This is a genomic window from Streptomyces sp. NPDC048442, assembly GCF_040651475.1.
GTDB lineage: Bacteria > Actinomycetota > Actinomycetes > Streptomycetales > Streptomycetaceae > Streptomyces.
Genome location: NZ_JBEZKB010000001.1, coordinates 201,541 through 244,736, shown reverse-complemented (window position 1 = coordinate 244,736; position 43,196 = coordinate 201,541). Strand labels below are relative to the sequence as shown.

At 70.5% G+C, this 43,196-nt stretch carries 44 protein-coding genes and 1 pseudogene; 33 read left to right on the top strand and 12 right to left on the bottom strand.

What is annotated here, in order from left to right; genetic code table 11:
- Positions 1-453: 453 nt before the first annotated feature.
- The 14 genes from AB0D18_RS01190 (at position 454) to AB0D18_RS01125 (ending at position 14,468) form a co-directional block, all read left to right on the top strand.
- Positions 454-1,551, top strand: coding sequence for a nitronate monooxygenase (locus AB0D18_RS01190; protein WP_362410750.1), 1,098 nt, complete (start codon positions 454-456; stop codon positions 1,549-1,551).
- Positions 1,548-2,291: a 16S rRNA (uracil(1498)-N(3))-methyltransferase gene (locus AB0D18_RS01185; RefSeq protein ID WP_362410747.1), complete on the top strand. Its 744-nt coding sequence runs from the start codon at positions 1,548-1,550 to the stop codon at positions 2,289-2,291. Before AB0D18_RS01190 ends, AB0D18_RS01185 begins: the two co-directional genes overlap by 4 nt.
- 88 nt (positions 2,292-2,379) lie before the next feature.
- Positions 2,380-2,772: a VOC family protein gene (locus AB0D18_RS01180; RefSeq protein WP_362410744.1), complete on the top strand. Its 393-nt coding sequence runs from the start codon at positions 2,380-2,382 to the stop codon at positions 2,770-2,772.
- Between the two features lie 44 nt (positions 2,773-2,816).
- Positions 2,817-3,476, top strand: a complete 660-nt coding sequence (locus tag AB0D18_RS01175) for a hypothetical protein (protein ID WP_362410741.1) — start codon at positions 2,817-2,819, stop codon at positions 3,474-3,476.
- Between the two features lie 234 nt (positions 3,477-3,710).
- Positions 3,711-4,667: an AAA family ATPase gene (locus tag AB0D18_RS01170; protein ID WP_362410738.1), complete on the top strand. Its 957-nt coding sequence runs from the start codon at positions 3,711-3,713 to the stop codon at positions 4,665-4,667.
- An 89-nt stretch (positions 4,668-4,756) separates the two neighbouring features.
- A complete protein-coding gene (locus AB0D18_RS01165) occupies positions 4,757-6,019 on the top strand; it encodes an AAA family ATPase (protein WP_362410735.1) in 1,263 nt (420 codons plus the stop codon).
- Positions 6,016-7,092, top strand: coding sequence for a tetratricopeptide repeat protein (locus tag AB0D18_RS01160; protein WP_362410732.1), 1,077 nt, complete (start codon positions 6,016-6,018; stop codon positions 7,090-7,092). The genes AB0D18_RS01165 and AB0D18_RS01160 overlap by 4 nt, the downstream gene beginning before the upstream one ends.
- 102 nt (positions 7,093-7,194) lie before the next feature.
- Positions 7,195-7,554, top strand: a complete 360-nt coding sequence (locus tag AB0D18_RS01155; protein ID WP_362410729.1) for a histidine triad nucleotide-binding protein — start codon at positions 7,195-7,197, stop codon at positions 7,552-7,554.
- 70 nt (positions 7,555-7,624) lie between these two features.
- Entirely contained in the window at positions 7,625-8,530 is a 906-nt protein-coding gene (locus AB0D18_RS01150) for a ribonuclease Z (protein ID WP_362410726.1), read from the top strand.
- Between the two features lie 257 nt (positions 8,531-8,787).
- Positions 8,788-9,840 (top strand): PfkB family carbohydrate kinase, encoded by a 1,053-nt coding sequence (locus AB0D18_RS01145; RefSeq protein WP_362412090.1) that lies wholly within the window; start codon positions 8,788-8,790, stop codon positions 9,838-9,840.
- A gap of 187 nt (positions 9,841-10,027) precedes the next feature.
- Positions 10,028-12,151, top strand: a complete 2,124-nt coding sequence (locus AB0D18_RS01140) for a PhoH family protein (RefSeq protein WP_362410723.1) — start codon at positions 10,028-10,030, stop codon at positions 12,149-12,151.
- 14 nt (positions 12,152-12,165) lie between these two features.
- On the top strand, positions 12,166-12,663 hold the full coding sequence (gene ybeY / locus AB0D18_RS01135; RefSeq protein ID WP_362410720.1) for an rRNA maturation RNase YbeY: 498 nt from the start codon (positions 12,166-12,168) through the stop codon (positions 12,661-12,663).
- Complete coding sequence (locus tag AB0D18_RS01130) at positions 12,660-13,946, top strand: hemolysin family protein (RefSeq protein ID WP_362410717.1); 1,287 nt, start codon at positions 12,660-12,662, stop codon at positions 13,944-13,946. The genes ybeY and AB0D18_RS01130 overlap by 4 nt, the downstream gene beginning before the upstream one ends.
- A 165-nt stretch (positions 13,947-14,111) precedes the next feature.
- Positions 14,112-14,468: an MmcQ/YjbR family DNA-binding protein gene (locus tag AB0D18_RS01125; protein WP_362410715.1), complete on the top strand. Its 357-nt coding sequence runs from the start codon at positions 14,112-14,114 to the stop codon at positions 14,466-14,468.
- Here the strand turns inward: AB0D18_RS01125 and AB0D18_RS01120 are convergent.
- Positions 14,449-15,894 carry an MFS transporter gene (locus AB0D18_RS01120; RefSeq protein ID WP_362410712.1) on the bottom strand — a complete coding sequence of 482 codons (1,446 nt, stop codon included), beginning with the start codon at positions 15,892-15,894 and terminating at the stop codon, positions 14,449-14,451. The genes AB0D18_RS01125 and AB0D18_RS01120 overlap by 20 nt on opposite strands.
- Before the next feature lie 142 nt (positions 15,895-16,036).
- Here AB0D18_RS01120 and AB0D18_RS01115 point away from each other — a divergent pair, with 142 nt between their 5' ends.
- From AB0D18_RS01115 to era, 5 genes and pseudogenes are all read left to right on the top strand, one after another.
- Complete coding sequence (locus AB0D18_RS01115; RefSeq protein ID WP_362412087.1) at positions 16,037-16,921, top strand: helix-turn-helix transcriptional regulator; 885 nt, start codon at positions 16,037-16,039, stop codon at positions 16,919-16,921.
- Positions 16,922-17,086: 165 nt separating this feature from the next.
- Positions 17,087-17,854, top strand: a complete 768-nt coding sequence (locus AB0D18_RS01110) for a hypothetical protein (protein ID WP_362410709.1) — start codon at positions 17,087-17,089, stop codon at positions 17,852-17,854.
- A gap of 20 nt (positions 17,855-17,874) precedes the next feature.
- Positions 17,875-18,240, top strand: coding sequence for a cytidine deaminase (locus AB0D18_RS01105; protein ID WP_362410706.1), 366 nt, complete (start codon positions 17,875-17,877; stop codon positions 18,238-18,240).
- A 428-nt stretch (positions 18,241-18,668) separates the two neighbouring features.
- Positions 18,669-18,947: pseudogene (locus AB0D18_RS01100) on the top strand (transglycosylase family protein); the annotation flags it as partial.
- 103 nt (positions 18,948-19,050) lie between these two features.
- On the top strand, positions 19,051-20,004 hold the full coding sequence (gene era, locus AB0D18_RS01095; RefSeq protein WP_362410703.1) for a GTPase Era: 954 nt from the start codon (positions 19,051-19,053) through the stop codon (positions 20,002-20,004).
- A 197-nt stretch (positions 20,005-20,201) separates the two neighbouring features.
- On the opposite strand, the gene AB0D18_RS01090 is transcribed toward era, so the two are convergent.
- A complete protein-coding gene (locus AB0D18_RS01090) occupies positions 20,202-20,474 on the bottom strand; it encodes a protealysin inhibitor emfourin (RefSeq protein WP_362410700.1) in 273 nt (90 codons plus the stop codon).
- 91 nt (positions 20,475-20,565) lie between these two features.
- Entirely contained in the window at positions 20,566-21,642 is a 1,077-nt protein-coding gene (locus AB0D18_RS01085; protein WP_362410697.1) for a M4 family metallopeptidase, read from the bottom strand.
- 305 nt (positions 21,643-21,947) lie between these two features.
- On the opposite strand from AB0D18_RS01085, the gene leuA reads away from it, so the two are divergent.
- The 3 genes from leuA to AB0D18_RS01070 all read left to right on the top strand — a co-directional run bounded on the left by leuA (position 21,948) and on the right by AB0D18_RS01070 (position 25,721).
- Complete coding sequence (gene leuA, locus AB0D18_RS01080) at positions 21,948-23,723, top strand: 2-isopropylmalate synthase (protein WP_362410694.1); 1,776 nt, start codon at positions 21,948-21,950, stop codon at positions 23,721-23,723.
- Positions 23,724-23,940: 217 nt separating this feature from the next.
- Positions 23,941-24,630: a TerB family tellurite resistance protein gene (locus AB0D18_RS01075; protein ID WP_362410691.1), complete on the top strand. Its 690-nt coding sequence runs from the start codon at positions 23,941-23,943 to the stop codon at positions 24,628-24,630.
- A gap of 59 nt (positions 24,631-24,689) precedes the next feature.
- Positions 24,690-25,721: a YihY/virulence factor BrkB family protein gene (locus AB0D18_RS01070; protein WP_362410688.1), complete on the top strand. Its 1,032-nt coding sequence runs from the start codon at positions 24,690-24,692 to the stop codon at positions 25,719-25,721.
- Positions 25,722-25,824: 103 nt separating this feature from the next.
- On the opposite strand, the gene AB0D18_RS01065 is transcribed toward AB0D18_RS01070, so the two are convergent.
- Positions 25,825-26,031 (bottom strand): DUF397 domain-containing protein, encoded by a 207-nt coding sequence (locus tag AB0D18_RS01065; protein ID WP_362410683.1) that lies wholly within the window; start codon positions 26,029-26,031, stop codon positions 25,825-25,827.
- A complete protein-coding gene (locus AB0D18_RS01060) occupies positions 26,013-26,846 on the bottom strand; it encodes a helix-turn-helix transcriptional regulator (protein ID WP_362410680.1) in 834 nt (277 codons plus the stop codon). The genes AB0D18_RS01065 and AB0D18_RS01060 overlap by 19 nt, the downstream gene beginning before the upstream one ends.
- Before the next feature lie 174 nt (positions 26,847-27,020).
- On the opposite strand from AB0D18_RS01060, the gene AB0D18_RS01055 reads away from it, so the two are divergent.
- The 7 genes from AB0D18_RS01055 to AB0D18_RS01025 all read left to right on the top strand — a co-directional run bounded on the left by AB0D18_RS01055 (position 27,021) and on the right by AB0D18_RS01025 (position 32,474).
- Positions 27,021-27,203: a hypothetical protein gene (locus AB0D18_RS01055; RefSeq protein ID WP_362410677.1), complete on the top strand. Its 183-nt coding sequence runs from the start codon at positions 27,021-27,023 to the stop codon at positions 27,201-27,203.
- On the top strand, positions 27,200-27,418 hold the full coding sequence (locus AB0D18_RS01050) for a hypothetical protein (protein WP_362410674.1): 219 nt from the start codon (positions 27,200-27,202) through the stop codon (positions 27,416-27,418). The genes AB0D18_RS01055 and AB0D18_RS01050 overlap by 4 nt, the downstream gene beginning before the upstream one ends.
- Positions 27,419-27,480: 62 nt before the next feature.
- Positions 27,481-28,230: a DNA repair protein RecO gene (gene recO / locus AB0D18_RS01045; RefSeq protein ID WP_362410671.1), complete on the top strand. Its 750-nt coding sequence runs from the start codon at positions 27,481-27,483 to the stop codon at positions 28,228-28,230.
- A gap of 36 nt (positions 28,231-28,266) precedes the next feature.
- Positions 28,267-29,118 carry an isoprenyl transferase gene (locus AB0D18_RS01040; protein WP_362410668.1) on the top strand — a complete coding sequence of 284 codons (852 nt, stop codon included), beginning with the start codon at positions 28,267-28,269 and terminating at the stop codon, positions 29,116-29,118.
- A gap of 86 nt (positions 29,119-29,204) precedes the next feature.
- Positions 29,205-30,407, top strand: coding sequence for a SpoIIE family protein phosphatase (locus tag AB0D18_RS01035; protein WP_362410665.1), 1,203 nt, complete (start codon positions 29,205-29,207; stop codon positions 30,405-30,407).
- 1 nt (position 30,408) lies between these two features.
- A complete protein-coding gene (locus AB0D18_RS01030; RefSeq protein WP_362410662.1) occupies positions 30,409-32,013 on the top strand; it encodes an ATP-binding protein in 1,605 nt (534 codons plus the stop codon).
- On the top strand, positions 32,010-32,474 hold the full coding sequence (locus AB0D18_RS01025) for a response regulator (RefSeq protein ID WP_362410659.1): 465 nt from the start codon (positions 32,010-32,012) through the stop codon (positions 32,472-32,474). Before AB0D18_RS01030 ends, AB0D18_RS01025 begins: the two co-directional genes overlap by 4 nt.
- A 62-nt stretch (positions 32,475-32,536) precedes the next feature.
- Here AB0D18_RS01025 and AB0D18_RS01020 read toward each other — a convergent pair whose 3' ends face one another.
- The 5 genes from AB0D18_RS01020 to AB0D18_RS01000 form a co-directional block, all read right to left on the bottom strand.
- A complete protein-coding gene (locus AB0D18_RS01020) occupies positions 32,537-33,496 on the bottom strand; it encodes a peptidase (protein WP_362410656.1) in 960 nt (319 codons plus the stop codon).
- Between the two features lie 160 nt (positions 33,497-33,656).
- Positions 33,657-34,094, bottom strand: coding sequence for a transcriptional repressor (locus AB0D18_RS01015; RefSeq protein WP_362410653.1), 438 nt, complete (start codon positions 34,092-34,094; stop codon positions 33,657-33,659).
- A gap of 75 nt (positions 34,095-34,169) precedes the next feature.
- On the bottom strand, positions 34,170-35,066 hold the full coding sequence (locus tag AB0D18_RS01010; protein WP_362412085.1) for a metal ABC transporter permease: 897 nt from the start codon (positions 35,064-35,066) through the stop codon (positions 34,170-34,172).
- Positions 35,067-35,079: 13 nt separating this feature from the next.
- A complete protein-coding gene (locus AB0D18_RS01005) occupies positions 35,080-35,865 on the bottom strand; it encodes a metal ABC transporter ATP-binding protein (protein WP_362410650.1) in 786 nt (261 codons plus the stop codon).
- A gap of 74 nt (positions 35,866-35,939) precedes the next feature.
- Positions 35,940-36,947 (bottom strand): metal ABC transporter substrate-binding protein, encoded by a 1,008-nt coding sequence (locus AB0D18_RS01000; protein ID WP_362410647.1) that lies wholly within the window; start codon positions 36,945-36,947, stop codon positions 35,940-35,942.
- Positions 36,948-37,087: 140 nt separating this feature from the next.
- Here AB0D18_RS01000 and AB0D18_RS00995 point away from each other — a divergent pair, with 140 nt between their 5' ends.
- Positions 37,088-38,473: a glycine--tRNA ligase gene (locus AB0D18_RS00995; protein ID WP_362410644.1), complete on the top strand. Its 1,386-nt coding sequence runs from the start codon at positions 37,088-37,090 to the stop codon at positions 38,471-38,473.
- Between the two features lie 15 nt (positions 38,474-38,488).
- Here AB0D18_RS00995 and AB0D18_RS00990 read toward each other — a convergent pair whose 3' ends face one another.
- Positions 38,489-38,896, bottom strand: a complete 408-nt coding sequence (locus AB0D18_RS00990; protein WP_362410641.1) for a hypothetical protein — start codon at positions 38,894-38,896, stop codon at positions 38,489-38,491.
- A 186-nt stretch (positions 38,897-39,082) separates the two neighbouring features.
- Between AB0D18_RS00990 and AB0D18_RS00985 the strand changes: the two genes are divergently transcribed.
- From AB0D18_RS00985 to AB0D18_RS00975, 3 genes are all read left to right on the top strand, one after another.
- Positions 39,083-40,318 carry a sensor histidine kinase gene (locus tag AB0D18_RS00985; RefSeq protein ID WP_362410639.1) on the top strand — a complete coding sequence of 412 codons (1,236 nt, stop codon included), beginning with the start codon at positions 39,083-39,085 and terminating at the stop codon, positions 40,316-40,318.
- Positions 40,315-40,953 carry a response regulator transcription factor gene (locus tag AB0D18_RS00980; protein ID WP_362412083.1) on the top strand — a complete coding sequence of 213 codons (639 nt, stop codon included), beginning with the start codon at positions 40,315-40,317 and terminating at the stop codon, positions 40,951-40,953. Before AB0D18_RS00985 ends, AB0D18_RS00980 begins: the two co-directional genes overlap by 4 nt.
- A 190-nt stretch (positions 40,954-41,143) precedes the next feature.
- Positions 41,144-41,356, top strand: coding sequence for a DUF6243 family protein (locus tag AB0D18_RS00975; protein WP_362410636.1), 213 nt, complete (start codon positions 41,144-41,146; stop codon positions 41,354-41,356).
- Positions 41,357-41,468: 112 nt separating this feature from the next.
- On the opposite strand, the gene AB0D18_RS00970 is transcribed toward AB0D18_RS00975, so the two are convergent.
- Positions 41,469-42,926, bottom strand: a complete 1,458-nt coding sequence (locus AB0D18_RS00970) for an MFS transporter (RefSeq protein ID WP_362410633.1) — start codon at positions 42,924-42,926, stop codon at positions 41,469-41,471.
- Between the last annotated feature and the right edge of the window lie 270 nt (positions 42,927-43,196).

Here is a 43,196-nt window from a genome sequence, read left to right as displayed (position 1 = left end):
ATGACGCTTTCAACGGGCGCTGAGCAGCTGGTGCCCTTGCTGGGGGTTCGGGGGTCGTCCCCCGGGCGGCACGGTCAGCCGGGGCAGCAGGGGTTGTTTTCGCGGTTGAAGGACGCTTTCAACGGGCGCTGAGCAGCTGGTGCCCTTGCTGGGGGTTCGGGGGTCGTCCCCCGGGCGGCACGGTCAGCCGGGGCAGCAGGGGTTGTTCTCGCGGTTGAAGGACGCTTTCAACGGGCGCTGAGCAGCTGGTGCCCTTGCTGGGGATTCGGGGGTCGTCCCCCGGGCAGCACGGTCAGCCGGGGCAGCAGGGGTTGTTCTCGCGGTTGAAGGACGCCTTCAACGGGCGCTGGTCCGCATGGTGTGGATTCTGTGGAAAACGGGGTCGGGCCTTCGGGGCCGGCCCCGTTTTCCGTTCGATTCGGCGGGTCGGCCCGGTCGTGAAACGATGCGGGCATGTCTGTTGAGTCCAGGGTGATGCCCGCGCTGGGAGAGCTGTGCCGGCGAGGGATTGTGCAGGCGCCCATGGCCGGTGGGGCCTCCTGCCCCGAGCTGGCCGGTGCCGTGTCCGAGGCCGGTGGGCTCGGCTTCCTCGCGGCCGGTTACAAGACCGCCGACGGGATGTACGAGGAGATCAAGCAGCTGCGCGCGCTGACCCCGAAGCCGTTCGGGGTCAATCTGTTCATGCCGCAGCCCGCCGCCGACCCGGCGGCCCTGGACCTGTACCGGCAGCAGCTGGCGAGCGAGAGCGCCTGGTACGAGACGCCGATCGCCGAGCGCGACGATCACGGCACCGACGACGGGTACGAGGCCAAGCTGGCGCTCCTCGTCGACGACCCCGTGGCCGTGGTGTCCTTCACCTTCGGTTGCCCCTCAAGAGATGAACTCGACGCCCTCGCGAAGGTCAGGACCTTCACTGTCGTCACCGTCACCACTCCGGAAGAGGCGCAGGCCGCCGAGTGGGCGGGCGCGGACGCCGTGTGCGTGCAGGGCATCGAGGCCGGCGGGCACCAGGGCACGCACCGCGACGACCCGCAGACCGACGGCAGCAGCGGGCTCGGGCTGCTGTCCCTGGTGACGCAGGTCCGCGAGACCGTACAGCTGCCGGTGATCGCCGCCGGAGGGCTGATGCGCGGCTCGCAGATCGCCGCCGTACGGGCCGCGGGGGCGGACGCGGCGCAGCTGGGGACGGCGTTCCTGGCGTGCCCGGAGTCCGGTGCGCACGCGATCCACAAGAAGGCCCTGAAGAACCCCTTGTTCGTACGCACGGAACTCACCCGGGCGTTCTCCGGGCGGCCCGCGCGGGGCCTGGTCAACCGGTTCATGCGCGAGCACGGCCCGTACGCCCCGTCCGGGTATCCCGAGGTGCACTACATGACCGCCGGGCTGCGCAGGGCCGCGGCGCGGGTGGGTGACGCCCAGGGCATGGCGCTGTGGGCGGGACAGGGGCACCGGCTGGCGCGGGACCTGCCCGCCGGGCGGCTTGTACAGGTGCTCGCGGCCGAGGCGGACTCGGCGTGGACGGAGATGGCTTTGAGGAGGTCGACGTCATGACGGCGCCGGTGTTCGTGGTGGAGAGCGTGCCGCAGGGCGGGGAGTACGTCCTGGAGGGCCCCGAGGGGCGCCACGCGGTGTCCGTACGGCGTCTGAAGGAGGGCGAGGACGTCGTTCTGGCCGACGGGGCGGGGAACGGCGCCGAGGGCGTCGTCGTCGCCGCGGAGGGCAAGGACCGGCTCGTCGTGAAGGTCACCGGGACGGTCGTCGAGGACGAGCCCCGGCCGCGCATCACCGTCGTGCAGGCCCTCCCCAAGGGGGACCGGGGCGAGCTGGCCGTGGAGACGATGACGGAGACCGGGGTCGACGCCGTCGTGCCGTGGCAGGCCGCGCGCTGCATCACGCAGTGGAAGGGCGAGCGGGGCGCCAAGTCCCTCGCCAAGTGGCGGGCCACCGCGAGGGAGGCCGGGAAGCAGTCGCGCAGGCTCCGCTTCCCCGAGGTCACGGACGCGATGAGCACCAAACAGGTGGGGGCACTTCTGGCCACCGCCGACTTCGCCGCCGTGCTGCACGAGGACCGGGACGCCGACAGCGGTGCGCTGGCGGTCGCGGAGCTCCCTCAAGAGGGCAGCATCGTGCTGGTCGTCGGGCCCGAAGGGGGAGTGTCCCCGGAGGAGCTGGCCGTCTTCGCCGCGGCGGGGGCGAAACCGTACCGGCTGGGACGCAGTGTGCTGCGTACGTCCACGGCGGGCACGGCGGCGACGGCGCTGCTGCTGGGGCGTACCGGCCGGTGGTCCTGAACGGCCCCCTCGTCCTGAACGGCCCCGTGGGGAACAGCTCCGCGGGGAAGTCTGGTTTTCTGTCCTCCGCCTCAAAGAGGAGTGCATCATGGAACTCGCTCAAGTCCGGCTGCTGGTCTCGGACTTCCGTGCCTGCTACCGCTTCTACGGCGAGGTGCTGGGGCTGAAGCCCCAGTCCGGCTTCGCCGACGGGCCGTACGAGAAGTTCTCGCCGGCGACCGGGTCCGCCGGGATCGCCCTCCAGGACCGGGCCATGATGGCCGAGCTGCTCGGGGAGCTCGCCACGGATCCCGCGGGGCACCGGTCGTTCGTGGTGCTGCGGGTCGACGACCTCGACCGGTACTGCGAGGAGATCACCGGGCGGGGCGCGGTCCTGGTGCACGGACCCGCGCCGATGACGGAACGCATGCGTGTCGCCCACCTCAAGGACCCCGAGGGGAACCTGGTGGAACTCCAGGAGTGGCTGCTGCTCGGCGGCTGAAACGCCCCTGTCCCTCCCCCGTGTGCGGTGGCAGGCTGCCCTCCATGGGGGCAATGAGGCGAATACGGCACCGGCGCACCCTCGCGGCGATCGGTGTCGCCGGTGCGGCGGTCGCGGGCGTCACGGCGTGCGAGCCGGGCGCCGCCGACGGCCTGAGTTCCTTCGCGGTCGCGCTGACCACCGACCAGAGGGGTACGAGTGCGTTGCAGCGTGCCGGGGTCGACGTCGACTGGATGACCTGTACGGCCACCGTCGGGGAGACCGGCAGGGCCACCGCCCGTGCCGGCAGAGCCACCGGCAGTCCCGGCCCCCGCCGCTCCGTCGCCACCGTCGCGTGCGAGGGCCAGTCCCGGGACGGGCGCGAGATCCGGATCGCGGGCAAGGTCACTGACGAGCGCGACGGGCGGTGCGTACGGGGCGACCTGACCGCGAAGGTGTCGGGGCGGACCGTGTTCCGGGTGAGCGTGCTGGGCAACTGCAACGCCCCCACCACGGGACCGACTTCGGCGCCGCCCACGTGGCCCACGCCGACCACCGGGCCCACGCACCGGCCCACGGGGAAACCGACGACCACCGTCACCGTGGCCCCGCCGGAACCCGACCCCGTCCCCGATCCGAAGCCCACCGTCACCGTCACGGTGACCGCGCCGCCCGACCCGGCCCCCGATCCGAAACCCACCTGCGGCTGTCCTTCGGACAAGTGAGCAGCGAACACCGAGCGCACCGGCCGCGCGTGCGAGGTTCGCGGCGGTGACGGCGGGGCAGGGATGTGCGCATGCGGCGGGCAGGACCCGGGAGTGCGACCGCCGCGACCGGGGTGTGCGCAGGGCTGCCACCTTCGCCGCGCATACCTACGTAGTCCCCACGGGGGAATTAGGTGTACGGATCTCCGGCCGACGGGGGCGCGCGGCGGGCCCGTCGGCCGCCACAGTGGGCGCATGCCTCCCGCATACGGCCACCCCGTCCCCCGCATCCCCCACGAGCCGGTCCTCGGTGAGCTCCTCGAAGTCCTCGCCGACACCAGGCTGGTGACCCTCACCGGGCCCGCCGGAGTCGGCAAGTCGCATCTCGCCGCACGCCTCGCGGAGTCCGTCACGGATCTCCCCGTCCACCGCGCGGACCTCTCCGACTGCGCCGACGCCGCACTCGTCCCGCAGACCGTCGCCGCGGCCCTGCACGCCGGGACCGCCCCCGGCAGCGGGACAGACCCGATGGAGGCGGTGCTGCGGCTCCTTGCGGGGCGGCGCGGGCTGCTCGTACTGGACACCTGCGAGCGCGTCCGGGTGGGCTGCGCGTACCTGGTGGGCAGGGTGCACGACTCGTGCCCCGGCCTGCAGATCCTGGTGACGAGCCGCAGTCCGATCGGTGTGCCCGGCGAGTACCGGGTGCCGCTGCGCCCGCTGTCGTGCGATCAGACCGTCGAACTCCTCCGTGAGAAGGCGGCGGTGCAGGGGGTGGACCTGTCGGTGTTCTGGACCCGGCTGCTGGCCGAGCGCCTCGACGGCGACCCGCTGAGCGTGCTGCTCGCGGCGCGCACCCTGGGCAGGTCCCTCACCCCGCAGCAGCTCTACGGCAGCCTGTGTGAACCGGGCGCCAGGTTCGGGGTGTTGATACACGGTCCCAAGGAACCCTCCCGGCACCGCACCCTCTTGAGGGCGATCGCGTGGAGCCACGATCTGTGCGGGCGGGCCGAACGGCTGCTGTGGGCAAGGCTGTCGGCGTTCACCGGGAACTTCACCGCCGAGCAGGTCGAGACGGTGTTCGCGGGCGACGGCGAACTGGCCGCGCTGATCGAGGCGTCGGTGGTGCTGCCGGAGGACGACGGAACGTTCCGACTGCCGCTGGCGCACCGGGAGTACGGGCAGCTGCTGCTGGCGGGCCTGGGAACGCCGTAGGGACGCCGCGGGGATGCCGCAGCGGCGCCGTGGGGCTGTTTCCCGCCCCGCGTGGGCAGGGGGGCGTACCGCCTTCGTAGGGTGGCCGCATGTCCGACGAGTCACCTCTGATCCGCAGCCTGCGCACAGCCGTTGCGGCCGTCCCCGACGACGTACCCCTGCGGTTGCACCTCGCCGAGCTGCTGCTCGACGCGGGGCAGGGCGACGCAGCCGTCGGGGAGGCCGCCGTCGCGCTGACGCACGCGCCCGGCGACCCGCAGGCACGGGCACTGATGGCGCGGGCGGTGGGAGGCCCGGTGGCGCCCGTGACGCAGGCTCCTGAACCGCCCGTGACGCAGGCTCCTGAACCGTCCGTGACGCAGCCCCCGGCGGGGTTCGACTGGCGGGCCGCCGAGCAGGAGGTCGGGGACGCGGTGCCGCCGCGTTTCGCCGCGACGGGCGACACCGCGGAGGCGGTGGCGGACGCCCCCGCGTACGACATCGAGGCGCCCGGCCGGATCCGTCTCGCCGACGTCGGCGGCATGCAGGAGGTCAAGGACCGCCTGGAAGCGGCGTTCCTGGCACCCATGCGCAACCCGGAGCTGCGCAGACTGTTCGGCAAGAGTTTGCGCGGCGGGCTGCTACTGTACGGGCCGCCCGGCTGCGGCAAGACGTTCATCGCCCGTGCGATCGCGGGGGAGTTGGGTGCGTCCTTCATGTCGGTGTCGCTCAGCGACGTCCTCGACATGTACGTCGGGCAGTCCGAGAAGAACGTCCACGAAGTGTTCAGGGCCGCCCGCGCCAAGGCCCCCTGCGTGGTCTTCCTCGACGAACTGGACGCGCTGGGCGCCAAACGCAGCCGCTCGCACCACAGCGGGCTGCGCAACGCCGTCAACCAGCTCCTCGTCGAACTCGACGGCGCCGACGGCGACAACGAGGGCGTCTTCGTCCTCGCCGCCACCAACGTCCCCTGGGACGTGGACCTCGCGCTGCGCCGCCCCGGCCGCCTGGACCGCACCCTGCTGGTGCTGCCGCCCGACGAGGCGGCCCGCGAGGCGATCCTCCGCTACCACCTGCGGGAACGCCCCATCGACTCCGTCGACCTGGGCAGACTCGTCAACGTCACGGACGGCTTCTCCGGCGCCGACCTCGCGCACGTCTGCGACACCGCGTCCGAGACGGCGCTCATGGACTCCGCGCGCACCGGCACCGTACGCATGATCAACACGAAGGGCCTGCTGGGCGCCGTACGGCAGATCAAGCCGTCCACCGAGGCCTGGTTCGCCTCCGCGCGCAACGTCGCCATGTTCGCCAACGACGGCGGCACGTACGACGACCTGCTCGCCCACCTCAAGAGGAAGCGGAAACTGTGAGCGGCACGACGGGGAGCCTGGAGGACGCCGTCGAGAAGGCGGACCTCCTCCTGGAGGTGGGCAGGACCGAACAGGCCCGCGAGCTGATCGCCCGCAGGCTCGCCGATGAGCCGTCCGACGCGAAAGCCTGGACGCGGATGCACCGCTGCCATCTGAGGGCCGAGGAGTACGAGGAGGCCGAGCGGGCGCTCGACCAGGCCCTCGCGCATGCCCCGGACTACGCGTACGCGCACATCCTGCGCTCCTACTTCTTCCACGGAGCCCCCAACTGGCACAAGGCACTGGCCGCGGGGCGGGAGGCCGTGCGCTGTGCACCGGACTCCTGGAGCGCGCACGTCGCGCTCTCCAAGGCGATGATGCACCCCTTCGACCAGTGGCCGGCTGCACTGGAGGTGGCGTTCCAGGCGGTACGGCTGGCACCGCAGGAGCCGGAGGCGCACCAGGCGGTCTACACCTACGCCTACTTCCTCAAGAGGCAGGACCTGATGGAGAGTTCCGCCCGCGCGGCACTCTCCCTCGACCCGGAGTGCAGGTGGGCGCACAAGGCCCTCGCCGAGGCGAAGGCCAAGGACCCCTCCGCGAAACTGTCCGACATCGCCGACTCGTACGCCACGGCGCTCTCCGTCCTCCCGCAGGACAAGGAGATGCAGCGGGCGCTCCAGGGCGCCGTCTTCCGGATGCTGCGCGGCACCCGCTGGCTCGCCCTGTTGTGCGTGGTGATCTCCGGGGTGTCCGGGCGGCTCTTCCCCGGCGAGGGCGACGACGCGGGCCTGCCCGCGCCGCTGGGCACCCGGCTGTACGCACTCGTCGTGATGGGCGCGGTGTGGGGGTTCGGGGCGTGGCGGCGCTACCGCAGGATGCGCACTGGAGTGCGGTTGAGCTTCGGGGAGTTCGTACGGACGAACTTCTGGGGCAAGGTCGCCGTCGGGCAGGCCGCCTGGTGCACCCTGTGCGCGGTCGTCGTGGTCGCCGTGCCGTGGACGGAACGCCTGGTGCCGCAGATCCTGTTCTGGCTGGCGCTGGTGCCGACGCTGCTGACGATCTGGTTCGAGCGGGCCGGCATGCGCCGCTGACGGAGCGCGGCGTACGGCGGGCAACGGGCGGGCCCCGGCCCGGCAGCACCGTACGGATAGCATGCGCCGTACCCGATCACCGCATCATGAGGAGGGCACGCCATGGCCGGCGAACCGCAGGCGGACTGCCTGTTCTGCAAGATCGTGGCAGGGGAGATCCCCGCCACGATCGTCCGCGAGAGCGAGACCACTGTCGCCTTCCGCGACATCAACCCGCAGGCGCCCACCCACGTCCTGGTCATCCCCAAGGTGCACCACCCGGACGCCGCCTCGCTGGTCGCCGCCGAGCCGCAGATCGCCGCCGACATGCTGCGCGAGGCCGGACAGGTCGCCCTCGACGAGAAGCTCGCGGGCAGCGGCTACCGCATCGTGTTCAACACGGGCGCCGGAGCGGGCCAGACCGTCTTCCACGCGCACGCCCACGTCCTCGGCGGGCGCGGCCTCAACTGGCCGCCCGGATAAGCCCGGTTCGACAGGTCGACAGGTCGACAGGTCGCCAGTTCGGAAGTCCGAAAGTTCGAAAGAGAGCACCGTGTCCGCACGCGAACTGGTCGTCCTCGGCACCGCCAGCCAGGTACCCACCCGCCGCCGCAACCACAACGGCTACCTCCTGCGCTGGGACGCCGAGGGCATCCTCTTCGACCCCGGCGAGGGCACCCAGCGCCAGATGCTGCGCGCCGGGGTCGCCGCGTACGACATCAACCGGATCTGCGTCACGCACTTCCACGGCGACCACTCCCTCGGTCTGGCCGGAGTCGTCCAGCGCATCAACCTCGACCGGGTTCCGCACCCCGTCACCGCGCACTACCCGGCGAGCGGGCAGCACTTCTTCGAGCGGCTGCGGTACTCCACCGCCTACCGAGAGACGGTCGACATCGCACAGGTCCCGGTGTCCGCCGACGGCGCCCTGGCCGCGACCCCCGCGTACACCCTGCACGCCCACAAGCTGTCGCACCCTGTGGAGAGCTACGGCTACCGCCTGGTCGAGCCCGACAGCCGCCGCATGCTGCCCGAGAAGCTCGCCGCGCACGGCATCAAGGGCCCCGACGTCGGCCGCCTCCAGCGGGAGGGCACGCTCCACGGCGTCGCCCTCGAAGAGGTGAGCGAGGAACGCCGCGGACAGCGCTTCGCGTTCGTCATGGACACCCGCCTGTGCGACGGCGTGCACGCGCTCGCCGAGGGCTGCGACATGCTCGTCATCGAGTCCACGTTCCTCGACGAGGACGTCCGTCTCGCCACCGACCACGGCCACCTCACCGCGGGGCAGGCCGCACGGGCGGCGCAGGAGGCGGGCGTACGGCACCTGGTCCTGACGCACTTCTCGCAGCGCTACAGCGAGCCCGAGGAGTTCGAACGCCAGGCCCGCGCGGCCGGCTTCGAGGGCGAGCTGACCGTCGCCGCGGACCTGATGCGGGTGCCGGTGCCCAAGCGGGTGTGAACGGGGCACCACCGAGCACCCCCGCACCACCGGGCGGAGCCCCAGCGGCTTTGCGACGTCCACGTGACGCCCCGTTCACAGAGCGCCGCCCGGCCCCGACGATCGTGCACACTGGCCGCGAAACGGCAGCACAGGCACCGCACCACGGGGAGCGACCAGTGAGTACGCACCAGCACTTCGGCGATCACTACGCCGACCACTACGGCGATCACTACGCCGACCACGATCCCGCCCGCCGGGTCGACCCCCTCGACGGCCTGCGCGCCCCCGACGGGCCCGCCTGCGACGTGTTCCTCACCGGCACGGTGTTCCTGGACATCATCTTCACCGGGCTCGACAGCGCCCCCGTCCGCGGCACCGAGACCTGGGCCCGCGGCATGGGCTCCAGCCCCGGCGGCGTCGCCAACATGGCCACCGCCCTCGCCCGTCTCGGCCTGCGCACCTCCCTCGCCGCGGCCTTCGGCGACGACCACTACGGCGAGTACTGCTGGGACGCCCTCGCCGACGGCGAAGGCATCGACCTCGGGATGTCCCGTACGGTCGCCGGCTGGCACTCCCCGGTGACCGTCTCCATGGCATACGAGGGCGAGCGCACCATGGTGTCGCACGGCCACGAGGCGCCCCCGCCCGGCGGTTCCGCGCCCTTCCCCTCGTGCCCCCCTCGCGCGCGTGCCGCCATCGCGTCCCTCGTCCCGGGCCGCCGCGAGGAGTGGACCGCCGCTGCCGCCCGCTGCGGCGCCAAGGTCTTCGCCGACGTCGGCTGGGACGACACCGGCCGCTGGGACCTGGCCGGGCTCGCCGACCTGGAGCACTGCGAGGCCTTCCTCCCGAACGCGGAGGAGGCCATGCGCTACACCCGCACCGACTGCCCTCGCAGCGCCGCCCGCAAGCTCGCCGAGAAGGTGCCGCTCGCGGTCGTCACCCTGGGCGCGGAGGGCGCGTACGCGGTGGACGGCTCGACCGGCGAGACCGCCGAGGTGCCCGCCATCGCCGTCGAGGCACTGGACCCGACCGGTGCCGGGGACGTCTTCGTCGCCGGGTTCGTCACCGGCACCCTCGCCGACTGGCCGCTCGCCGACCGGCTCGCCTTCGCGGGGCTCACCGCCGCCCTCTCCGTGCAGGAGTTCGGCGGCTCGCTGTCCGCGCCCGGCTGGTCGGAGATCGGCGCGTGGTGGCAGCAGGTGCAGGGGCACGACGCCCAGGACCGGGAGGCGCTGCGCCGGTACGCGTTCCTGGACGGCCTCCTCCCGGCGGACGCCCGGCCGTGGCCGCTGCGCAGGGCGGTGCCCACGATCGGGTTCCGGGCGTAGCGCGAGAAGGGCATAGCGCGCGAAGGACATGGCGTACTGAGAATCCGGGCGCAGCGCGCGAAGGAACAACCCCACGGGTAAAACCCCTCGGTGTTGTCAGCGCCGAGTCGTACGCTTGGGATTCCAGAGGTTTTCGAGCCGCGAGAACCCTGCAACGGGAGGTATGTGCAGGCCACAGTGCCGGCCCATGACTCAGACACCCACACAGCAGCCGCAGGCCCGCGCCGAGTTCAAGATCCCTGCCACGCACCCGATGGTGATGGTGCTGGGATCGGGCGACGCCCTGCTGCGCGTGATCGAAGAGGCCTTCCCGGCGGCCGACATCCACGTCCGGGGAAATGAGATCAGCGCTACGGGGGAGCCGGCGGAAGTCGCCCTGATCCAGCGGCTGTTCGATCAGATGATGCTGGTGCTCCGCACCGGGCAGCCGATGACGGAGGACGCAGTGGAACGCTCGATCGCCATGCTCAGGGCGAACGGCAACGGGGCCAACGGGGAAGGGGCCGCCGAGACCCCGGCCGATGTCCTGACCCAGAACATCCTCTCCAACCGCGGCCGCACCATCCGCCCCAAGACGCTCAACCAGAAGCGGTACGTCGACGCCATCGACAGGAACACCATCGTCTTCGGCATCGGCCCCGCCGGTACGGGCAAGACCTACCTCGCCATGGCGAAGGCGGTCCAGGCGCTCCAGTCCAAGCAGGTCGACCGGATCATCCTGACCCGTCCCGCCGTCGAGGCCGGCGAGCGCCTGGGCTTCCTGCCCGGCACGCTCTTCGACAAGATCGACCCGTATCTGCGCCCGCTCTACGACGCGCTGCACGACATGATGGACCCCGAGACCATCCCCCGCCTGATGGCGGCCGGGACGATCGAGGTGGCCCCCCTGGCGTACATGCGCGGCCGCGCGCAACCGGTCTTCACGAACGTGCTGACTCCGGACGGCTGGCGCCCCATCGGGGACCTCCGGGTGGGCGATCTGGTGGTCGGCTCCGACGGCGAGCCGACTCCTGTCCTCGGCGTGTATCCGCAGGGTGAGAAGGACATCTATCGCGTCAGCGCCCAGGACGGGTCCTGGACGCTGTGCTGCGCCGAGCACCTGTGGACGGTACGGACGGCTGACGACCGTCGTCGTGACCAGCCGTGGCGGGTCCTGGAGACCAAGGAGATGATCGGCAACCTCCGTGCCGGGCACGCCCGTCGCTACGAACTGCCGCTGCTCACCGCTCCGGTCGAGTTCCCCGAACGCGAGGTGCCCATGGATCCGTACGCCCTGGGCCTCCTGTTGGGCGACGGCTGTATGACCGGTGGGACCACGCCGTCCTTCGCGACCGAGGATCCGGAACTGGCCCTCGCACTGGGTGCGGCGCTTCCCGGCGTCAGCGTCCGGCACAAGGGCGGACCCGATTACGTCCTGAACCGGGTGAAGACACCGGGCAGCGTCGCGACACGGGAGAACCCGGTCACCGGGGCACTGCGCGCCCTGGACCTGATCGGAGCCAGGCCGCACTCCAGGTTCGTGCCGGACGACTACCGGTTCAACTCGTCCGAGGTCCGGCTGGCGGTCCTCCAGGGGCTCCTCGATGCCGACGGAGGGCCGGTCACCCAGGCCGACCGAACCTGTCGCATCCAGTACTCGACGACGTCGATCCCGCTGCGCGACGACGTCATCGCCCTGGTCCAGTCCCTGGGCGGGGTCGCCTACACCCGCCGCGGGGCGGCGCAGGGCCGCGAGCCGGGGCGGGCCAGGGGGCGCGAGGTGCACCACCGGTACGACTCCCACGTCATCGACATCCGCCTCCCGGAGGGCATCGAGCCCTTCCGTCTCGCCCGCAAGCGGGAGAAGTACCACGAGGCAGGAGGCGGCGGCCGCCCGGTGCGGTTCATCGACAGCATCGAGCCCGCGGGGCGCGAGGAAGCAGTCTGTATCCAGGTCGCGGCCGAGGACTCGCTCTATGTGACTCAGGACTACCTCCTGACCCACAACACGCTGAATTCCGCGTTCGTCGTCCTCGACGAGGCGCAGAACACCAGCACCGAGCAGATGAAGATGTTCCTCACCCGGCTCGGCTTCGACTCGAAGATCGTCGTCACCGGCGACGTCACCCAGGTCGACCTGCCGAACGGCACGAAGAGCGGTCTGCGCCAGGTCCAGGACATCCTGCAGGACGTTCCGGACGTCCACTTCTCGCGGCTCACGTCGGAGGATGTCGTACGGCACAAGCTCGTCGGCCGTATCGTCGACGCGTACGAGCAGTACGACAGCCGCAACGACACCCGCAACGGGCGAGGCGGCCAGACCGGGAAGTAGAGCAGAAGCGCACCATGTCGATCGACGTCAACAACGAGTCCGGAACCGAGGTCGACGAGCGGGCGATCCTCGACATCGCCCGCTATGCCCTCACGCGGATGCGCATCCACCCGCTCTCCGAACTCTCGGTGATCGTCGTGGACGCCGCCGCCATGGAGCAGCTGCACATCCAGTGGATGGACCTCCCCGGTCCGACCGATGTCATGTCCTTCCCGATGGACGAGCTGCGTCCGCCGACGAAGGACGACGAGGAGCCCCCGCAGGGGCTCCTCGGTGACATCGTGCTCTGCCCCGAGGTCGCCGAGCAGCAGGGCAAGGACGCCGACACCGAGCACTCCATGGACGAGGAGCTCCAGCTCCTCACCGTGCACGGTGTGCTGCACCTCCTCGGCTACGACCACGAGGAGCCCGACGAGAAGGCCGAGATGTTCGGCCTGCAGGCGGCCATCGTCGACGGCTGGCGGGCGGAGAAGGGCCTTGAAGGCCCGTCCCCGGCGCCGACCGTCTCATGAGTCCGCAACTGATCGTCGGAGCCGTCGCCCTGGTCGTCGTGGCCTGGCTGGCGGCGTGCGCGGAGGCCGGTCTGGCCCGCGTCACGAGTTTCCGGGCGGCGGAGGCGGTACGGGCGGGCAGGCGCGGCAGCGCGAAGCTCGCGCAGGTGGCCGCCGACCCGACCCGGTACCTGAACGTCGCACTGCTGGTGCGCGTCGCCTGCGAGATGGCGGCCGGCGTCCTGGTCACGTACGGCTTCCTCGAAGTCTTCGACCGGACGTGGCAGGCGCTGCTCGTCGCCATCGCGGTGATGGTGCTCGTGTCGTACGTCGCGGTGGGTGTTTCGCCGCGCACGATCGGGCGCCAGCACCCGCTGAACACGGCGACGGCTTCGGCGTACGTACTGCTGCCGCTGGCCCGGATCATGGGGCCGATTCCGCAGCTGCTGATTCTCATCGGTAACGCACTCACCCCGGGCAAGGGTTTCCGCAAGGGCCCCTTCGCGAGCGAGGCGGAGCTGCGCGCGATGGTCGACCTCGCCGAGCAGGAGTCGCTCATCGAGGACGACGAACGGCGCATGGTCCACTCGGTGTTCGAGCTGGGTGACACGCTGGTGCGGGAAGTGATGGTGCCGCGGACGGACCTGGTGTCGATCGAACGGTTCAAGACGGTCCGGCAGGCGCTGACGCTGGCGCTGCGGTCCGGGTTCTCGCGGATCCCCGTGACCGGGGAGAACGAGGACGACGTGGTGGGCGTCGTCTACCTGAAGGACCTGGTCCGCAAGACGCACGTGAACCGGGACTCGGAGTCGGACCTCGTGTCGACGGCGATGCGTCCGGCGGTGTTCGTGCCCGACACGAAGAACGCCGGTGATCTGCTGCGCGAGATGCAGCAGGAGCGCAATCACGTGGCGGTGGTGATCGACGAGTACGGCGGTACGGCCGGGATCGTCACCATCGAGGACATCCTGGAGGAGATCGTCGGGGAGATCACCGACGAGTACGACCGTGAGGTCGCCCAGGTCGAGGAGCTGGGGGACGGCCGCTTCCGGGTCACCGCCCGGCTCGACATCGACGACCTCGGGGAGCTGTACGGCCTCGACGAGTACGACGACGAGGACGTGGAAACGGTGGGCGGGCTGCTGGCGAAGGCCCTCGGCCGGGTGCCGATCGCCGGGGCTTCGGCGATGGTCGACCTGCCGGACGGACGCCGGCTGCGTCTGACGGCGGAGTCGCCTGCGGGGCGGCGGAACAAGATTGTGACGGTGCTGGCGGAGCCGGTGGCGTCGGAGGGTGCGGAGTAGGGGCGGGCCTTTGCGCATGGCCCGCGCGGGCCGCGCGGACCGGTGGGGGCCGGTGTTCGGGGCTGCGCCCCGTGCCCGGCTGCGCCGCGCGTCCTCAAACGCCGGACGGGCTGAGATTCTCAGCCCGTCCGGCGTTTGAGGACACAGCCCGGCATACTGGCCGCCATGACCCCCGCCCAGCTCCGTGCCCTCTGTCTTGAATTCAATGAAGCCGTCGAGGAGTTCCCCTTCGGGCCCGAGACTTCCGTCTTCAAGGTGCTGGGCAAGATGTTCGCGCTGAGTGCCCTCGACTCCGTGCCGCTCTCGGTGAATCTGAAGTGCGACCCGGAGAACGCGCTCCGGCTGCGCGGTGAGCATCCCGCGATCGTTCCCGGGTGGCACATGAACAAGCGGCACTGGAACACCGTCACCCTCGACGGCACCGTCCCCGACCGGCTCGTGCGCGAGATGGCCGAGGACTCGTACGACCTCGTGGTGGCCAAAATGCCGAGGGAGACCCGGCTCAGGCTCGACCGCCCCTGAGCGCCCGTCCGCGCAGCCCGTACGCGGCCAGCAGGGCAGTGAGTACGGCAAGACCGCCGGCGAGGCCGAGGACCAGGCGTACGCCGGTGAAGAGGTCGCCCTGGGTGGTGGCCAGGACGCCCAGGAGCGGGATGCCGATCGTCATGGACACCTGCTGGGTGGTGGTGACCAGGCCGGTTGCCAGGCCCTGTTCGGAGTCGGGGACCCCGGAGGTCACCGTCAGTCCGTACGAGACGATCGCGCCCAGGTGCGCCATGCTCGCCAGCGAGACGAGGACCGTGACGAGCAGGGCTCCCGACTCCTTGCCGATGCTCACCAGCGCCGCCATCAGCAGGCCCTGGACGAGCAGGGACACCACCAGGGTGCGGCGGGCGCCGAGACGGCCGACGACCTTCGGCGTGAGGGCGCCCGCGACCACCGACAGCACGCCCTGCACGCCGAAGACCAGGCCGGTCTGCGAGGCCGAGAGGTGCAGTACCTCCTGGAGGTACAGGGTCAGGACGAAGACGACCGTGGTCATCGTCGCGAACGTGGCCAGACCACCCAGGTTGCCCCAGGCGACCGACGGGCGGCGCAGCATGGGGAGCGAGACGAGAGGGGCCGTCGCCTTCGCCTCTATGAGGACGAAGGCGGTGAGGAGCCCGAGGCCCGCGACGAGGGTGACGATGACGTCCGCGCCGCCGAAGCCGCGTTCGGCGGCCGTGGACAGGGCGTAGATCAGGGAGAGCAGACCGCCGGTGACGGTGATCGCGCCGGGGATGTCCAGGCGCGGGCGCTCCGGGTTGCGGGACTCGGTCAGGACGCCGGGGGCGAGCGGCAGCACGATCAGCGTGAAGAGCGCGAGCAGCCCCATGGTGGAGCGCCAGCCGAGGGTGTCGGTGAGGACGCCGCCGAGGACCATGCCGACGGTGAAGCCCAGGGAGAGCAGGGTGCCGCTGATGCCCAGGGCGCGGTCGCGCTGCGGACCCTCGGGGAAGGTGGTGGTGAGGAGCGACATTCCGGTGGGGACGATCGCGGCGGCGCCGATGCCCTGCAGGGCGCGCCCGGCCAGGAAGGACGCCGGGTCCCAGGCGAAGGTGGCGAGCAGGGACGCCGTACCGAACAGGGTGAGCCCGGCCAGGAACAGCTTGCGGCGGCCGAACAGGTCGCCCATGCGGCCGAAGAGCAGCAGGAACCCGCCGGAGGGGAGCGCGAAGGCGGTGACTCCCCACTGGAGCGCGGACTGGCTCATGCCGAGGTCGGCGCCGAGGGCGGGCAGCGCCACGTTCAGTACGGAGAAGTCGAGCGCCACCATGAACTGCGCCGCGCACAGCACGAACAGGACGAGAACGGAGCGGCCGGTCAGCCGCTCGGGAGCGGTGGGAGCGGTGGGAGTGGTGGGGTGCGCGTGGGGAGGGGTGGGAGCGGTGGGTGTGTCGAGTGCCATGTGCCACAGCTTGCGTTTCCCGGAATGACCGTGGGGAGTGGGAACTTATCCTGTTGGCGCCACCACCAGGCAGCCGCGGAGCAGGGGGAGAGACGGCATGGCGACGGCAGCACACCGTACGGGCGACAGCGTGGGCGGCAGCATGAGCGACAGCACCGGCGTGAGCATGAAGGAGCACCGGCTCTGCGAGCTGCGCGAGTTCCTGATGAGCCGTCGGGCCCGGATCACCCCCGCCCAGGCGGGACTTCCCGACGGCGGCGCCCGGCGCCGCACCCCGGGGCTGCGCCGCGAGGAGGTCGCCGTGCTCGCGGGGGTGGGCGTCAGCTGGTACCAGTGGCTGGAGCAGGGGCGGGACATCACGGTGTCGCCGCAGGTGCTCGACTCGGTGGGGCGGGTGCTGCGGCTGAGCAGCTCCGAGCGCCGTCACCTGTATGTGCTCGCCGGGCTCAATCCGCCCGCCCCCGAGGTCGATCCGGGCGTCGACGACATGTGCGGCGGGCTGCGGCGGCTCATCGACGCGTGGATGCCGTATCCGGCGCACATCATGGACGCCTACTGGAACACGGTCCAGTACAACGACGCCGCCGCGATGGTCCTCGGGATGTGTCCCGGCATCGTCCAGAACTGTCTGATCGCCTTCTTCACCGACCCCGTGTACCGGGCGAGGGCGGCGGGCTGGGAGAAGCTCGCGGGGCAGGTGGTGGCCCAGTTCCGGTCGGCCTGCTCGGAGCGGCCGGACGACGACGGCTTCCGGGAGGTCATTGCACGGGCGAAGCAACTCAGCCCGGAATTCAGTGAGTTCTGGGAGCGCAGGGACATCGCACCGGGCGGGCAGCTGGCCAAGGACCTGACCCATCCGGTGGTCGGCGCGCTGCATGTGGAGACCACGCAGCTGCGCGTACCGGCCCGGCCCGACCTGGTGATCGTGCTGCACACGCCGCGTCCGGACACGGGGACGGCGGAGAAGCTGGAGTGGCTGGCGACGCCGGAGGGGCGGCGCGAGGCGATGCACCCGGTGGGGGGCTGAGTCACCCGCTTCCGGGGGTGCCCCGGCCGGACTTCCAGGGGTGCCCTGGCCGGACTTCCGGGTTGCCCTGGCCGGATTTCCGGGGGTGCCCTGGCCGGATTGGTGTTTCCTTTACCTTCCACTTACATTCCCGGGAGTAAATCGAACATCTCTTCAGGAGCTCCCGTGCGTACTCGTACCCTCCGCGCCGCCGCCGTCGGCCTGGCCGCCTCGTCCGTCCTTCTGGCCACCGCGTGCGAGGGCGGTGCGAAGGCGGAGGAGAAGCCCGCGGCGAAGAAGCCGACCGCCGCCGCGAAGCCCTCGACGCCGCCGGCCGTCGCCCCGCTCACCCAGCGCCAGGTGGAGTCCGCGCTCCTGGAGGTGCGGGACATGCCCACCGGCTGGAGCAAGGACAACGAGATCTCGTCGAGCGCCGCCGGCAGCACCGAGTTCGCTCTGGGCAAGACCGACAAGCCGGAGTGCCAGTTCCTGTTCGACGCGGTGGTGGGCTCCGAGAAGGGCGCCAAGCCCCAGAACTCCGCCGTCGTGGGCTTCACCAAGTCGGAGGAGGGGCCGATCCTGGTCGGCGGGGTGACCGCGTACACCGAGGCCGAGGCCAAGACGCTGATGAAGGAGCCGCCGCTGCCTCCCAGCTGCCGCAAGTTCACCGGTGACTTCGAGGGCGACAAGGTCACCGTGGTGTACGAGGACCTGTCCGTGCCGAAGGCGGGCCAGGACTCCCAGGGCCTGCGCCTGAAGCTCACGTCGAAGGACCCGGAGATGCCGTCCATGCAGTACGACATCGCCCACGCGCGCGTCGGCGGGGCGATCGCCACCACGATGGAGATGAGCTTCCTGAAGGCCGACGTCCAGGCCTTCGCGGACGCGTTCACCAAGTCCGTCACGAAGGTCGAGAAGGTCACCAAGGAAGGCCCCGCGGGCAAGAAGGCCTGAGTACTTCCTATGCTCGGGGCATGACCACGCCGCAGCCCCAGCAGGATGCCCCCCTCGGCCCCGAGGACCAGAAGCTCATCACCCTCGCGCGCTCCACCCGCGCCCGCAACGCAGTGCCCGAAGGCGCGGCCGTGCGCGACGAGACCGGGCGTACGTACGTCGCCGGGACCGTCGCCCTCGACTCGCTGCGGCTCAGCGCGCTGCAGACCGCCGTCGCGATGGCAGTCGCCAGCGGCGCGCAGTCCCTGGAGGCGGCAGTCGTCGTGACGGCCGCCGACGGGGCGGCCGAGGCCGACCTGGCGGCGGTACGTGACCTGGGCGGCGCGGGCACCCCGGTACTGGTGGCAGGACCGGACGCGGCGGTGAAGGTACGGGCCGAGGCGTAGCAGCGGATCGGGCCGCGCGACGCGGGACGCTCCGCGCGACGCGGTGCAGGCCGTGTGCGGTGCAGGCCGTGCACGGTGCAGACCGTGTGACGCGGCACACGTGCGGTGCGGGCGGGGGTCGGGCGACCCCCGCCCGCACCATGCGTACGGCGCCGGTCCGGCCCGCATGACGCGCGCGGCGGGACGTTCGGCCCGGGACTTCCGGCCCGGCGCGCGGGGGCGGTCCGGCCGGGACCTTCGGCCCCCGGAGGCCGCCGAAGGACCGTGGATCGGGGCGGCGTGCGCTGGGAGTGTGGAGACCACGCCGCAAGGGACATCGCAAGTTTCCGTGCGGCGGACCACGTCCCCCAGAGTTAGGTCACTACGTGCTTTCCTCCCTGATCCGCACCACCGCCGCCCGCCGTATCACCGGTTCCGTCGTCGCGGCAGGCGCCGCAGCGGCCGTGCTCCTGACGGGTGCGGGCTCCGCGTCCGCCGCTTCGGGTGCGAACTGGTCGGCCGTCGCGGCGTGCGAGTCGGGCGGCAACTGGGCCACCAACACCGGCAACGGTTACTACGGCGGTCTCCAGTTCACCCAGCAGACCTGGGCCGCCTACGGCGGCACCGCACACGCGCCGAGCCCCCACCAGGCGAGCCAGGCGGAGCAGATCGCCGTCGCCGAGAAGGTCCTCGCGGGCCAGGGCGCGGGCGCCTGGGGTTCCTGCGGCGCCAAGGGCGGGCTGGCGTAACCGAGCCGCCTGCGCACCCGTACGACATCGAAGGGCCGACCACTGGTCGGCCCTTCGGCGTACATCGGGGAGAATGGGGCCCATGAGCGCTCGTACTCCCGAAAACCCCGCAGCCGACCCCGCCCCCCACCGGGCCGGCTTCGCCTGCTTCGTGGGCCGCCCCAACGCGGGCAAGTCCACCCTTACGAACGCTCTGGTCGGTCAGAAGGTGGCCATCACCTCCAGCCGCCCCCAGACCACCCGGCACACGGTGCGCGGCATCGTGCACCGGCCGGACGCGCAGCTGATCCTGGTGGACACGCCGGGCCTGCACAAGCCGCGCACGCTGCTCGGCGAGCGGCTCAACGACGTCGTACGGACGACGTGGGCCGAGGTCGATGTGATCGGCTTCTGCGTGCCCGCCGACCAGAAGCTGGGACCCGGCGACAAGTTCATCGCCAAGGAACTCGCCGGGATCAAGAAGACCCCGAAGATCGCCATCGTGACGAAGACCGACCTCGTCTCGCCGAAGCAGCTGCGCGAGCAGCTCCTGGCGATCGACGAGCTCGGGCGCGAACTGGGCATCGCGTGGGCGGAGATCGTGCCGGTGTCGGCGGTCGGCGACCAGCAGGTGTCGCTGCTCGCGGACCTCATCGCCCCGATGCTGCCCGAGAGCCCGCCGCTGTACCCGGAGGGCGACCTCACGGACGAGCCCGAGATGGTCATGGTCGCGGAACTGATCCGGGAGGCGGCGCTGGAGGGCGTGCGCGACGAGCTGCCGCACTCGATCGCGGTGGTCGTCGAGGAGATGATCCCGCGCGAGGACCGTCCGGCGGACCGGCCGCTGCTCGACATCCACGCGAACGTCTACATCGAGCGGCCCAGCCAGAAGGGCATCATCATCGGCCCGAAGGGCCAGCGGCTGAAGGACGTCGGGACGAAGTCCCGCAAGCAGATCGAGGCGCTGCTGGGGACGCCGGTGTTCCTCGACCTTCATGTGAAGGTCGCGAAGGACTGGCAGAGGGACCCGAAGCAGTTGCGCAAGCTCGGATTCTGAGGGGGTCGCGAGGGCGTGCGGTCGGGAGGGGCGGGCTCTGCGTGGGGCCGCCCCCTTGCCCACCCGTTCCGCCCCCGGGGGGCGGCCCCGCTGCCCTAGGGGGCTAAGGGGGCTAGTGGGGCTGAGGGGCAGGCAGTTAGGGGCGCGGGGAACTGCGCGGCCAGCCACGGCGCACCCGCACATGCGAACCCCAGTGGTCAGGCCCCCTCCTTCAGCACTCGCGAGATCAAGTCCCGCTGTGCCTCGGAGAGTTGCGGCTCCGCGCAGTGCACTGTCTGCCCGTCGACGGTGATCTCGTACGAGAATCCGTCCGGGATCGCCGCCCCCGGCAGCTTCACGCCCCGGCCGGAGGCGACCGCCGCCGCGGCCAGGGCGTGCCACTCGCGGGCGTCGGGCAGGCCCGAGGTGTCGACCTCGGCCCGGCGCTCGATGCCGGCGAAACCTCCGGTGCGGACTACCGAAATAAGCATGGGGTCCGTTCTAGTACGCGCAGGGCTCCGCCGGTAGGGGGCGCCCCGCCGGTCATGGCCGGAACGCCCCACGTACAGCAGCAACAGCCGGCTACAGCTTCGCCTTCGCCTGCGTCGGCACTCCCACCTGCTCCCACGCCTTCAGCAGCGCGTCCTTCTCCTCGCCGTCCCCGAACCGCCGGTGCGCCGCCGCCACCGTGGCCTGCGCGAAGTCCGCGAAGGTCGGTGTGACGGTGAGTGTCCCCGCGGTGAGGGTGTCGTACCAGATCTGCCCGGCCCGCTCCCACGCCTTGCCGCCGAGCGCGTCGGCGAGCAGGTAGAACGCGTGGTTGGGGATGCCCGAGTTGATGTGGACGCCGCCGTTGTCGCGGCCGGTGGTGACGTAGTCGTCCATCGTCGCGGGCTGCGGGTCCTTGCCCAGTACGTCGTCGTCGTACGCCGTGCCCGGGGCCTTCATCGAGCGCAGGGCGACCCCGGAGACGCGCTCGGAGAGCAGCCCGGCGCCGATCAGCCAGTCGGCCTCGGAGGCCGTCTGGTCGTTGACGTACTGCTTCACGAGCGAGCCGATGACGTCCGACATGGACTCGTTGAGCGCACCCGGCTGGCCGAAGTACGTGAAGTTCGCCGTGTACTGGGTCACGCCGTGCGCCAGCTCGTGGCCCATGACGTCGACGGGGATCGTGAAGTCGAGGAACAGTTCCCCGTCACCGTCCCCGAAGACCATCTGCTCGCCGTCCCAGAACGCGTTCCCGTAGTTCTTGTCGTAGTGGACGGTGGCCAGCAGGGACATGCCGTTGCCGTCGATGGAGTTGCGGTCGAAGGCCTTCAGGAGCAGGTCGAAGGTGGCGCCGAGACCGGCGTACGCCCGGTTCACGGTGGCGTCCTTCGTGGGCTTGTCACCCTCCTTGCGTACGACCTTGCCCGGCAGGTCGCGCCTGCCGTGCGCGTCGTGGATGGTGCGGTGCACCAGCTTGTCCGCGGCGCCGGGGGCGGGGACGAGTGACGGCGCGCCGACGACCGTGGTCAGCCGGCGGTGGGTGCGCTGCGCGGCGTCCGCTTCGAGGGTGCGGCGGGCGGGTCCGGAGAGTGCGGGGTCCTCGGCCTGTGCGAGCTTGTCGAGGACGTGGGGCGGCACGATGGTGCAGAAGACGGGGTGCATGGCTTCCATGGCGAGCAATGTGGCACCGGGTCATGCCGCTGTCACTACCTGCCACCATGATTCGCACGATATTTCAAGTCATCGAGTGAAGGATCACTGTTTCGCTGACATCGAGGACGGGTCTTGCATACTGATACGGGACCGGCGCCCCCGCCGCACCTCGGTTAGGCTGCGGCACATCATGCGTTTCGGGCTGCTTCTCCTTAGCTGCCGCGGCGAGGGCCTGTAGTCGTAGGCCGACCCCCTCCCCGCGGGATCTGGTGCTGCGCGACAGTCGGCCGTCCCCTTGCAGGAGACCCGAGGAGCCCTACGCAATGACCCCCCAGCAGGCCGGCCCGCAGTCCGTCGGCAGCCCCACCCCCGTCACCAACGCCGCGCACTTCCAGCGGCCCTCCGGGATGCCGGTCCACAAGTACGCGGGTTACGAGGCTGTCGCCATCCCCGACCGGACCTGGCCCGAGGCCCGCATCACCAAGGCTCCCCGCTGGCTCTCCACCGACCTGCGCGACGGCAACCAGGCCCTGATCGACCCCATGAGCCCGGCCCGCAAGCGCGAGATGTTCGATCTGCTGGTGCGGATGGGCTACAAGGAGATCGAGGTCGGCTTCCCGTCGTCCGGCGAGACCGACTTCAACTTCGTACGCTCCATCATCGAAGAGGGCGCCATCCCCGAGGACGTGACGATCTCCGTCCTCACCCAGGCCCGCGAAGAGCTGATCGAGCGCACCGTGGAGTCCCTGCGCGGCGCCCACCGGGCCACCGTGCACCTGTACAACGCGACCGCCCCGACCTTCCGCCGCGTGGTCTTCCGCGGTACGAAGGAGCAGGTCAAGCAGATCGCCGTGGACGGCACCCGGCTGGTCATGGAGTACGCGGAGAAGATCCTCGGCCCCGAGACGATCTTCGGCTACCAGTACTCGCCGGAGATCTTCACCGACACCGAGCTGGACTTCGCCCTGGAGGTCTGCGAGGCGGTCTGTGACGTGTGGGGTCCGGAGGAGAGCCGCGAGATCATCCTCAACCTGCCCGCCACGGTGGAGCGTTCGACGCCCTCGACCCATGCGGACCGCTTCGAGTGGATGTCCCGCAACCTGTCGCGCCGTGAGCACGTCTGCCTGTCCGTGCACCCGCACAACGACCGCGGCACCGCCGTCGCCGCCGCCGAGCTGGCCCTCATGGCCGGCGCGGACCGCATCGAGGGCTGCCTGTTCGGCCAGGGCGAGCGCACCGGCAACGTCGACCTGGTCACCCTGGGCATGAACCTGTTCTCGCAGGGCATCGACCCGCAGATCGACTTCTCGCAGATCGACGAGATCCGCCGCACCTCCGAGTACTGCAACCAGATGGAGGTCCACCCGCGCCACCCCTACGCGGGCGACCTGGTCTACACCGCCTTCTCCGGCTCCCACCAGGACGCCATCAAGAAGGGCTTCGACGCCATGGAGGCGGACGCGGCGAAGCAGGGCAGAGGCGTCGACGACATCGAGTGGGCGGTGCCGTACCTGCCGATCGACCCGAAGGACGTCGGCCGCTCGTACGAGGCCGTGATCCGGGTCAACTCGCAGTCCGGCAAGGGCGGTATCGCGTACGTCCTGAAGAACGACCACAAGCTGGACCTGCCGCGCCGCATGCAGATCGAGTTCTCGAAGATCATCCAGCAGAAGACGGACGCCGAGGGCGGCGAGGTCACCCCGAAGGCCATCTGGTCGGCCTTCAGCGACGAGTACCTGCCCGACGGCGGCAACCCGTGGGGCCGCATCCAGGTCCGCTCCGGCCAGACCACGACGGACACCGACGGCCGCGACACCCTGACCGTCGAAGCGGTCGTCGACGGCGTGGACACGGTGCTGACGGGCGTCGGCAACGGCCCGATCTCCGCCTTCTTCGACGCACTGGCCGCGGTCGGCGTCGACGCCCGCCTGCTGGACTACCAGGAGCACACGATGAGCGAGGGCGCCTCCGCGCAGGCCGCCTCGTACATCGAGTGCGCGATCGACGGGAAGGTCCTGTGGGGCATCGGCATCGACCCGAACACCACTCGGGCTTCCCTGAAGGCCGTTGTCTCCGCCGTGAACCGGGCAGCGCGCTGACCTGAGCGTTTCCCCTGTGGCCCGTGAGGTTCCGCCCACCCGCGCCGGTGGGCGGGGCCTTTGTCTTTGCCCGGGGTGCTGACGCCGCCTCCCGGATGTGGCTAACATCACGTCCAACCCCGGCAAAGATGCCGAAGCGTGACGGAGGTGCGCGGTGCCGCCAGTACGAGGCCGATCGTCCAGCCCGTGGGGCAGTGTGGTGCGCAGCCCGTGGGGTGTGCGCACCACCTGGACCACCGTCGGTGACGGCGAGTTCTTCTGCCCCGGCTGCGGCGGTGACCGCAACTACGCCCACCGCACGGGCCGTCGGCGCCTCACCGTCTTGGGGATCCCCCTCTCCGTCCGCGGCACGGTCGGCCCGGTCGTCCAATGCGCGTCCTGCGAGGGGCAGTTCGGGGCGGACACCCTCGACCACCCCACCTCGGTGCGCTTCTCCGCGATGCTCCGCGACGCCGTCCACACGGTCGCCCTCGCCGTCCTCGCCGCCGGCGGTACGTCCTCCCGCACGGTGACGAGCACCGCCGTGGCGGCGGTCCGCTCCGCCGGGTTCGAGGACTGTACGGAGGAGGAGCTCACCCACCTCGTCGAGGCCCTGGCCGCCGACACGGGGCGCTATCTGCCGGACGGTCCTGCCGCCGGTGCGGCGGACGCGGCCGCGGCGGCCGCAGCGGCGTGTCCGTACAGCGCCACCCTCGCCATCGAACTCCACGAGGCGCTCGGCCCCCTCGCCCCGCACCTGGCCCCCGCGGGCCGCGAGTCGATCCTGGTCCAGGGCGCCCGTATCGCGCTGGCCGACGGCCCGTACAGCACCGCCGAGCGCGAGGTGCTGGTGACGGTGGGGGCGGCGCTGCAACTGTGCGCGGACGACACGGCACGGCTGCTGGCGGCGGCCAGGACGCCTTCCTGAGCGCTGCCCGAACACGCCGTGGTGGTGTGATCAGGCCGATCGTGGATACCCGCGCCGGTATGGCTCGGATACCGAAGTTCGGACGCAAGGGTCGCCGGGCGGACCGCGAGGAGCGGATCGGCCCGGATCCAGAGGTGGAGCGCAAGGCTCCTGACGCACCGACCGCGCTGTCGAAGGGGTCGTGGCGGTCCGCGATGAAGGGGACGCTGCGCGAGTTCAAGGACGACGAACTGGCGGACCGCGCGGCGGCGCTGACGTATTACGGAGTGCTGTCGCTGTTCCCGGCGCTGCTGGTCCTGGTGTCCCTGCTGGGCATCGCGGGCAGGTCCGCCACGGAGAGCGTCCTGGACAATCTCCAGCAGATGACGCCCGGCTCGGCCCGGGACATCATCACGCGGGCGGTCGAGCAGCTCCAGGGCAACAGCGGCGTCGGCTCGGTCATGGCCCTGGTGGGGCTGGCCCTGGCGGTATGGTCCGCTTCCGGCTACGTGGCGGCGTTCATCCGCACGGCCAACGCCGTGTACGACATGCCCGAGGGGCGCCCGGTGTGGAAGGTCCTTCCGGTGCGGATCGGGGTGACCGTGGTGCTCATGGCGCTGACCGTGGTCAGTGCGCTGATCGTGGTCTTCACCGGGGACCTGGCCCGCCGGGCGGGCACCGCACTGGGGATCGGGGACACGGCGCTGACGGTGTGGGCGGTCGCGAAGTGGCCGGTGCTGATCGTCCTGGTCACCTTCATGATCGCGATCCTGTACTGGGCCACCCCGAACGCGAAGGTCCGGGGCTTCCGGTGGGTCACACCGGGCAGTCTCCTCGCCCTGCTGCTCTGGCTGCTGGCCTCGGCCGGGTTCGCGTTCTACGTGGCGAACTTCGCCTCGTACAACAAGACGTACGGCACCTTCGCGGGCGTCATCGTCTTCCTGGTCTGGCTCTGGATCAGCAACCTGGCGATCCTGCTCGGTCTGGAGCTCGACGCGGAGGCCGTCAGGCAGCGCGCGATCGCCGGCGGACACCCCCCGGAGGAAGAGCCGTACGTGCAGCCGCGCGACACCCGCACGTGGGACGAGCAGGACCGTCGCCGCATGGAGTGAACACGCCCCGGGGGGGGAGGGGGGCTAAGGCTGCGCGCCGCCGCGGGACTGGTCCGCGCCGGCGCCCACCGCGCCTCCGAGGTGAACGGGCGTCCGTACGGGTTCAGTGCTTGAGGGAGGCGATGAAGGGAGCCCAGCTGGTGCCAGGGAAGTGCAGGACGGGCCCGTCCTGCACCTTGCTGTCCCGGACGGGGACGACGCCCGGGAGGCAGTCGGAGACCTCGACGCAGTTGTCGTTCTCGTCACCGCTGCTGTAGCTGCTCTTGCGCCAGAGGGTCGAAGGGCCGGTACTCAGGTTGAGCTGATGCATCGTCTGTAGTCCTCCGCCGCCGACTCGATCAATTGCAGGGACACCTCCGGCGACAACGCGGCAGCCCTGAGTAGATCGTAGGTTCGTTGGGCCTTCTTCACTACGGCCGGATCATCGAGGAGCTCTCCGACGAACAGGCCCTCTGTATAGGCCAACGGCGGTGCGTCGCTGAACTCCATGAGACGAAGGGGCTTGCCCATGGAGGGGTAGGCCCCTTCGCTGAAGGGGATCACCTGAACCATGATCCGACGGCTAAAGATCGAGGCCGTGATCTTCTCCAGCTGCTCGATCATGACCGCCGGGCCGCCCACAGGGGTGCGGAGAGCGGTCTCATGGAGGACGGCCCAATACAGAGGCCCTGTAGGGTCGTCGAGAATGTGTTGGCGCTCCATCCTGCCCTCGACTGCCTGCAGGATTTCGGTGTCGGACAGCTCGGGCCGAGCATTGACGGTCAGTGCTCGTGCGTATGCGGGAATCTGCAGAAGCCCCGGGACGACGCCTCCTTCGAACTCGTAGATGCTCGTTGCCAACGGCTCCAGGTCGACGACCACGCTGAAGTAATGCACATACCGTGAATCGGTGATCAGCTTTCGCCATGTTCGCTCGAAAAAGCCGTCGGTTTGCAGTGCTTGATCAATGCGCTGAGCTACGTCCAATTGCGGCTTACGTACAGCCTGCTCGAACTGGCCGATATATCCGCCGGACACGAAGACCATGAGCCCCAAAGCATCTTGAGTGAGCCCTGCGCGTTCCCGGCGCAGCTTCAGCTCTTCGCCAAAGTGTTCCCACTCCTTCTTCCGCGAAGTATTGGCCACGGATCAACGCCCCTCCCAAGCCGCGCCGTTGTAGTGCGCAGACCTCTTCCGAGCGTAGCCAGCCCGCCCCACGCTCGTAATGCGAAACGTGAAATCCATTCGGGACGGGAAGTGTTGGCAATGCTGGAAAGCCCGCATCACTCTGCGGAATGCATCGAAGAGGCGGAGGAAGTTGTGAAGAAGTTGCGCGCGGCTCTGGAGAGAGCCGGCATCGTGCTGCCGTCGCTCGGTGTGGAGGCCACCTCGTACACGAGGGAGGTCGGCTGTCCGCTGGTGGACCTGGGCCGGTGCACGGTCGACACTGCGCGGCGGATCGCGGGGGCGCTGCCCCGTGCGGAAGGGAGCGGGGAGCGGTGAAGCAGCCGTCCCTCGGCTCGTACGTGGTGGATCTCACCACCGGCCGGGTCGGCAGGGTCGTCACCAGGGTGGGCAGGCTGCTCCGGCTCGCCCCGGTGGGCGCGGGGAGGGAGTGGAACTGTGATCAGGACGAGGTCCGCCAGGCCACCGCGTCCGAGCGGCTGAGCGCGGCGACGGCGTACGTGAACGCCCGGAGCCGGGGCGAGCTGTCCTGAGTCCGTCCCGTACGGGGAGAGGGGCGACCCGGCCCCCCTCCTCGTACGGGACAATGGAACCCATGAGTCTGTTCCGTGACGACGGCATCGTCCTGCGCACCCAGAAGCTGGGCGAGGCGGACCGCATCATCACGCTGCTCACCCGCAATCACGGCCGGGTCCGCGCCGTCGCGCGCGGCGTACGGCGGACGAAGTCGAAGTTCGGGGCCAGGCTGGAGCCGTTCAGCCACGTGGACGTGCAGTTCTTCGCGCGGGGCGGCGAGCTGATCGGGCGCGGGCTGCCGCTGTGTACGCAGGGCGAGATCATCGCTCCGTACGGGAGCGGGATCGTGACCGACTACGCGCGGTACACCGCAGGGACGGCCATGCTGGAGACGGCGGAACGGTTCACCGATCATGAGGGCGAGCCTGCCGTGCAGCAGTATCTGCTGCTGGTGGGCGGGCTGCGGACGCTGTCCCGTGCCGAGCACGCGCCGAATCTGATCCTCGACGCGTTCCTGCTGCGGTCGCTGGCCGTCAACGGGTACGCGCCCAGCTTCGACGACTGTGCGAAGTGCGGGATCGACGGGCCGAACCGGCTGTTCTCCGTCGCGGCGGGCGGTGTCATATGCGGTGACTGCCGGGTGCCCGGCAGCGTCGTACCCTCTGCGGAGGCCGTCGCTCTGCTGAGCGCACTGCTCACCGGGGACTGGGCGGCGGCCGACGCGTGCGAGCCGAGACACGCCCGCGAGGGCAGCGGGCTGGTGTCGGCGTATCTGCACTGGCACCTGGAGCGCGGGCTGCGCTCGCTGCGGTACGTAGAGAAGGCCTGAGAAGCACACATCAGCACAGCAGGGAGAGCACGAGCCATGGCACGACGCGGGATTCTGGGACTGGGCCGGCGAGAGTACAAGATCCCCGAGCCGCACCCGTCCGGTGCGCGGCCTCCGAAGATCCCCGGCGAGCTGGTCCCGGAGCACGTGGCGATCGTCATGGACGGGAACGGCCGGTGGGCCAAGGAGCGCGGGCTGCCGCGCACCGAGGGCCACAAGGTGGGCGAGGGAGTGGTGCTCGATGTGCTGAAGGGGTGCATCGAGATGGGAGTGAAGAACCTCTCGCTCTACGCCTTCTCGACCGAGAACTGGAAGCGGACCCCGGACGAGGTGCGTTTCCTGATGAACTTCAACCGGGATGTCATCCGGCGCCGGCGGGACGAGATGAACGAGCTCGGTATCCGGATCCGGTGGGTCGGGCGGATGCCGAAGATGTGGAAGTCGGTCGTCCAGGAGCTCCAGGTGGCTCAGGAGCAGACCGTCGACAACGACGCGATGACGCTGTACTTCTGCGTGAACTACGGCGGGCGCGCGGAGATCGCCGACGCCGCTCAGGCGATCGCGCGTGATGTCGCCGCCGGGAAGCTCGACCCGTCGAAGGTGAACGAGAAGACCTTCGCCAAGTACATGTACTACCCGGACATGCCGGACGTGGATCTCTTCCTGCGGCCCAGCGGCGAGCAGCGGACGTCCAACTACCTGCTGTGGCAGAGCGCCTACGCCGAAATGGTCTTCCAGGACGTGCTGTGGCCGGACTTCGACCGCCGCAATCTGTGGGACGCCTGCTACACCTACGCCCAGCGCGACCGCCGGTTCGGCGGTGCGGTCCCCAACGAGCAGCAGAATCAGGTCGGTTCACCGCTTCCGCAGGTGCCCGAACAAGGCTGATACCCCGGGCCCCGGCAGTATCATGCGCCGAAGGGGAGCACGAGCACACCGGGCGAACCGGCTCCCCGGGGGCGGGGGTCTGAGCGGTGGCGGAGCGACTCGTGGTGTCCGGCACGGAAGCCGGGGCGAGGGACCTCGACGCGGTACTGCTGCTGGTCGAGGACGATTCCGCCGACGCGCTGCTGTTCACGGAGGTGCTGGCGGACAGCGACCTGCGGGCCGAGGTCCACTGGTGCACCTCCCTGGGCGAGGCGCGCACCTTCCTCTGCGAGCACATCGGACCGGTGTGCGTACTGCTGGATCTCCATCTGCCGGACGTGCGGGGGCTGGATGCCGTACGTCAGGTGCTTGCCGCGCACCCGGACGCGGCGATCGTCGTACTGACCGGTCTCGTCGAGGGCGAGGCCGGCCAGACCGCCGTGGCGGAGGGTGCGCAGGACTATCTGGTGAAGGGGCGCCTGGACGCCGAGACCCTGAGCCGGGCCGTGCGGTACGCCGTGCAGCGCAAGCAGGTCGAGCGGGCCTCGGTGGCGCTGCACGCGGGCCGGCTGCGTGCCGAGGAGAACGCCAGGCTCGAACTGGGGCTGCTGCCTGTGCCGTTGATGCGGTCCACCGGATTCGAAGTGGACGCACGGTATGACCCCGGGCGCGAACAGGGCCTGCTCAGCGGGGACTTCTACGACGTGGTGCAGACCGCCGACGGGACCGTGCACGCGGTGATCGGCGACGTGTCCGGACACGGGGCGGCCGAGGCCGCGCTCGGGGTGTGCCTGCGGGTGGCGTGGCGGGCGGCGGTGCTGAGCGGCTGCACCGGGCCCGCCCAACTCCGGCTCCTCGAAGAGATCATGGCGGCGGAACGGTCGGCGCAGCAGGTCTTCGCCACCCTGACGAGCCTCGTCTTCCCCGCCGACCGGCACTCGGTGCGCGTGGTGCGCGCCGGACATCCGGGGCTGCTGCTGCGCGGACCCGCCGGGACCGTCTGGTACGACCCGCCGGGCGGCATGGCGCTCGGCATTGCGCCCGGCACCGGCAGCTGGCCGGAGACCGATCTCCCGCTGGCGCCCGGCACCGGCGTCGTCGTCTTCACCGACGGACTCTTCGAAGGGCTGATCGGACCGCGCACCCGGCTCGGCGAGAACGGGCTGCTGCGGCTCGCGAAGGAGTACGAGGACCTGCCGGCACGGGATTTCGTCCAGGCGCTCGTCCAGGCGGCGACCGCCGCGGCGGCACCGCACGGCGGGCTCTCCGACGACATAGCGGTGCTGCACCTGGCCTGGGGGAGCCGCTGAGGTGGCCCGCACGCCGAGTCAGGGGCGATTGCGTTTTGACCGGCTGTCCGTGCGGGACTGGATCCGTCTGGTACTGCTGTCCATGGCCGTGCTGCTGGTGCTCTGCGCGGCCACCGGGGCGGTCCTGCTCGACCGCACCGGCGTCCGCAACGCCGACCTCGTCGACCACATCCAGCCGGGCCGCTCCGCCGTGCTGCTGCTCCAGCGGTCCCTCGTCGACCAGGAGTCCGGCGTACGGGGCTTCGCCCTCAGCGGCAACGAGGCGTTCCTCGCACCGTACGAGGCGGGGGTGCGCGAGGAGCGGCGCCAACTTGCCGCCACGGCCCAACTACTGGGCACCGACGGTGTGTTCGGGAGCGATCTCGCGGCGGTGCGGGACAAGGCGGTGCGGTGGCGCACGGAGCAGGCGGCGCCGCTGATCGCCGCGATCCGGGACGGGGCGGGCATCACCTCCGTACAGCCGCGCGTCGAGGGCAGCAAGCGGTCCTTCGACGAACTGCGCGCACTCCTGCGCGTCCAGGAACGCCACCTCGACGAGGCGCGCACGGCCGCCCGCGCCGACGTCGCGAGCCTGCGCACCCAGCGGGACTGGGCGTTCCTCGGCATGCTCGCCGTGATACTCGTCACCGGCCTGCTCCTCGCCCTGCTGCTGAGCCGCATGGTCGTCCGCCCGCTGGCCGCCCTGCGCGCGGCGGCCGACCAGGTCGCGGGCGGCGACTTCGACCGGCGCATCGACGTGCCGGGCCCCGAGGACGTACGGGCGGTGGGCGCGTCCGTGGACTCCATGCGGCGACGCATCGCGGGCGAGCTCGCGGAGGCCAGGGAGAAGGAAGCGCTGCTCGTCGTACAGGGCGCGGACCTCGACGCTCAGGCGCAGGAACTGCGGCGCTCCAACGCCGAGTTGGAACAGTTCGCGTACGTCGCCTCGCACGACCTGCAGGAGCCGCTGCGCAAGGTGGCTGCGTTCTGCCAGCTCCTGGAGAAGCGGTACGCGGACGTGGTCGACGACCGGGGCAAGCAGTACATCGCCTTCGCCGTCGACGGCGCGAAGCGGATGCAGATCCTGATCAACGACCTGCTGACGTTCTCGCGGGTGGGCCGGCTGGACGCCGATCCGGTGCCGGTCGCCATGGACGACGTACTGGCCCAGGCGCTCGGCAACCTCGCGACGGCGGTCGAGGAGTCCGGCGCGGTCGTCGAGGTACCGGACCGGCCGCTGCCGGTGGTGAGCGGCGACCCCACCAGCCTCACCATGCTGTGGCAGAACCTGATCGGCAACGCGATCAAGTTCCGGCACCCGCAGCGGACACCGGTGCGGATCGTGGTGCGCTGCCAACGAGCCGGGGACGACTGGCTGTTCCGCGTCGCCGACAACGGGATCGGGGTGGCGCCGGAGTTCGCCGAGAAGGTCTTCGTCCTCTTCCAGCGGCTGCACTCGCGGGAGGAGTACGCGGGCACCGGCATCGGACTCGCGCTCTGCCGGAAGATCGTCGAGTACTACGGGGGGACGATCCGGCTCGACACCGAGGGGGCGGTTGCCGGATCGGAGGAAGGTGCCCGGGTGTGCTTCAGCCTGCCGGTCGAGCCAACAGGAGTACGTACATGAACTCTCCCGACACCCATGAGGTGCCCGCCACCCCCATCGAGGTGCTCCTCGTCGAGGACGACCCGGGCGACGAGCTGATGACCAGGGAGGCCTTCGCCGACAACAAGATCCGCAACACGCTGCACGTGGTGCGGGACGGGCAGGAGGCCTTCGACTACCTCTACCGGGAGGGGGCGCACGTCAACGCGGTGCGGCCGGACCTCATCCTGCTGGACCTGAACCTGCCGAAGTACGACGGGCGGCAGGTGCTGGAGCGGATCAAGAAGGATGAGGCGCTGTCGCACATTCCGGTGGTCGTGCTGACGACTTCGGCGGCGGAGGAGGACATTCTGCGCAGCTACAAGCTGCATGCGAATGCGTATGTGACGAAGCCGGTGGATCTGGATCAGTTCATTTCGGCGGTGCGGCAGATCGACGATTTCTTTGTGACGGTGGTGAAGCTGCCGCCGAGGGAGCGGTGAGGGACGTGTGCTTGAGGGGCGCGGGGAACTGCGCGACCAGCCACGACGCACCCGCACCATGGTCAGCTTGCTTGGGCCTTGTCGTAGGCAGCCTTTACTTCGTTGCCGAAGTAGGGGCCGAACATGCGGCCCGGCAGGAACGTGTAGCCGAAGCTGTTCACGGAGGCCTGGAGGCCCGTTCCGGTCGACTCGTCGAACGAGTTGAACCAGGGGCCGCCGCTCGACCCGCCCGTCATGTCGCAGGCGAGGCTGTGGTCCTTCGAGAACAGGAAGTCCTTCGTCGTGTTCCCCGAGCAGTAGATCAGCTTCTTGCCGTCGTACGGCGCCGCCGCGGGGAAGCCGAACGCGTACATCGGCTTGTTGTAGCCGCCGTTGAACTGGACGCCCTGTGCGCCGACCACATCGGCCAGCTTCTTGCCGTCCAGGGGGTTCACGACCGCGAGGCCCACGTCGTAGTTGATGTCCTCGCTCGCCGCCCACTGGTCGGTGGCGGAGGTCTTCGACGCGGTCCAGGTCCCGTAGGGGCTCTGACCGTCGTGGTAGGCGGGGACGAACGCCCAGTTCGTGTGCCAGGCGCCCTCCAGCTTCACGCAGTGCCCCGCGGTGACGACGGTCGACTTGTTCTGGCTGGTGACGGAGTTGCCGGAGCAGGAGGCCGTACGGCCCTGGTAGGTGAAGAAGACCCGGCCCGAGGTCTTCACCACCGCGCCGCCACCGGTCCACGCGCCGCCCTTCTGCGGGAACGCCTTGGTGGAGGGTACGGAGACGGCCGGGCCGCCCCGTTTCGCGGGGGTGATCTGCGAGGCCCGGGACGGGGACACGTTCAGCAGGTCCAACGGCTTCGCCGCGCGCATCCGCTCCGGCGTCCAGAAGTCGCGGACCTTCTGTTCGGCGGAGACGGTGGGGGAGGGGGATGCGGGGGATTTCGGCGGGGCTGCTGAGGCCGGGACGGCTCCGGTGGCGAGCAGGCCGCCTACGGCAGCCGCGAGACCGAGCAGTGCACTGTGGGGACGACGTCTCACGCTAACTCCTTCTGCGAAGAGGGAAGCGGTGCGGAAATCGGTGTGCGTGAGGCACGTTGCCACGGAGCCTGACTACCTGTCAGCAGCCGGTGAGGGAGTTGGCCGAAACATGGCGAACGCCCCAACTCCTCAAAGGGAGTTGGGGCGTTCGGGAAATCCGTCAGGCGGCCGCGCACTCCGCGCACGTACCGAAGATCTCCACGGTGTGCGCCACGTTCACATATCCGTGCTGCGCGGCGATCGCATCGGCCCACGACTCGACGGCCGGACCCTCGACCTCGACCGCCTTGCCGCACATCCGGCACACCAGGTGATGGTGGTGGTCGCCGGTGGAACACCGCCGGTAGACCGACTCCCCCTCACTGGTGCGCAGCACGTCGACCTCGCCCGCGTCCGCCAGGGACTGCAGGGTGCGGTAGACCGTGGTCAGGCCGACGGAGTCGCCCTTGTGCTTGAGCATGTCGTGGAGCTCCTGTGCGCTGCGGAACTCGTCCACCTCGTCCAGGGCCGCCGCCACGGCGGTTCGCTGCCGGGTGGAGCGCCCCCGTACCGGTGCGGAGTTCGTCGTCGCGCTCGCACCGCTCGGCGCCGTCGTCACAGGTGCCTCCTCTGGTCGCCCATTACGCGAATAGATGCGTCGGGCCATTGTGCCAGGAGCGTCGGCCGCGCCCCGTCAGACCTTGATCGCGTCCGGGCCTTCGGCGTCGGCGGACACGGCCGGGCCGCCGGTTTCCCGCTGCTCCAAGTGTCCCGCGCGGGAGCGCCGCCGGGCCAGGGGAGCGGCGAGGAGCGTCAGCACGATGAAGACGCCGATGGCGAGCAGCACGATCGTCGCGCCGGGCGGAACGTCGTACTGGTACGAGGAGAGCGTTCCGGCCAGTGTCACCGCCGTGCCGATGGCGACGGCGAGGACGAACGTGACGGTGAAGCTGCGGGAGATCTGCTGCGCGGCGGCCACCGGCACCACCATCAGCGCGCTGACGAGCAGCAGGCCCACGACCCGCATGGCGACCGTGACGGTCACCGCCGCCGTGACCGCGACCAGCAGGTTCAGGGCGCGCACCGGCAGGCCCGTCACCCGGGCGAACTCCTCGTCCTGGCTGACGGCGAACAGCTGGCGGCGCAGCCCGATCGTCACCAGGACGACGAAGGCGGCCAGAACGCAGATCGCCGTCACGTCCTCCTGCGAGACAGTGGAGAGCGAGCCGAAGAGGTACGAGGAGAGATTGGCGTTGGAGCCGGTCGGGGCGAGGTTGATCAGCAGGACGCCGCCCGCCATGCCGCCGTAGAAGAGCATCGCCAGTGCGATGTCGCCGCGGGTCTTGCCGTACCAGCGGATCAGCTCCATGACGACGGCGCCGGCGATCGCGACGGCGGTCGCCGTCCAGACCGGGCTCGCCGACAGCAGGAAGCCGAGGCCGACACCGGTCATCGCGACGTGCCCGATGCCGTCGCCCATCAGCGACTGGCGGCGCTGTACGAGGTAGATGCCGATCGCCGGGGCGGTGATACCGACCAGGACGGCGGCGATCAGGGCCCGCTGCATGAACGGGGTGCTGAAGATGTCCATCAGTTCGCTCATGTCAGCTCAGCAGTCCCGTCGGTACCGGAGACGCGGCGGCGGGCGCCGCGTCCGGGTGGCAGTTTTCCTTGGTCAGGTGGTGGTCGTCGTGGCCGGGCAGGGCGCCCGCCGTCGGCGGACCGTCGTACGTGACGAGCCCGTCGCGCAGCACCACGGTCCGGTCGATGAGCGGCTCCAGCGGGCCCAGCTCGTGCAGTACGAGGAGGACGGAGACGCCCGCCGCGACCTGCTGGCGCAGGGTCTCCGCGAGGATCTCCTGGCTGGCCAGGTCCACGCCCGCCATCGGCTCGTCCATGATCAGCAGCTCGGGCTCGGAGGCGAGCGCACGGGCGATCAGCACGCGCTGGTGCTGGCCGCCGGAGAGCGCGCTCACGGAGTCCTTCGCCCGGTCGGCCAGGCCGACGAGGCCGATCGCCCGGTCGACGGCGGCCCGGTCGGCCTTCGACGACAGCAGACCGAGCCGCGAGCGGGACAGCCGCCCCGACGACACCACCTCGCGGATCGTCGCGGGCACCCCGCCCGCCGCCGTCGTCCGCTGCGGTACGTAGCCCACGCGTGCCCACTGCCGAAAGCGCCTCAGCGGCGTACCGAACAGCTCGACGGAGCCGCCGGTCAGCGGCACCTGGCCGATGACGGAGCGTACGGCCGTGGACTTGCCCGAACCGTTCGCACCGAGCAGGGCGACGACCTCGCCGCGGTGCACGGAGAGGTCGATGCCGCGCAGCACGCGGCGCGAGCCGAGCGTGGCGGTGGCCGCGCTCAGGGAGATGACGGCGTCCTGGTGCACGGCTCGCGCCTCCTGGGATGTCTGCCGCGGTGTCTGCCGCGGTGTCTGCGGGGATGCCTGCTGCGGGGCGCGGCTCACTTCGCGCCGAGCGCCTTCTGCAGGGCTTCGAGGTTCGACTTCATGACCCCGAGGTAGTCCGAGCCCCTGGACTTGTCCGTGATGCCTTCCAGCGGGTCCAGGACGTCCGTCTTGAGGCCGGCGTCCTTCGCGACGGTCTTCGCCGTCTTGTCGCTGACCAGCGTCTCGAAGAAGACCGTGCTGACCTTGTCGTCCTTCGCGATCTTCTGGAGCTGCTTGATGCGGGCCGGGCTGGGCTCCGACTCCGGGTCGACGCCGCTGATGCCCTCCTGCTCCAGGCCGTACCGCTCGGCGAGGTAGCCGAAGGCGGCGTGGGTGGTGATGAAGGTCTTGGTGGAGGTGTTCTTCAGGCCGTCCTTGAACGCCGTGTTCAGGCCGTCCAGCTTGGTGACCAGGGCCGCGGTGTTCTTCTTGTACGTCGCCGCGTTGTCCGGGTCCGCCTTCTCCAGGGCCGCGCCGACGCCCTTGGCGACCTCGGCGTACTTCACCGGGTCCAGCCACACGTGCGGGTCGGAGGCGCCCTCGGCGCCGTGGCCGTGGTCGTGGCCCTCGTGCCCGGCCTCCTCCTGCGCGCCGTGCTCCTCCTGTGCGCCGTGCTCGTGGCCGCCGGCCTCGGTGCCGTGCGCCTCCAGCTTCGTGAGGGTCGCGGCGTCGACGGTGGACTTGGCACCGGACTGCTGCACGGCCTCGTCGACGGCCGGCTGAAGGCCCTTGAGGTAGACGATCAGGTCCGCGTCGGAGAGCTCCGCGGTCTGCTTGGGCTTGAGCTCCAGGTCGTGCGGCTCGACGCCCGGCTTGGTCAGCGTGGAGACGGCGACCTTGTCGCCGCCTATCTGCTCGGCCAGGTACTGCATCGGGTAGAACGACGCGATCACGTCCAGCTTCCCGTCCGCGTTCTTCCCGTCGGCGGCGGACGGGCTGCCGCCACAGGCGGAGAGCGTGATCAGTCCGAGAGAGACGGCGGCGGCGGTGGCGGTCGTGGGTATGAGGCGTCGTACGTTCATGACACTCATTTTCAACTAAAGTGGAAACGATTGTCAATAGTGCTCTTGTCCGCTCTGCCCCAGGTATCGATTTGATCCGGCCCCCCTGCCCGCCGGTAACCTGAAGCATTCGCCTTCGTCGTCGTAATGAAGAGAGCACCGTGGCCGCCGACAAGATCGAGACCATCGTCAGCCTGAGCAAGCGCCGTGGCTTCGTTTACCCCTGCAGTGAGATCTACGGCGGTTCCAGGGCTGCCTGGGACTACGGGCCGCTCGGTGTCGAGCTCAAGGAGAACATCAAGCGTCAGTGGTGGCGCGCGATGGTCATCGGGCGTGAGGACGTGGTCGGCCTCGACTCGTCGGTCATCCTGGCCCCCGAGGTGTGGGAGGCGTCCGGCCACGTCGGGACCTTCTCCGACCCGCTCACCGAGTGCACCTCCTGCCACAAGCGGCACCGTGCCGACCACCTGATCGAGGCGTACGAGGCCAAGCACCACGGCCGTACCCCCGAGAACGGCCTGGCCGACATCAACTGCCCGAACTGCGGCACCAAGGGCCAGTTCACCGAGCCCAAGCAGTTCTCCGGCATGCTCCAGACGCACCTCGGCCCGACCCAGGACACCGGCTCCGCCGCGTACCTGCGTCCCGAGACCGCGCAGGGTATTTTCACCAACTTCGCCCAGGTCCAGCAGACCTCGCGCAAGAAGCCGCCGTTCGGCATCGCGCAGATGGGCAAGTCCTTCCGGAACGAGATCACTCCGGGCAACTTCATCTTCCGCACGCGCGAGTTCGAGCAGATGGAGATGGAGTTCTTCGTCAAGCCGGGCGAGGACGAGCAGTGGCAGGAATACTGGATGGAGCAGCGCTGGAACTGGTACCTGGACCTCGGCATCAACCCCGAGAACATCCGCTGGTACGAGCACCCGGCCGAGAAGCTCTCCCACTACTCCAAGCGCACCGCCGACATCGAGTACCGCTTCAACTTCGGCGGCACCGAGTTCTCCGAGCTCGAAGGCGTGGCCAACCGCACCGACTTCGACCTGAAGGCGCACTCCAAGGCCTCAGGACACGACCTGGTCTACTTCGACCAGGAGGCCAATGAGCGCTGGACGCCGTACGTCATCGAGCCGGCGGCGGGCGTCAACCGGGCCATGCTCGCGTTCATGCTCGACGCCTACCGCGAGGACGAGGCTCCCAACGCCAAGGGCGTCATGGAGAAGCGTGTCGTCATGGGCCTCGACCCGCGCCTGGCTCCCGTCAAGGTCGCCGTGCTTCCGCTGTCCCGCAACCCGCAGCTCTCGCCGAAGGCCAAGGGCCTCGCCGCCGACCTGCGGAAGAACTGGAACATCGAGTTCGACGACGCGGGTGCCATCGGCCGCCGCTACCGCCGTCAGGACGAGATCGGCACCCCGTTCTGCGTGACCGTCGACTTCGACACCCTCGACGACAACGCGGTGACCGTGCGCGAGCGCGACACCATGAAGCAGGAGCGCGTCTCACTGGACATGATCCAGGAGTACCTGGCGGTCCGGCTGCTCGGCTGCTGACCTGCTGGTACTTGTTCAGAGCCCCCGGTTCGCGCGTGCGCGGGGCCGGGGGCTCCGGCGTGCCAGGGTCACGCAGAGGGCGGCGAGGGGGAGTTCGGCGCACACGGCCATGGCGGCCGCCGCCGCGAACTCCGGGCCCGGGGCCGAGGTGAGCAGGTCGGCGCACGCGTCGGCGGTCAGGAGGAGGGCGGCGCCTGCGGCCGCGAGACGGTGACCGCATCCGCCGCGTACGAGGCGGGTGCCGGCGGTCAGGAGGCAGAGGGCCTCCAGGAGGTCGAGGGCCATCCAGGCGGCGGCCTCCGCCGGGGGCAGCGTCGCGGCGAGGTAGCCGATCCACGGGAGCAGGGCGAGACCGGCGACGGTGAGGAGGCGTCCCTGCCACATGGCCGTCGGTACGGGGGAGTTGAGGGCCATGAGTGCCATGGGGGCGGGTCCTTCCGGGGGCTTTCCGCGGTGCCGAACCCGGCTTTCGGGCTCGTGGTCCACACTCCGGATTTCGGCGGCCCGGGTCAGGAATGCTGGTTGCCGACCTGGGGTGGCACTAGTTGCACCGCAGGGCGGTAACAGGGTTCATGGCGAATTGTCAGACCCACCGGCTACCTTCGGATCATGAAACTCTTGCCCCGGCCGCGACCGACCCGGATGCGGCGCGCCTTCGCCCGGCTCCGCCGTGACCTGGCCTTTCTCGCTGCCGGGGCGCCCCTGCACCTGCTCTGCGCGCTGCTGTTCCTGTGGGCGACGACCCAGCTCGTCGGGCTCCTGGCCGCAGACTCGGACGCGGCCCCGTATCTGCTGCCCGTGGCGCTCGTGCTGATCCTCGTCGCCGGGTTCGCTCTGACCGAGGCGCAGCGGTGGCGGTTGTGGGAGCTGTGCGGGGTGGAGATACCCCGGCTGCGGTTCGCGGTCCCATGGCGGCAGTTCGGGTACCACTGGCTGGTGGGGCCGTGCCTGGCGCTGCTCGAACTGGCCGTGCTCGTCATGGCGTTGCTCGCCGTCGCCGGGACGACCGTGTTCGCGTGGGAGTGGCTGCTGCCGGGGAGCTGGCGGGTCGGTCATCCCGGCTGGACCACCTGGGCGGCCTTCGTGATGGTGGCGGGCGTGGCGTCCCTCTTCGCCGTGCCGCCCGCGGCCGCCGCGCTCGTACGGCTGGAGCAGCGCATCACACCCGCACTGTTGCGGGACGAGCGCGGCGAGGCCCTCAAGCAGCGGGTGTCCGACCTGACCGAGAGCCGGGCCGGAGCGGTCGACGCGGCCGATGCCGAACGGCGGCGCATCGAGCGGGACCTGCACGACGGGGCGCAGCAGCACCTCGTCTCGATGGCCCTCAACCTCGGTATCGCGAAGGCCACCCTCAAGGACCTGCCGCCCGAGGCGCAGCAGGTCATCGACGAGGCGCACCGCGCCGCCAAGGAGTCCATCGAGGAGCTCAACAACCTGGTGCGGGGCCTGCACCCGTCCGTGCTCGACGAACTCGGCCTGGATCCCGCCCTGTCGGGCGTCGCCGCCCGCGCGCCCTTTCCCGTACGGCTGCGGGTGGACGTGCCCGAGCGGGCGGCGCCCGCCGTCGAGGCCGTCGCGTACTTCGTCGTGTCCGAGGCGCTCACCAACATCGCCAAGCACGCCCGCGCGACCCGGGCGGAGGTGGCCGTCACCCGGCTCGGGGGGATACTTCGGGTGATCGTCACCGACGACGGCACCGGCGGGGCCGACCCCGCAGGCGGCACCGGACTGCGCGGGCTCGCGCAGCGGGTGTCCTCCGTCGACGGTGCCTTCCGCCTCAGCAGCCCCACCGGGGGACCGACCGTCATGACCGTGGAGTTGCCGTGCACCGCCGCCGTGCAGTGATCGCCGAGGACTCCGTCCTCCTGAGGATCGGGGTCGTCAAGATCCTGGAGATGGCCGGGTTCGACGTCGTCGCCGAAGCGGGCGACGCGGAGGGACTCCTCACCGCGGTCGAGGAACACCGCCCCGACCTCGCCGTCGTCGACGTCCGGATGCCTCCGGGCTTCACCGACGAGGGGATCCGCGCCGCCCTCCTCGTACGGCAGCAGTGGCCGGACACCGCCGTGCTGATGCTGTCGCAGTACGTCGAGGAGCGGTACGCGGCGGAGCTGCTGTCCTCCCACACCAGCGGCATCGGCTACCTGCTCAAGCAGCGGGTCGCCGACGTCGAGGAGTTCATCGAGGCACTGCGCCGGGTCGCGGACGGGGGCACCGCACTGGACCCGCAGGTCGTCGCCCAGCTGCTGGTACGCAGGGGCAGCGACCCCCTGGAGCGGCTCACCGCCCGCGAGCGCGAGGTCCTCGCCGCCATGGCCGAGGGCCGCTCCAACGCCGGGATCGCCGCCCGTCTCACGCTCAGCGAGAGCGCGGTCGCCAAGCACATCAACTCCATCCTCGCCAAGCTCGACCTGCCCCGCGCGGGCGGCGACCACCGCCGGGTGCTGGCGGTCCTGCACTTCTTGGAGGGGAAGGGCTGACCGGGGTGGCTGAACGGGGTGGCTGACCGGGGCGGCGCGGAAAACTGGTGCGAGCGGGCGACGGGACGGGGTACCGTCAGACGCATGTTCTTCCAGACGCCGATTTACGAGTGAGAGCGCGACGGACCCGTTGCCGGTCCGTCCCCCACCGATGAATCCGTAGATCACTTCACATCACGCCGGAGAACCCATGAGCACGAGCAAGAACATCAACAACCCCGTGGGCCAGGGCGGCGGCCAGCGCAAGAGGCAGTCCCGCGACGAGCGGGCGAACAACGGCCCGCACCGCAACGCCGACCGCCAGGGCGCCGCCGACAAGAAGGCGGAACTGCTCGCCAAGATGCGCGAGAAGGCCGCGGCCGCCGGGAACGCCGGCGCTGACAGCTCCGACGCGCAGGCCTGAAGCAGGTAGCGCCTGAAGCACGTCACGTAGGACAGCAGGACAGCAGGGCCCGGACCGCACACGCGGTCCGGGCCCTGCTGCGTCGGCCGGTCCCAGCCGGTCTCGGCCGGTCTCAGCTGACGGTGCGGGGCAGCCGCAGGTTCAGCAGCCCCGTCAGTGCCACCACTCCCAGCTGCACCAGCAGCGTCACCGCGAGTGCGTCGCCCATGCCCAGAGCCGGGGTCAGCGCCAGGAACAGCGTGCCGAGCGTGGCCACGCCCAGGGCGAGCGAGGACTGCTGGGCCGTCACCATCACCCCGCTGCCCACTCCGGCGCGGTCGGCCGGGACCTCGGAGAGCACGATGCGGAACAGGACCGGCAGCTGGAGGCCCTGGCCCAGTCCGGCGATCAGCAGCCCCGGAAGCAGTCCCGCGAAGCCCAGCTCGGGCCAGTCCCGCCGTACGGCCAGGATCAGGAGCACCAGGCCGCCCGCCTGGATCAGCGCACCGGCGACCGCGATCCGGCCGCCGTACCGGCCGATCAGCTTCGGCCCGGCGAGGGACGCCCCGAAGAAGGCCACCGCCATCGGCACCAGGGCGAGACCGGCGGCCACCGCGCCCATGCCCAGGCCCTGCTGCAACGCCACCGCGATCACGAACATGAAGCCGCCGAAGCTGATCGAGAACGGCACGATCGGCGGCAGCCCGCGCCGCAGCGACTCCACCGCGAACAGGCTCGGCGGGACCAGCGGGGTGCGCCCTGCCCGGTCCGCCCGCCGCTCCACCAGGAAGAACGCGAGCGCCACGAACGGGAACGCGGCCAGGGACAGCCACGTCCACAGCGGCCAGAGCGACGCCCGGCCCTCGGTGAGCGGTGCCAGCAGCGTGAGGAGGGAGAGGGCGAGGAGCAGCGTTCCGGGTACGTCGACGGGCGCGGGCTTCTCGGAGCGGGTCTCCGGCACCGAGCGTGCCGCCAGCAGCAGCCCGACGATCACGACGGGCACATTGACGAGGAAGATCGACCGCCAGCCGGTTCCGGCGAGGTCGGCGGCGACCAGGAGGCCGCCGAGTATCTGTCCGGCGACCATCGCGAGCCCGGCCATCGCCCCGTACAGGCCCATCGCCTTCGCCCGGCGCGGCCCGGCGGTCGAGGCCTGGATGGTGGCCAGTACCTGCGGCAGCATCAGCGCGGAGGCGGCGCCCTGGGTGACCCGGGCCCCGACGAGCGTCCAGGCGTCCGGGGCGAGACCGCAGGCGAGGGAGGTCAGACCGAAGGCGGCCATGCCCCAGAGGAACAGCCGGCGGCGGCCGAACATGTCGCCGAGCCGCCCGCCGAGCACCAGCAGGACGGCGTACGAGAGCCCGTACCCGGCGACGACCAGTTCCAACAGGGCGGGGCCCGCGGCCAGTTCGTGGTCGATGGTCGGCAGGGCGACATTGACGATGAAGAAGTCGATGATCGGGAGCGCCGCCCCGAGCAGCACGGTGAACAGCCCGAGCGTGCTGAGGACGGACGGACCGGTGGAGGAAGAGGGGGAGGTGGAGGAGGAGAGGCGGGCGGAGGTCGGAGGGAGCGTGGTCGTCTGGGTCACGGCACCCACTGTCCGGGCATCCGCACCCTGGTACCAGAGTTTCCTTATCCTGGTACAAGCACTACCCGGCAACAGGCTGGCCGGTCCGCAGGAGCTTCGGGGAAGCTGGGGGAATGACGACGATGGCGCAGGAGACGACGCACGGGACAGCCGCGGTACGGGAGACCGACGAGAGCGACACCCACCGCACTGACACCGACGTCCGCCGTGCCGAGTCCGACCTCCGCCGCAGCGAGCCTGACGTCCGCGGTGCTGAGCCTGACGTCCGCT

What these genes read in the sequence shown, in the direction of transcription:
- AB0D18_RS01090 (WP_362410700.1), bottom strand. Translation starts at nt 20,474, where the DNA reads ATGCTTATTTCGGTAGTCCGCACCGGAGGTTTCGCCGGCATCGAGCGC.
- AB0D18_RS01190 (WP_362410750.1), top strand. Translation starts at nt 454, where the DNA reads ATGTCTGTTGAGTCCAGGGTGATGCCCGCGCTGGGAGAGCTGTGCCGG.
- AB0D18_RS01120 (WP_362410712.1), bottom strand. Translation starts at nt 15,894, where the DNA reads ATGGCACTCGACACACCCACCGCTCCCACCCCTCCCCACGCGCACCCC.
- ybeY (WP_362410720.1), top strand. Translation starts at nt 12,166, where the DNA reads ATGTCGATCGACGTCAACAACGAGTCCGGAACCGAGGTCGACGAGCGG.
- AB0D18_RS01130 (WP_362410717.1), top strand. Translation starts at nt 12,660, where the DNA reads ATGAGTCCGCAACTGATCGTCGGAGCCGTCGCCCTGGTCGTCGTGGCC.
- AB0D18_RS01105 (WP_362410706.1), top strand. Translation starts at nt 17,875, where the DNA reads ATGACCACGCCGCAGCCCCAGCAGGATGCCCCCCTCGGCCCCGAGGAC.
- AB0D18_RS01025 (WP_362410659.1), top strand. Translation starts at nt 32,010, where the DNA reads ATGAACTCTCCCGACACCCATGAGGTGCCCGCCACCCCCATCGAGGTG.
- AB0D18_RS00975 (WP_362410636.1), top strand. Translation starts at nt 41,144, where the DNA reads ATGAGCACGAGCAAGAACATCAACAACCCCGTGGGCCAGGGCGGCGGC.
- AB0D18_RS01085 (WP_362410697.1), bottom strand. Translation starts at nt 21,642, where the DNA reads ATGGAAGCCATGCACCCCGTCTTCTGCACCATCGTGCCGCCCCACGTC.
- AB0D18_RS01115 (WP_362412087.1), top strand. Translation starts at nt 16,037, where the DNA reads ATGAGCGACAGCACCGGCGTGAGCATGAAGGAGCACCGGCTCTGCGAG.
- AB0D18_RS00985 (WP_362410639.1), top strand. Translation starts at nt 39,083, where the DNA reads ATGAAACTCTTGCCCCGGCCGCGACCGACCCGGATGCGGCGCGCCTTC.
- AB0D18_RS01155 (WP_362410729.1), top strand. Translation starts at nt 7,195, where the DNA reads ATGGCCGGCGAACCGCAGGCGGACTGCCTGTTCTGCAAGATCGTGGCA.
- leuA (WP_362410694.1), top strand. Translation starts at nt 21,948, where the DNA reads ATGACCCCCCAGCAGGCCGGCCCGCAGTCCGTCGGCAGCCCCACCCCC.
- AB0D18_RS01070 (WP_362410688.1), top strand. Translation starts at nt 24,690, where the DNA reads ATGGCTCGGATACCGAAGTTCGGACGCAAGGGTCGCCGGGCGGACCGC.
- era (WP_362410703.1), top strand. Translation starts at nt 19,051, where the DNA reads ATGAGCGCTCGTACTCCCGAAAACCCCGCAGCCGACCCCGCCCCCCAC.
- AB0D18_RS01180 (WP_362410744.1), top strand. Translation starts at nt 2,380, where the DNA reads ATGGAACTCGCTCAAGTCCGGCTGCTGGTCTCGGACTTCCGTGCCTGC.
- AB0D18_RS01010 (WP_362412085.1), bottom strand. Translation starts at nt 35,066, where the DNA reads ATGGACATCTTCAGCACCCCGTTCATGCAGCGGGCCCTGATCGCCGCC.
- AB0D18_RS01125 (WP_362410715.1), top strand. Translation starts at nt 14,112, where the DNA reads ATGACCCCCGCCCAGCTCCGTGCCCTCTGTCTTGAATTCAATGAAGCC.
- AB0D18_RS01065 (WP_362410683.1), bottom strand. Translation starts at nt 26,031, where the DNA reads ATGCATCAGCTCAACCTGAGTACCGGCCCTTCGACCCTCTGGCGCAAG.
- AB0D18_RS00990 (WP_362410641.1), bottom strand. Translation starts at nt 38,896, where the DNA reads ATGGCACTCATGGCCCTCAACTCCCCCGTACCGACGGCCATGTGGCAG.
- AB0D18_RS01165 (WP_362410735.1), top strand. Translation starts at nt 4,757, where the DNA reads ATGTCCGACGAGTCACCTCTGATCCGCAGCCTGCGCACAGCCGTTGCG.
- AB0D18_RS01170 (WP_362410738.1), top strand. Translation starts at nt 3,711, where the DNA reads ATGCCTCCCGCATACGGCCACCCCGTCCCCCGCATCCCCCACGAGCCG.
- AB0D18_RS01175 (WP_362410741.1), top strand. Translation starts at nt 2,817, where the DNA reads ATGGGGGCAATGAGGCGAATACGGCACCGGCGCACCCTCGCGGCGATC.
- AB0D18_RS01000 (WP_362410647.1), bottom strand. Translation starts at nt 36,947, where the DNA reads ATGAACGTACGACGCCTCATACCCACGACCGCCACCGCCGCCGCCGTC.
- AB0D18_RS01040 (WP_362410668.1), top strand. Translation starts at nt 28,267, where the DNA reads ATGGCACGACGCGGGATTCTGGGACTGGGCCGGCGAGAGTACAAGATC.
- AB0D18_RS01185 (WP_362410747.1), top strand. Translation starts at nt 1,548, where the DNA reads ATGACGGCGCCGGTGTTCGTGGTGGAGAGCGTGCCGCAGGGCGGGGAG.
- recO (WP_362410671.1), top strand. Translation starts at nt 27,481, where the DNA reads ATGAGTCTGTTCCGTGACGACGGCATCGTCCTGCGCACCCAGAAGCTG.
- AB0D18_RS01140 (WP_362410723.1), top strand. Translation starts at nt 10,028, where the DNA reads ATGACTCAGACACCCACACAGCAGCCGCAGGCCCGCGCCGAGTTCAAG.